Annotated in this window: 53 protein-coding genes (1 of these 53 only partly in view); 20 read left to right on the top strand and 33 right to left on the bottom strand. The window is 69.2% G+C overall.

The genetic code is table 11. The annotated features are described in order from the left end of the window. From sdhA to ACLBV5_RS08810, 4 genes are all read left to right on the top strand, one after another. Positions 1-1,733: the 3' portion of a succinate dehydrogenase flavoprotein subunit gene (gene sdhA, locus ACLBV5_RS08825; protein WP_025976499.1), read on the top strand. Its footprint begins 52 nt before the window's first position; the window shows 1,733 of its 1,785 coding nt (coding positions 53-1,785); its start codon lies off the left edge, out of view; it ends in the stop codon at positions 1,731-1,733. Positions 1,734-1,745: 12 nt separating this feature from the next. Next, positions 1,746-2,543, top strand: a complete 798-nt coding sequence (locus ACLBV5_RS08820; RefSeq protein ID WP_024354433.1) for a succinate dehydrogenase iron-sulfur subunit — start codon at positions 1,746-1,748, stop codon at positions 2,541-2,543. Between the two features lie 114 nt (positions 2,544-2,657). Next, positions 2,658-2,978, top strand: coding sequence for a 2Fe-2S iron-sulfur cluster-binding protein (locus ACLBV5_RS08815; RefSeq protein WP_024354432.1), 321 nt, complete (start codon positions 2,658-2,660; stop codon positions 2,976-2,978). 1 nt (position 2,979) lies between these two features. Further along, complete coding sequence (locus ACLBV5_RS08810) at positions 2,980-3,771, top strand: kinase (RefSeq protein ID WP_447605428.1); 792 nt, start codon at positions 2,980-2,982, stop codon at positions 3,769-3,771. Between the two features lie 159 nt (positions 3,772-3,930). Here ACLBV5_RS08810 and ACLBV5_RS08805 read toward each other — a convergent pair whose 3' ends face one another. Beyond that, positions 3,931-4,785, bottom strand: a complete 855-nt coding sequence (locus ACLBV5_RS08805) for an HAD family hydrolase (RefSeq protein ID WP_447605427.1) — start codon at positions 4,783-4,785, stop codon at positions 3,931-3,933. A 54-nt stretch (positions 4,786-4,839) separates the two neighbouring features. Further along, positions 4,840-7,164, bottom strand: a complete 2,325-nt coding sequence (locus tag ACLBV5_RS08800) for an ATP-binding protein (protein ID WP_447605426.1) — start codon at positions 7,162-7,164, stop codon at positions 4,840-4,842. Positions 7,165-7,309: 145 nt separating this feature from the next. Between ACLBV5_RS08800 and ACLBV5_RS08795 the strand changes: the two genes are divergently transcribed. Then, positions 7,310-7,720, top strand: coding sequence for a metallopeptidase family protein (locus ACLBV5_RS08795; protein WP_447605425.1), 411 nt, complete (start codon positions 7,310-7,312; stop codon positions 7,718-7,720). A gap of 38 nt (positions 7,721-7,758) precedes the next feature. On the opposite strand, the gene ACLBV5_RS08790 is transcribed toward ACLBV5_RS08795, so the two are convergent. The 7 genes from ACLBV5_RS08790 to ACLBV5_RS08760 form a co-directional block, all read right to left on the bottom strand. After that, positions 7,759-8,526 carry a class I SAM-dependent methyltransferase gene (locus ACLBV5_RS08790; RefSeq protein WP_392354694.1) on the bottom strand — a complete coding sequence of 256 codons (768 nt, stop codon included), beginning with the start codon at positions 8,524-8,526 and terminating at the stop codon, positions 7,759-7,761. Positions 8,527-8,531: 5 nt separating this feature from the next. Further along, positions 8,532-9,929: an RsmB/NOP family class I SAM-dependent RNA methyltransferase gene (locus ACLBV5_RS08785; RefSeq protein WP_447605424.1), complete on the bottom strand. Its 1,398-nt coding sequence runs from the start codon at positions 9,927-9,929 to the stop codon at positions 8,532-8,534. Continuing rightward, complete coding sequence (locus ACLBV5_RS08780) at positions 9,926-11,890, bottom strand: potassium transporter Kup (protein WP_025976492.1); 1,965 nt, start codon at positions 11,888-11,890, stop codon at positions 9,926-9,928. The genes ACLBV5_RS08785 and ACLBV5_RS08780 overlap by 4 nt, the downstream gene beginning before the upstream one ends. Before the next feature lie 75 nt (positions 11,891-11,965). Beyond that, entirely contained in the window at positions 11,966-12,718 is a 753-nt protein-coding gene (locus tag ACLBV5_RS08775) for a DUF1223 domain-containing protein (RefSeq protein ID WP_025976491.1), read from the bottom strand. A 183-nt stretch (positions 12,719-12,901) separates the two neighbouring features. After that, positions 12,902-15,064 carry a prolyl oligopeptidase family serine peptidase gene (locus ACLBV5_RS08770; protein WP_447605481.1) on the bottom strand — a complete coding sequence of 721 codons (2,163 nt, stop codon included), beginning with the start codon at positions 15,062-15,064 and terminating at the stop codon, positions 12,902-12,904. Between the two features lie 181 nt (positions 15,065-15,245). Beyond that, positions 15,246-17,417, bottom strand: a complete 2,172-nt coding sequence (locus tag ACLBV5_RS08765; RefSeq protein WP_447605423.1) for a prolyl oligopeptidase family serine peptidase — start codon at positions 17,415-17,417, stop codon at positions 15,246-15,248. A gap of 110 nt (positions 17,418-17,527) precedes the next feature. Next, positions 17,528-18,331, bottom strand: coding sequence for a potassium channel family protein (locus tag ACLBV5_RS08760; protein WP_134581991.1), 804 nt, complete (start codon positions 18,329-18,331; stop codon positions 17,528-17,530). A gap of 49 nt (positions 18,332-18,380) precedes the next feature. Between ACLBV5_RS08760 and dapF the strand changes: the two genes are divergently transcribed. Continuing rightward, positions 18,381-19,283: a diaminopimelate epimerase gene (gene dapF / locus ACLBV5_RS08755; protein ID WP_447605422.1), complete on the top strand. Its 903-nt coding sequence runs from the start codon at positions 18,381-18,383 to the stop codon at positions 19,281-19,283. Between the two features lie 87 nt (positions 19,284-19,370). Continuing rightward, positions 19,371-21,650 (top strand): NADP-dependent malic enzyme, encoded by a 2,280-nt coding sequence (locus ACLBV5_RS08750; protein WP_447605421.1) that lies wholly within the window; start codon positions 19,371-19,373, stop codon positions 21,648-21,650. A gap of 56 nt (positions 21,651-21,706) precedes the next feature. Here ACLBV5_RS08750 and ACLBV5_RS08745 read toward each other — a convergent pair whose 3' ends face one another. From ACLBV5_RS08745 to rdgB, 9 genes are all read right to left on the bottom strand, one after another. Further along, the gene (locus ACLBV5_RS08745) at positions 21,707-23,446 is read right to left on the bottom strand and encodes an AmpG family muropeptide MFS transporter (protein ID WP_025976485.1); all 1,740 of its coding nucleotides are present in this window, start codon (positions 23,444-23,446) and stop codon (positions 21,707-21,709) included. A gap of 53 nt (positions 23,447-23,499) precedes the next feature. Beyond that, on the bottom strand, positions 23,500-25,032 hold the full coding sequence (locus ACLBV5_RS08740) for a response regulator (protein WP_134581988.1): 1,533 nt from the start codon (positions 25,030-25,032) through the stop codon (positions 23,500-23,502). Between the two features lie 72 nt (positions 25,033-25,104). Beyond that, positions 25,105-26,715 carry a YifB family Mg chelatase-like AAA ATPase gene (locus ACLBV5_RS08735; RefSeq protein ID WP_025976483.1) on the bottom strand — a complete coding sequence of 537 codons (1,611 nt, stop codon included), beginning with the start codon at positions 26,713-26,715 and terminating at the stop codon, positions 25,105-25,107. 93 nt (positions 26,716-26,808) lie between these two features. After that, positions 26,809-27,759 carry a glutathione synthase gene (gene gshB, locus ACLBV5_RS08730; protein WP_447605420.1) on the bottom strand — a complete coding sequence of 317 codons (951 nt, stop codon included), beginning with the start codon at positions 27,757-27,759 and terminating at the stop codon, positions 26,809-26,811. 121 nt (positions 27,760-27,880) lie between these two features. Next, on the bottom strand, positions 27,881-28,693 hold the full coding sequence (locus tag ACLBV5_RS08725) for a SirB1 family protein (RefSeq protein ID WP_025976481.1): 813 nt from the start codon (positions 28,691-28,693) through the stop codon (positions 27,881-27,883). Then, complete coding sequence (locus tag ACLBV5_RS08720) at positions 28,690-29,109, bottom strand: YraN family protein (protein ID WP_447605419.1); 420 nt, start codon at positions 29,107-29,109, stop codon at positions 28,690-28,692. Before ACLBV5_RS08720 ends, ACLBV5_RS08725 begins: the two co-directional genes overlap by 4 nt. Before the next feature lie 20 nt (positions 29,110-29,129). Continuing rightward, complete coding sequence (gene rsmI, locus ACLBV5_RS08715; protein ID WP_447605418.1) at positions 29,130-30,002, bottom strand: 16S rRNA (cytidine(1402)-2'-O)-methyltransferase; 873 nt, start codon at positions 30,000-30,002, stop codon at positions 29,130-29,132. 33 nt (positions 30,003-30,035) lie between these two features. Beyond that, on the bottom strand, positions 30,036-31,166 hold the full coding sequence (hemW, locus tag ACLBV5_RS08710) for a radical SAM family heme chaperone HemW (RefSeq protein ID WP_447605480.1): 1,131 nt from the start codon (positions 31,164-31,166) through the stop codon (positions 30,036-30,038). 115 nt (positions 31,167-31,281) lie between these two features. Then, entirely contained in the window at positions 31,282-31,884 is a 603-nt protein-coding gene (gene rdgB / locus ACLBV5_RS08705) for an RdgB/HAM1 family non-canonical purine NTP pyrophosphatase (protein ID WP_392354682.1), read from the bottom strand. A gap of 441 nt (positions 31,885-32,325) precedes the next feature. Here rdgB and ACLBV5_RS08700 point away from each other — a divergent pair, with 441 nt between their 5' ends. Genes ACLBV5_RS08700 through ACLBV5_RS08690 form a run of 3 tightly spaced genes read left to right on the top strand, consistent with a single transcriptional unit; the run spans position 32,326 to position 33,845 of the window. Continuing rightward, positions 32,326-32,937 (top strand): DUF2975 domain-containing protein, encoded by a 612-nt coding sequence (locus tag ACLBV5_RS08700; RefSeq protein WP_235599159.1) that lies wholly within the window; start codon positions 32,326-32,328, stop codon positions 32,935-32,937. Positions 32,938-32,961: 24 nt separating this feature from the next. Next, positions 32,962-33,195, top strand: a complete 234-nt coding sequence (locus ACLBV5_RS08695) for a helix-turn-helix domain-containing protein (protein WP_447605417.1) — start codon at positions 32,962-32,964, stop codon at positions 33,193-33,195. Positions 33,196-33,197: 2 nt separating this feature from the next. After that, complete coding sequence (locus tag ACLBV5_RS08690) at positions 33,198-33,845, top strand: Smr/MutS family protein (RefSeq protein ID WP_447605416.1); 648 nt, start codon at positions 33,198-33,200, stop codon at positions 33,843-33,845. Here the strand turns inward: ACLBV5_RS08690 and ccmB are convergent. Then, entirely contained in the window at positions 33,842-34,507 is a 666-nt protein-coding gene (ccmB, locus tag ACLBV5_RS08685) for a heme exporter protein CcmB (protein WP_313633593.1), read from the bottom strand. The two genes, ACLBV5_RS08690 and ccmB, sit on opposite strands and share 4 nt — an antisense overlap. Continuing rightward, entirely contained in the window at positions 34,504-35,124 is a 621-nt protein-coding gene (gene ccmA, locus ACLBV5_RS08680; RefSeq protein WP_447605415.1) for a heme ABC exporter ATP-binding protein CcmA, read from the bottom strand. The genes ccmB and ccmA overlap by 4 nt, the downstream gene beginning before the upstream one ends. A 186-nt stretch (positions 35,125-35,310) precedes the next feature. Between ccmA and acnA the strand changes: the two genes are divergently transcribed. After that, complete coding sequence (gene acnA / locus ACLBV5_RS08675) at positions 35,311-38,016, top strand: aconitate hydratase AcnA (RefSeq protein ID WP_447605414.1); 2,706 nt, start codon at positions 35,311-35,313, stop codon at positions 38,014-38,016. 260 nt (positions 38,017-38,276) lie between these two features. Here the strand turns inward: acnA and ACLBV5_RS08670 are convergent, their stop codons facing one another. Beyond that, on the bottom strand, positions 38,277-39,170 hold the full coding sequence (locus tag ACLBV5_RS08670) for a hydrogen peroxide-inducible genes activator (RefSeq protein ID WP_303683121.1): 894 nt from the start codon (positions 39,168-39,170) through the stop codon (positions 38,277-38,279). 241 nt (positions 39,171-39,411) lie between these two features. Here ACLBV5_RS08670 and ACLBV5_RS08665 point away from each other — a divergent pair, with 241 nt between their 5' ends. Together ACLBV5_RS08665 and ACLBV5_RS08660 are read left to right on the top strand one after the other, a co-directional pair. Next, entirely contained in the window at positions 39,412-39,966 is a 555-nt protein-coding gene (locus ACLBV5_RS08665) for a peroxiredoxin (RefSeq protein WP_253111594.1), read from the top strand. Between the two features lie 254 nt (positions 39,967-40,220). Then, positions 40,221-40,754, top strand: coding sequence for a carboxymuconolactone decarboxylase family protein (locus tag ACLBV5_RS08660; RefSeq protein WP_134581979.1), 534 nt, complete (start codon positions 40,221-40,223; stop codon positions 40,752-40,754). Between the two features lie 79 nt (positions 40,755-40,833). On the opposite strand, the gene ACLBV5_RS08655 is transcribed toward ACLBV5_RS08660, so the two are convergent. The 11 genes from ACLBV5_RS08655 to ACLBV5_RS08605 form a co-directional block, all read right to left on the bottom strand. Then, the gene (locus tag ACLBV5_RS08655) at positions 40,834-41,250 is read right to left on the bottom strand and encodes a helix-turn-helix domain-containing protein (protein ID WP_392354676.1); all 417 of its coding nucleotides are present in this window, start codon (positions 41,248-41,250) and stop codon (positions 40,834-40,836) included. Between the two features lie 101 nt (positions 41,251-41,351). After that, positions 41,352-42,914, bottom strand: coding sequence for an apolipoprotein N-acyltransferase (lnt, locus tag ACLBV5_RS08650; protein WP_447605479.1), 1,563 nt, complete (start codon positions 42,912-42,914; stop codon positions 41,352-41,354). Between the two features lie 23 nt (positions 42,915-42,937). After that, complete coding sequence (ybeY, locus tag ACLBV5_RS08645) at positions 42,938-43,408, bottom strand: rRNA maturation RNase YbeY (protein ID WP_447605412.1); 471 nt, start codon at positions 43,406-43,408, stop codon at positions 42,938-42,940. After that, positions 43,408-44,427 carry a PhoH family protein gene (locus ACLBV5_RS08640; protein ID WP_025976465.1) on the bottom strand — a complete coding sequence of 340 codons (1,020 nt, stop codon included), beginning with the start codon at positions 44,425-44,427 and terminating at the stop codon, positions 43,408-43,410. The genes ybeY and ACLBV5_RS08640 overlap by 1 nt, the downstream gene beginning before the upstream one ends. A 109-nt stretch (positions 44,428-44,536) precedes the next feature. Then, entirely contained in the window at positions 44,537-45,940 is a 1,404-nt protein-coding gene (miaB, locus tag ACLBV5_RS08635) for a tRNA (N6-isopentenyl adenosine(37)-C2)-methylthiotransferase MiaB (RefSeq protein WP_447605411.1), read from the bottom strand. 64 nt (positions 45,941-46,004) lie between these two features. Beyond that, positions 46,005-46,475, bottom strand: a complete 471-nt coding sequence (locus ACLBV5_RS08630) for a Fur family transcriptional regulator (protein ID WP_025976463.1) — start codon at positions 46,473-46,475, stop codon at positions 46,005-46,007. A 36-nt stretch (positions 46,476-46,511) separates the two neighbouring features. Further along, positions 46,512-46,946 carry a ribosomal protein S18-alanine N-acetyltransferase gene (gene rimI, locus ACLBV5_RS08625; RefSeq protein WP_447605410.1) on the bottom strand — a complete coding sequence of 145 codons (435 nt, stop codon included), beginning with the start codon at positions 46,944-46,946 and terminating at the stop codon, positions 46,512-46,514. Continuing rightward, complete coding sequence (gene tsaB / locus ACLBV5_RS08620; RefSeq protein WP_447605409.1) at positions 46,943-47,644, bottom strand: tRNA (adenosine(37)-N6)-threonylcarbamoyltransferase complex dimerization subunit type 1 TsaB; 702 nt, start codon at positions 47,642-47,644, stop codon at positions 46,943-46,945. Before tsaB ends, rimI begins: the two co-directional genes overlap by 4 nt. A 58-nt stretch (positions 47,645-47,702) precedes the next feature. Further along, positions 47,703-48,071, bottom strand: coding sequence for a helix-turn-helix domain-containing protein (locus ACLBV5_RS08615; protein WP_025976460.1), 369 nt, complete (start codon positions 48,069-48,071; stop codon positions 47,703-47,705). A gap of 59 nt (positions 48,072-48,130) precedes the next feature. Then, on the bottom strand, positions 48,131-48,760 hold the full coding sequence (locus ACLBV5_RS08610; RefSeq protein WP_447605408.1) for a helix-turn-helix domain-containing protein: 630 nt from the start codon (positions 48,758-48,760) through the stop codon (positions 48,131-48,133). 66 nt (positions 48,761-48,826) lie between these two features. Further along, entirely contained in the window at positions 48,827-49,387 is a 561-nt protein-coding gene (locus ACLBV5_RS08605) for a NifU family protein (RefSeq protein WP_227157617.1), read from the bottom strand. Positions 49,388-49,595: 208 nt separating this feature from the next. Here ACLBV5_RS08605 and ACLBV5_RS08600 point away from each other — a divergent pair, with 208 nt between their 5' ends. The 4 genes from ACLBV5_RS08600 to ACLBV5_RS08585 all read left to right on the top strand — a co-directional run bounded on the left by ACLBV5_RS08600 (position 49,596) and on the right by ACLBV5_RS08585 (position 52,027). Further along, complete coding sequence (locus tag ACLBV5_RS08600) at positions 49,596-50,063, top strand: hypothetical protein (RefSeq protein WP_025976457.1); 468 nt, start codon at positions 49,596-49,598, stop codon at positions 50,061-50,063. Between the two features lie 104 nt (positions 50,064-50,167). Then, on the top strand, positions 50,168-50,710 hold the full coding sequence (locus tag ACLBV5_RS08595) for a hypothetical protein (RefSeq protein ID WP_025976456.1): 543 nt from the start codon (positions 50,168-50,170) through the stop codon (positions 50,708-50,710). A 52-nt stretch (positions 50,711-50,762) separates the two neighbouring features. Next, complete coding sequence (locus ACLBV5_RS08590; RefSeq protein WP_025976455.1) at positions 50,763-51,395, top strand: LysE family translocator; 633 nt, start codon at positions 50,763-50,765, stop codon at positions 51,393-51,395. A 77-nt stretch (positions 51,396-51,472) separates the two neighbouring features. Beyond that, on the top strand, positions 51,473-52,027 hold the full coding sequence (locus ACLBV5_RS08585) for a CC0125/CC1285 family lipoprotein (protein WP_313633608.1): 555 nt from the start codon (positions 51,473-51,475) through the stop codon (positions 52,025-52,027). A 364-nt stretch (positions 52,028-52,391) separates the two neighbouring features. Here ACLBV5_RS08585 and ACLBV5_RS08580 read toward each other — a convergent pair whose 3' ends face one another. Further along, complete coding sequence (locus ACLBV5_RS08580; protein ID WP_025976453.1) at positions 52,392-53,132, bottom strand: DUF6065 family protein; 741 nt, start codon at positions 53,130-53,132, stop codon at positions 52,392-52,394. A gap of 191 nt (positions 53,133-53,323) precedes the next feature. Between ACLBV5_RS08580 and ACLBV5_RS08575 the strand changes: the two genes are divergently transcribed. The 3 genes from ACLBV5_RS08575 to ACLBV5_RS08565 all read left to right on the top strand — a co-directional run bounded on the left by ACLBV5_RS08575 (position 53,324) and on the right by ACLBV5_RS08565 (position 55,846). Next, positions 53,324-53,791: a prolyl-tRNA synthetase associated domain-containing protein gene (locus ACLBV5_RS08575; protein WP_029972333.1), complete on the top strand. Its 468-nt coding sequence runs from the start codon at positions 53,324-53,326 to the stop codon at positions 53,789-53,791. Positions 53,792-54,276: 485 nt separating this feature from the next. Then, a complete protein-coding gene (trxA, locus tag ACLBV5_RS08570; protein WP_447605407.1) occupies positions 54,277-55,176 on the top strand; it encodes a thioredoxin in 900 nt (299 codons plus the stop codon). A gap of 10 nt (positions 55,177-55,186) precedes the next feature. Next, positions 55,187-55,846, top strand: a complete 660-nt coding sequence (locus ACLBV5_RS08565) for an LON peptidase substrate-binding domain-containing protein (protein ID WP_447605406.1) — start codon at positions 55,187-55,189, stop codon at positions 55,844-55,846. Positions 55,847-55,875: the final 29 nt, after the last annotated feature.

Genomic DNA, 55,875 nt, shown 5'->3' with positions numbered 1-55,875 from the left:
CCGGCGGCTCGGGCCTGCGCGCGGCCCTCGGCGCCGCCCAGCAGGGCCTGAAGGTCGCCTGCGTCACCAAGGTCTTCCCGACCCGCTCGCATACCGTGGCGGCGCAAGGCGGCATCTCCGCTTCGCTGGGCAACATGGGCGAGGACAGCTGGCAGTGGCACATGTACGACACCGTCAAGGGGTCGGACTGGCTGGGCGACCAGGACGCCATCGAATACCTGGTCCGCAACGCGCCCCAGGCCGTCTATGAGCTGGAACACTGGGGCGTGCCCTTCAGCCGCACCGACGAAGGCAAGATCTATCAGCGCGCCTTCGGCGGCATGACCCGCAACTTCGGCGAAGGCCCGGTGCAGCGCACCTGCGCCGCCGCCGACCGCACCGGTCACGCCATCCTGCACACCCTGTACGGCCAGTCGGTCCGCCGGGAAGTGAAGTTCTTCGTCGAATACTTCGCCCTGGACCTGATCATGCAGGACGGCGCCTGCACCGGCGTCACCGCGCTTCAGCTCGACACCGGCCAGCTGCACCAGTTCCGCGCCAAGATGGTGGTGCTGGCGACCGGCGGTTACGGCCGCGCCTATTTCTCGGCCACCTCGGCCCACACCTGCACCGGCGACGGCAACGCCATGGTGCTGCGCGCCGGCCTGCCGCTGCAGGACATGGAGTTCGTGCAGTTCCACCCGACCGGCATCTACGGCGCCGGCTGCCTGATCACCGAAGGCGCACGCGGCGAGGGCGGCTACCTGACCAACTCCGAAGGCGAGCGCTTCATGGAGCGCTATGCGCCGACTGTGAAGGACCTGGCCCCGCGCGACATGGTCAGTCGCTCCATGACCATCGAAATCCGCGAAGGCCGCGGCGTGGGCCCGAACAAGGACCACATCTTCCTGCACCTGGATCACCTTGATCCGGCCGTGCTGCACGCGCGCCTGCCGGGCATCTCGGAATCGGCCAAGATCTTCGCCGGCGTGGATGTGACCAAGGAGCCGATCCCGGTCATTCCGACCGTCCACTACAACATGGGCGGCATCCCGACGAACTATCACGGCGAGGTGCTGACCCTGCGCGACGGCAACCCCGACAGCGTGGTGCCGGGCCTGATGGCCGTGGGCGAGGCGGGCTGCGTCTCGGTGCACGGCGCCAACCGCCTGGGCTCCAACTCCTTGACCGACCTGGTGGTGTTCGGCCGCGCCGTCGGCCTGCGCTGCGGCGAGGTCGTGGACAAGAACTCGGCCGTGCCTTCGGCCTCCAAGGCCCAGACCGACCAGCACATCGCGCGCCTGGACCGCTTCCGCAACGCCTCGGGTTCGACCCCGACCGCTCACCTGCGTCTAGACATGCAGCGCGCCATGCAGGCCGACGCGGCCGTGTTCCGCACCGGCAAGACCCTTGAAGAAGGCGTGGCCAAGCTGCGCTCGATCGAGGCCGCCGGCGCCGACATCAAGACCACGGATCGCGGCCTGATCTGGAACACCGACCTAGTCGAGACGCTGGAATACGACAACCTGATCTCGCAGGCGCTGGTGACCATCGAAGGCGCGCTGAACCGCACTGAATCGCGCGGCGCCCACGCCCGCGAGGACTTCCCCGACCGCGACGACGAGAACTGGATGAAGCACACCCTGGCGTGGAAGCGTCCGGGCGAGGGCGTCCAGATCGATTATCGCCCGGTGCACAAATACACGATGACCGACGAGGTCTCTTACATCGAGCCCCGGGCTCGGGTGTACTAAGGAGGATTGCAGATGGTTCAGCTCAACCTCCCGCGGGGCTCCAAGCCCACGACCGGCAAGGTCCACAAGGCCCCGGCCGGCGCGAAGAACGTCAAGACCTACAAGGTCTATCGCTACGACCCGGAAACGGACGCCGATCCGCGCTGGGACGTCTATGAGGTCTCGGCCGACGATCACGGCCCGATGCTTCTGGACGCCCTGATCCACATCAAGAACGAGATCGACCCCACCCTGTCGTTCCGCCGTTCGTGCCGTGAAGGCATCTGCGGCTCGTGCTCGATGAACGTCGACGGCCGCAACGCCCTGGCCTGCACCAAGGGCTGGGCCGAGTGCTCGTCGCACAACATCACCATCGCCCCCCTGCCCCACCAGCCGGTGGTGAAGGACCTGGTGACGGACCTGTCGCTGTTCTACGCCCAGTACGACTCCATCCAGCCCTACCTCCAGTCCGACCTGCCGGACCCGGAGAAGGAGCGCCTGCAATCGCCGGAAGACCGCGAAAAGCTGGACGGCCTTTACGAGTGCATCCTGTGCGCCTGCTGCTCGACCTCGTGCCCGAGCTACTGGTGGAACCAGGAAGAATACCTCGGCCCGGCGGCCCTGCTGCAGTCCTATCGCTGGATCGCCGACAGCCGTGACGACGCCACCCAGAAGCGCCTCGACGACCTCGAGGACCCCTTCAAGCTGTATCGCTGCCACACGATCATGAACTGCGCCCAGGTCTGCCCCAAGGGGCTGAACCCGGCCAAGGCGATCGCCGAGACCAAGAAGCTGATGGTCTCGCCGTCGCGCAAGAAGACCGCCGCCTGATCCAGCCGATCAGGCTAAAACTGAAAGCCCCCGGCGCCGCTGACGCCGGGGGTTTTTACTGACCGCCTTGTCCCGAGGCTTGCCAAGCCTGCATCCAGGGTTAAGACCGCTTCCATGCCCAAGATCACCTACATCGAGCACGACGGGACCGAGCATACGGTCGAGGTCAAGAAGGGCCTGTCCGTCATGGAAGGCGCAATCCGCAACAATGTGCCGGGCATCGACGCCGATTGCGGCGGGGCCTGCGCCTGCGCCACCTGCCATGTCTATGTCGACCCCGACTTCGCCGCCGAGACGGGCCGTCCCTCGGCGATGGAGGAGTCCATGCTGGACTTCGCCGAGAACGTGGAGCCGAACAGCCGCCTGTCCTGCCAGATCCGCGTCACCGACGATCTGGACGGCCTGATCGTCCGCCTGCCGCAAAGCCAGCACTGACATGATCGACGCCCGGCTGCTGGACGCGGTCGGGTCTCTGGTCGCGGCCCACGCGCGGCCGGACCACATCCCTCTGATCGGGATCGCGGGGGCCCAGGGCTCCGGCAAAACGACACTGGCGCGGGCTGCCGCCGACCGGATGGGCGCCGCGCACCTGTCGCTGGACGACGTCTATCTGACGAAGACGGAGCGCCAGGCCCTCGCCCGAGACGTCCACCCGCTGTTCGCCGTGCGCGGCCCGCCCGGCACGCACGACCTGGCCTTGCTGGAGGCCGCAGTCGCCGCCCTGCGCGCCGCCGGGCCGGACAGCCGCACGCCGCTGCCCGCCTTCGACAAGCTGGCCGATGATCGCGCGCCGGAAGCATCATGGCCCGTGTTTGCGGGCCGCCCGTCGGCGGTGTTGATCGACGGCTGGAGTCTGGGCGCGATGCCGCAGGCGGGGACGGATCTGACCCTTCCGGTCAACGCTCTGGAGGCCGAGCAGGATGTCCAGGGCCGATGGCGCACCGCCGCCAACGCCGCCCTCGCCGGTCCCTACGCCCAGTCCTTCGCCGGGGTCGACGCCATGCTGTTCCTGAAGGCGCCGTCCTTCGATGCCGTGCTGGACTGGCGCTGCGAACAGGAGGCCGGTCTGATGGGTCTGCCCCCGGCCGAGCTGCCAGCTGAACGGCGCGCCGGACTGGCCGTCTTCATCCAGCATTTCGAGCGCATCACCCGTCATATGCTGGCCGGCGGGGTGCGGGCGGATATGACGGTTACGCTGGATAGGCAGCGTCGTCCCTTCTCCCCTTGAGGGAGAAGGTGGGCGCCGGAGGCGCTCGGATGAGGGGTGTCGGCGCCTAGACGGGCCGTTGAAGCCCGGCAGAAGATCAAACTTCCAGGCCGGGCGCTCACACCCCTCATCCGTCAGGCTCCGCCTGCCACCTTCTCCCACAAGGGGAGAAGGAAAGAGTCAATCCGCCGGCATGCGGCCGTAGTTGACGGCCATGCGGCCGATCAGGCCCTTGACGATCAGGTCGACCGGCGAGCCTTCGCGATAGTCGCCCGCCGCGACGAAGTTGACCCGGTCCTCCGAGATCAGGCGATGGATCTTGTCGTGGTCGCGCGGCGTGCTGTCGGGGTCATAGACGGCGATGGAGAAGCCGCCCTTGGTGTGCATCATCTTCATGGTCGGCACGTCGGTGTCGCCGTCGCCCAGGAAGATCATCCGGTCGAACGGAATGGGGCGCTCCTCGTCGGGGATGAAGCGGTTGATGCGCTCGTCGTCCCAGTGGTTGTGCACGCCCTTGTTGATGCGGAACAGATACTGGGTCTTGGTCGTGTAGTTGACGCCCACGGCGGGCCACACCGCCACGTCGTCCGCGTCATAGGCGTATTTCGAAGCGAACACGTGGGTGAAGGCCTCGGCGATGGGACAGCCCTCGATCATCTCGGTCAGGCCCGCCGAGATGATGTAGTGCTCGATCTCCAGCCCGTACTGGGCCCCGAAGGCGTTCATGCGGTCGAACCAGCTGCGGTCGCGCAGCCCTTCAAACAGCGCCACGTCACGGCCGTGATCGCGCAGCGTCTGGCGCGTCACCGGCGTCCCCTGCTCGCGCGCGGCCAGCAGCATCATCTGCATATACATCAGGATGCCGTCGCCGTCGGCGGCGATGGTCCGGGGACGGACGGTCTCGTTCCAAAACTGGGCCGGCGTCATTCCGATCGAGGGGATGAAGCTGACCTCCTGCATGTTCCCCCGGGCCAGCGTCCCGTCGAAATCATAGATGATGGCGGTCTTGAGCAGGGGGCGGGGCGTGTCGGCCATGAAAGCGTCCTGGGAAGGCTTGGACACGCCCTCTAGCACGGCTGGGCGGCCATATCAGCCCAGCAGCAGCTCCGGCGCCGCCGTCGGCGCCTCGGCCTCGATCGGCAGGTGCAGGATGAAGGCCGCGCCCTTGCCCGGTTCGGACTGGACCTCGGCCCAGCCGCCGTGCAGTTCGACCAGGGCCTTGACCAGAGCCAAGGCCACGCCCGGCCCGCCGCGCTCGCGCCGCACGAAGCGGTCGAAGACGTGCGCCTGCAGGTGATAGGGGATGCCCCGGCCGGTGTCCTCGACGCGGATGCGCACCTCGTTCGGTCCGGCCTCGGCGCTCAGGCTGACGGCGCCGCCTTCGGACACCGCCCGGCAGGCGTGCTCCAGCAGGTGATCGACCGCCTGGGCGATGCGGCGGGCGTCGGCGCGGATCGGCTGAAGCCCCGCCGGGCAGGCCAGATTCAGCGTCGCCCCGCGGCCCTCGACCTTGGGCCGGATCCGCTCGGCCGCCTCGTCCAGCAGGTCGCAGACCCGCACGTCGCCCAGCGTCAGCTCCATCTCGCCCGCGTCGATCTGGGCCATGTCCAGCACGTCGTCGATGGAGCGGGCCAGATGGCTGGCCGCCACGCGGATGGCCCCGGCGTGCTGGCGGCTGCGCTCGGGCAGGTCGCCCATCGCCTCCAACAGTTCGGAATAGCCGACGATGGTCGTCAGCGGGGTGCGCAGCTCATAGGAAACGCTGCCCACGAACTCGCGTTTCAGCGCCTGGCTCTCGGCCAGAGCGGCTTCCTTGGCCGCCAGCGCCTGCTCCAGCCCGCGCCGGGCCGTCACGTCCGAGAAGGCGACCAGGGTCGCGCCGTCCGGCAGGGGACGGGTCTGCCAGGCGGCGCTGCGGCCGTCCTCGGTGCGCCCCTCGCCGGCGATCGGCACCCGGCTTTCGGGATCCGGGTCGGCGACCCGCGCCTTCAGCCCCAGCCACAGGGCCGCGTCGGGCAGGACCGGGCGGCACAGAGCGGCCACGGCGTCGAAGTCGCCCGCCTCGTTCAGCCGTTCGCCCGACACCCCCCAGAAGGTCTCGAACGCCTCGTTGTGCAGCCGCAGCCGCCCGTCCGAACCGAACACGGCCACGGCGTCGTTCAGCTTATCCAGCGTCGCGCGCTGGACCTGGATCTGGGCGTTGTAGCGGCTGCGCAGCTGCAGCTCGCCGGTGATGTCCGAGAAGATCAGCAGGATGCCGCCCAGCGGGTGCGGCTGGCGCACCACCCGCAGCGTCCGCCCGTCCGGCAGCGACCAGCTGTCGTCCGGCGAGGCCTGGGCGGCGCCGTAGAAATCCAGCTCATCCGCCTTCCAACGGGCGTAGTCGACGACCTCGGGCAGCAGCCGCTTCTGGCGCAGCCGGTCCAGCAGCTCGGCGTGGGTCGGCCGCTCGTCCAGCCACGCCGGGTCGACCCCGAACAGCGACTGGAAGGCGGTGTTGTGGAAGGCCAGCCGCTTGGACGGGCCGAAGATGGCCACGGCGTCGGCCAGGTGGTTCAGCGTCTCGTCATGGGCTTCGACGTGGCGGCGCAGGGTGTCCCGCGTCTCCTCGGCCTCGGTCATCTCGATGGCGAAAGCGATCACGGCGCCGCGCCCGCCCGCCAGCGGCTCGGCCAGGATCTTCCACGCCCGGCGCCGTCCGCCCGCCGTGGTCCAGCGGAAGCCGTCCTGGCGCGCATTCAGACGCAGGGCCTCAGCCACCACCCCGTCGGCGCCCCGGTCGAAACTGAGCCCCCGCTCGCGCGCCTCGGCCAGGGTCTCGGCGCCAGTCTCGATCAGCCAGGCGCTGTTGGCCCAGACCAGCCGCCCGGCCCCATCCACGACCCAGGTCGGCGCCGGAGACTGTTCGGCCAGAACCCCCGCGCCCGCGCCGCCGTCTAGCGCGCCCTCGCCGCCGACCCCGGCCAGACGCGACAGCCGCAGCCAGGCCGCCCCGCCATGCGGCCGCCCCTCGACCGCCCAGGCGCCCTGCGGCGTCTCCATCAGCGTCTCGAACGCCTCTCCGGCCTGAACCAGCGCCTCCATGCGCCCGGTGTGCAGCCCGGTCAGGACATCGACCACGCCTTGCGCCGCCGCCAGCCCCTCAAGGCTGGGCGCCAGCGCCGACAGGGCCTCGGCCGAGCCGAACACCGCCTGCGCCTCGCCCTGCGGGCTCAGGGCCAGCCGCACGTCGTCGAACGCCGTCAGGGCCCCTTCGCTGGCCGCCGCCGAGGCCTGGGCGCCGCCCAGCCAGCGCTCGATCTCGACCTCGCGCGCCCCCAGCCGCGCGCGCAACCGCCAGGTCCAGGCGCTGATCGCCAGCGCCAGACCGGCCGCCCCTGCGGTGGCTGCATAAGCGATGTCGGCCTCGGCCATAGGTCCCCGGATGATGCGTCGCTGCGGCGGCCGCCGAGCGTCAGCGCGCCGACCGATTCGCGTTTACCATAACCTGATTGCGCGATTTGCGATGCGGCGTCGCCGCCGATTGCGGGACCGGCCGCGCCGGGCGATATCCTAAGCCATGAGCCAGACCTGGACCGATCAGACCGCCCCCTCCCTGGACGACTTCGCCCGCCTGGCCGAAGAGGCCTTCGCCGCCCTGCCCGACCTGTTCCGCCAGGCGGCCGGGGACATCGTCATCCGCATCGACGACTTCGCCGACGAAGAAACCCTGCGCGACCTGGAGATCGAGGACCCGTTCGAACTGACCGGCCTTTATTCCGGCGTCCACATCGGTGAGCGGGACAGCATGGGCCCGGCGCCCGAGCCGTCGCGCGTCTTCCTGTATCGCCGGCCGATCCTCGATGAATGGTGCGAACGCGGCGACGTCGGCCTGGCCGAGATCATCGCCCACGTCCTGATCCACGAGATCGGCCACCACCTGGGCCTGGACGACGATCAGATCCACGCCATCGAAGATGATGATGACTGAGGCGGGGGCGGGACCGCTGATGCAGAGCGGCGGCTGAGCTAGGCGCGGCGGGCTTCGAAGGTGATGACGTCGTCATCGCGACGGGGCGGCCGTCCATGCTCGTAACCGCCCGAGATGATAATGCCGACGAACCCCGTCGCAGCCAAAGCCAGCCGCATTTCCTCGACGCCCCACCAGCGCAGGCCGAACAGCTCCAGCTCCGACGCAGTCAGACGACCATCCGACCATTGATCATAGCGCAGATGCGAGACGACCGTCTGGTTCAGCAGATCGGAATCGACGCGCTCTTCGGTCAGGGTCAAAACGTCGCCGTTCCTGTCGGTCCACCGCCGGGTCGACCCCGGCGGCGCCAGGACGGCGCTGATCGGATCAAGGTCGAGGATCAGACGCCCGCCCGGCGCCAGATGATCGTGAAGACGCTTCAGCACCGCCAGACCTTCCTGCGCCGTGGCGATCAACTGGAACGATCCGGCAGGCAGGATGGCGGCGCCGAACCGCGTCGCATAGGCGAAGTCGTCAAAACGGGCGACGGACAGGTCCGCCTTCAGGCCGCGTCTGGCGCACGCCGCCCGGCACAGCTCCAGCATGGCTTCGGAAGCGTCAAAGCCGACGACGTCCAACCCGGCTTCCAGCAGGGGAACCAGCACGCGGCCCGCCCCGACGGCGGGCTCCAGCACGGGTCCCTCGCATCCTTTCAGCCGCGCGGCGTAGAACTCCACATCGCCGAAAGATCGGCCGACCGGCTTGTCCAGTTCATAGACCCGGGCGGCCAGACCGGCGTAGCGATTGCTCAGGACGTCCGCCATCGACCTCAGCCTGCGATCCGCTCCAGCTTGGCCGCGAAGAAGCCGTCCAGCCCGCCCTTTTCCGCCCATTGCGACGGCAGGATGCGCAGCCAGCCTTCGGGCGTCAGGGCCTCGTCCGGGGCGCCGACCTCGGCGGGAACGGCGGCGACGGTGCGGAAGGCCGGGTTGCGGCGCAGGAAGGCGATGACCTGAGTCTCGCCCTCTTCGCGCTCCAGCGAGCAGACGCAATAGACCAGACGGCCGCCCGGCTTCACCTTCTCGGCGGCCGCGTCCAGCAGTCGATGCTGCACATCGGCCAGCTTGGCCACGTCGGCGGGGCGGGTGGCGCGCAGGACCTCAGGGTTGCGGCGATAGGTGCCGGTCGCCGTGCACGGCGCGTCCAGCAGCACGGCGTCGAACGTCCGCTCGTCCTCCCAGTCCTCGGCCGGGACGGCGACGACCTCGGCCGTGAGGTTCATGCGCTCGAAATTCTGGCGCAAACGTTTCAGACGCGCCTCGGAACGGTCCAGCGCCACGACTTCGGCCCCGGCGGCGGCCAGTTGCAGCGTCTTGCCGCCCGGCGCGGCGCACAGGTCCAGCGACGTCTCGCCCGGCTTGACGGCCAGCAGACGCGCGGGCACGGCGGCGGCGGCATCCTGCACCCACCAGTCGCCCGCCTCGAAACCGGGCCAGGACGCGACATCGCCGCGCTTGCCGGTGCGGACCGTGCCGCCGGGCAGCACCTCGCCCTCGACAGAGGCCGCCAGTTCGGCCGGGTCGACGCCCGGCTTGGCCGTCAGGTCGGTCGCCGGCTCTTCCCGCGTAGCCAGGGCCAGGCCGATCAGGGACGCTTGGCCATAGGTCGCCTTCCAGCGCTGGGCCAGCCAGTCGGGCAGGTTGGACTCAGCGGTCGTCAGGCCCGGACCGTCGCGGCCGACGCCGCGCAGCACGGCGTTGACCAGATTCTTGTAGGGCCGCGTCTTGGGATCGCGCTCGGCCAGCTTCACCGCCGTCGACACGGCCGCGAAGGCGGGCGTCTCCAGCACCAGGGTCTGGGCCAGGGCGATGCGCAGGATCGTCATGACCGCCAGCGGCGGGGCCTTTTGGAGACGGCGCTCAAGGATCTGGTCGATCTCGCCCAGGCGGCGCAGGGCCGCCATCGCTACGGCGCGGGCGAAGGCGCGGTCCTGCGGCGGCAGATCGCGCGCGGGCGACTGCGACAGGGCCTCGTCCAGCCCCGTGCGCTTCTCCAGCGCGGCGTTCAACAGGACGCCGGCGACCAGACGCGCCTCGACGCCGACGTCGGCGTGCGGGTCGTCCGCGACCGGGCGCGGCGCCGGTTCACGACGCGGGCCGCGCGCCTTTTCGGCGATGCGGCGGCCGCGCGCGGCGGAGCTCCGGCCCTTGGGCGCGTCCCCGCTCACACCGACACCTGGGTGCCAAGCTCGACCACGCGGCCGGGCGGAATACGGAAGAAGTCGGTCGGATTGGCGGCGTTACGCATCAGGAAGATAAACAGTTTGTCCTGCCACAGAGGCATGCCCTGACGGGCGGTGGGAACGACGGACCGGCGGCCCAGGAAGAAGCTGGTCGACATGATATCGAACTTCAGCCCCTGTTTGCGGCACAGGGCCAGGGCGCGCGGCACGTTCGGCGTCTCCATATAGCCGAAGGTCAGCGTCAGGCGTTTGAAATCATCGCTGATCGGCTCGACCGCCACCCTTTGCAGGTCCGACACGCGCGGTCGGTCGGACGTGTGCACCGTCAGGATGATGTTCTTCTCGTGCAGCACCTTGTTGTGCTTGAGGTTGTGCATCAGGGCCACAGGCGCGACCTCGGCGTCCGAGGTCAAGAAGATGGCCGTGCCCGGCGCGCGGTGCGGCGGGCGGGCGCGCAGCATCTCGATCAGATCGGTCAGCGGCAGGCTGTCCTTGCGCGTCTTGTCGGTCAGGATCTGCGTGCCGCGCACCCAGGTCCACATGAGCATGACCAGACCGCCGCCCAGCACCAGCGGCATCCACGCCCCGGCCGGGATCTTCAGCAGGTTCGAGGTCAAGAAGACCGCGTCGATGAAGCCGAACGGCACCAGGGTCAGCAGGATGGCCCACATCGGCCACTTCCACTTATGCCGCACGACGGTGAAGGACATCAGGGTGTTGACCATCATGGTGCCGGTCACCGCCACCCCATAGGCGGCCGTCAGATTGTGCGAGGACTGGAAGGTCACCAGCACGAACAGCACGCCCACCATCAGCAGGCTGTTGATCGCGGGCACATAGATCTGGCCGGCCTGGGTCTCGGAGGTGTTGCGGATGTCCAGGCGCGGCAGCAGGCCCAGCTGCACCGCCTGCTGCGTCACCGAGAAGGCGCCGGTGATGACCGCCTGACTGGCGATCACCGTAGCCGCCGTCGCCAGCAACAGCATGGGCCAGTAGACCAGCTGCGGCACCATGTTCCAGAACGGGTTGTTCGCCGCGCCGGGGTGGGACAGCAGGAAGGCGCCCTGCCCCAGATAGTTCAGCGTCAGACACGGCAGAACGATAAACAGCCACCCCTGGCGGATCGGCGACTTGCCGAAATGGCCCATGTCCGCATAAAGCGCCTCGGCGCCGGTGACGGCCAGAAAGACGCTGCCCAGGATGACGAAGCCGAGGAAGCCGTCGGCGACCAGCAGCTTGATCCCGTAATAGGGCGACAGGGCCTTCAGGATCGACAGGTCATCGAAGATGTGCGCCACGCCCATCAGGCCCAGCGACAGAAACCACACCAGGGTGATGGGGCCGAAGAACTTCGCCAGCCCCGCCGTGCCGCGCGACTGGACCAGGAACAGGGCGATGAGAATGCCCGCCGCCAACGGCAGGATGAAGGGATCGAGGCGTCCATTCAGGCCCGGCGCCTCCTGCAGGCCCTCGATGGCCGACAGCACGGAAATGGCCGGGGTGATGACGCCGTCGCTGTAGAACAGAGCCGCGCCGCAGACGCCCAGGATGAACAGCCAGGCGCTGCGTCGGCCGATCGCGTGCTGGGCCAGGGCCATCAGGGACAGGGTGCCGCCTTCGCCCTTGTTGTCGGCCCGCATCAGGAACATGACGTATTTGAACGTCACCACCACCATCAGGGCCCAAAAGGCCAGGGAGACGACGCCGATGACGGCCAGATCGCCGTCGACGCCCTTCTGGGCGTGGCCGATGGCTTCGCGCAGGGCGTAGATCGGGCTGGTGCCGATGTCGCCGAACACCACGCCGATGGCGCCCAGGATCAGGGCGCGGCGGCCGGCCTTGCCCCCAGGGCCCGGCGAACCCCCGGCGGCGGGAGGCGGGGCGTGGGCGGGGGATGAGGCGTTGGCGTTAGGCGCGGCGTCGCCGCGGGGCGTGTCCCCGACCATGCATTGTTCTCCGGGTCGCGCGAGGAGGCGTGCCCATCAAGAGCCGCGGGCCTTTAGACCTTTTCCGTCAGCGCTTCAATCGCGCCCAGGTTCCGGCCGCGCCGCCGAGGACAGGATGCGACGGTCGTCCTTGGCCTGAAGCAGGATCACCACACCCTCGTCCGCCCCCGCCTCGACAGGCAGCGGAAACAGCACCGGGCGTCCGTTCCAGTCGCCCAGACGGCGCACCTCGCGCACGACATTGACGTGGGTCACCGCGCGGCCCCGGTTGTCGCCGCCCTTGACCTCGACCGTCTGCTGCCCCGGCCGATAGACCACGGCGACGACCTCGGCCCCGCCCTGCGGCGCCCGGCCGGAGCCGACGCCGACGCGGTCGCCGGTCTCGCGGAACTCGATCTCGGGCGGCCAGCCGCGACCGCGCGCCTCGGCCTCGACGGCGGCCTTCAGCTCCGGCGAGCGGGCGCCCGATACATGACGGCGCCCGTCGATCACCACCTGGGGCGTCGAGACGTTTCTAAGCTTCAGCGCCTGACGATAGGCGCGCTGGCGTTCGGCGAACTCGGGCCGGGCGAAGGTGTCGGGCCAGCCCAGATAGTCCCAGTAGTCGACGCCATAGGTCAGGACGATCACGCCCGGCTCGGCCGCCACGCTTTCGACGGTGCGGTTGGCGTCGGGGCAGCCCGCGCAGCCCTGGGCGGTGAACAGTTCGACCACCACCGGCTGGACCGGGGCGTCGCGCTCGCGCGACGGCGCGGCGGCGACGGCCAGCAGGCCTGCGCCCGCGACCACCGCCGTCATCCCGTACCTGAACAGGCCCCGTGCCATCATGGGCGCGATCCTATCCCTTCGGCCCGAGAACGCCGCTCATAAATGCGTGAGCGGAAAAAGAGGAAACGTCATCCCGGAAGCGGCGCAGCCGCTATCCGGGACCGCCCGGAACGTCGACGTCGCGTCTTCGGCGGTCCCGGCGCTCCGCTCTGCTGCGGCCGGGATGACGTGTCGGCGAACAGATTAATCCATCAGCTGTTGGGCCAGATAGACATAGTGGCGCGCCCAGCGGCGGGCGTTGGCGACCGGATCCGCGTCGTTGGAGTGGCCGCCCGCCGTGTCCTCGAAATAGAGGTGATCGTGGCCCTGGTCCCCCAGACGCGCCGCGAACTTGCGGGCGTGGCCGGGGTGGACCCGGTCGTCGCGCGTATTGGTCGTGATGTAGACGCGCGGGTATTTCACCTCCGGCCGCAGCTGCTGATAGGCCGAATAGCGGGCGATGAATTCGGCGTCGCCCGGAATGCGCGGATCCCCGTACTCGCCCATCCACGACGCGCCCGCCGGCAGTTCCTGATAGCGCAGCATGTCGATCAGAGGGCTTTCGATGACGGCCGCATTGAACAGCTCCGGATGCTGGGTGATCGACACTGAGGTCAGAACCCCGCCGTTGGAGCGGCCGTAGATGCCCAGATGGCGCGGGCTGGTGATCTTGCGCTGCTCCAGATCGCGGGCCACGGCGGCGAAGTCGTCGAAGGCGCGCTGGCGGTTCTCGCGCAAGGCCGCCTGGTGCCAGCCGGGCCCGAACTCGCCGCCCCCGCGAATGTTGGCCTGGACGAAGACGCCGCCGTTCTCCAGCCACAGCTTGCCCATCTCGGGCTTGTAGGCGGGCGGGAAGCTGGCCTGGAAGCCGCCGTAGCCGAACAGGATGGTCGGGCCGGTCCCGTCCATCGCCAGGTTCTTCGGCCGGGTGACGAAGTAGGGGATCTTCGTCCCGTCGGTCGAGGTCGCCTCGAACTGCTCGACCACATGGGTCGAGGCGTCGAACTTGGCCGGGGCCGACTTCAGCTCGGTCAGGGCGCCCGTCGAGACATCGGCCAGGCTGAGCGTCGGCGGCGTCAGGAAACCCTGCGTCGAGACGAAGACCTGCCCCTTGGCCTTGGAGCTGTCGCCCAGGCCCACGGCGCTGTTGGCCGGCACGGCGATCTCGGTGGCGGTCCAGCCCTCGGCGGTCGGGGTGAAGCGCTTCAGCGCGCCGACGACGTTGTCGGCGATCACGGCGACGAGGCTGTTCTCGAACACGCTGACGTTCTGCAGCGACTGGCGCGGGCCGGGCGCGAAGATGGTCGCAGCCTTGGCGTCGATGCGCACGTCCTGACGCGGCTGGCCCAGCGCGCCCAACGGCAGCGCCAGAAGCGAACCGGAGGCGTAGTCGTGGCCGTCGAAGCTCCAGGGCTGCTCGGGCGAGAAGACCAGCTTGCCGTCCAGCACGCCCTGAACGCCCACGCGCTCGGGCAGGGCCAGCTGATGCGGCTCGCCGTCCGAGCCCAGCATCCAGGTTTCCGAGCGGAAGGTGTCCAGCGGACGGCTGAACAGCACCGCCTCGACCGCGCCCGCCTTGTCGCGGAAGACCCGGGGGCTGACGCCATAGCCGCCGTCGGACTGCTGGCCGCGATAGACCTCGGTCGCGTGTTCCAGCGGATGACCGCGCTTCAGCGACTTGATGATGAAGGGATAGCCCGACTCCGTCAGGCTGCCGGGGCCGAAGTCGGTGGCGATCAGCAGGGTGTCGCGGTCCAGCCAGGAAATGCGGTGCTTGCCTTCGGGGATGACGAAGCCGCCGTCCACGAAGGTCTTGGTCGTCAGGTCGAACTCGCGCACCGTCACGGCGTCCATGCCGCCGTTGGACAGATTGACCAGGCAGCGGGTCTCGTCCGGCGCCAGGCAGTTGGCGCCCTTGAACACCCAGTCCTTGCCCTCGGCCTTGGCCAGGGCGTCGATGTCCAGCAGGGTCTCCCACTGCGGCTGGGCGGTGCGATAGGACGCCAGCGTCGTGCGGCGCCAGACTCCCTTGGGATTGGCCGCGTCCTGCCAGAAGTTGCCGAGGCCTTCGCCCAGGAAGTTGACGCCGGGGATGCGGTCGGTGGCGGTCAGGATGGCCTCGGCCTGCTGGCGAAAGGGCTCATAGCGGCGGTCGCCGGTCAGGGCGGCCAGGGCCTTTTCATTGGAGGCGGCGACGAAGGCGCGGGCCTCGGCGCCGTCCACCTCTTCCAGCGCCAGATGCTCGTCGGCGGCCTTGACCCCTTCGGGCGACAGGTCGCGCGGGAAGTGCGGCGGCGGGGTCACGGCCGAGGCGGCCGTCGGATCGGACACGGCGCCCTCGGCCATAGCGGGCGCGGCGGCCAACATCAAGGCCGGCAAGGCGACGGACAGGAACAGGGTTTTCACAATCTTCTCCGTTCATCCCCGCGGAGGCGGGGACCCAGTGCTTTGGCTCAATCAGCCGCCTTCAGAGTTTTCGCCCGCGCCCAGGCCGAGCGCGGGGCTCAAGCCTGGGTCCCCGCCTCCGCGAGGGTGAGCGGGCATGGTCTTATCGCTGCGCCGGCTGATCCATCAGCCGCCGGGTCAGATAGGTGTATTCCAGCGCGATGCGGCGGGCCGTCTCGCGCAGGTTGGCGCCGGCCGCGTGGCCGCCGTCGGTGTTCTCATAGAAGAGCACCGGATAGCCCAGCGCCTCCATCCGCGCCGCCGCCTTGCGGGCGTGGCCGGGGTGGACGCGGTCGTCCTTGGTCGAGGTGTGGATGAAGACTTCCGGATAGGGCTGACCCGCCACCAGCTTCTGATAGGGCGAGTACTGTTCGATCCAGGCGCGCTGTTCCGGGATGTCCGGGTCGCCGTATTCGCCGATCCAGCTGGCGCCCGCCAACAGCTTGTGGAAGCGCAGCATGTCGAACAGCGGCACCTGGATGACCGCCGCATTGATCAGGTCCGGGCGCTGGGTCAGCATGGCGCCCATGAACAGCCCGCCCTGCGAGCCGCCCATGACGCCCAGGTGCGGCTGGCTGGTGATCCCGCGCGTGATCAGGTCCTGGGCCACGGCCTGGAAGTCCTCATGCGCGCGCTGGCGGTTTTCCTGCTGGGCCGCCTGGTGCCACTTCGGGCCGAACTCGCCGCCGCCGCGCGTATTGGCGATGACGTAGACGCCGCCCCGCTCCAGCCACAGCTTGCCGACCGTCGGCGAATAGCCGGGCAGCAGCGACGACTGGAAGCCGCCGTAGCCGTACAGCAGCGTCGGGTTCGACCCGTCCAGCGCCATCGCGTCCTTATGGACGACGAAATAGGGGATCATCGTCCCGTCGGTCGAACGGGCCTCGAACTGATCCACGCGCATGCCGCTGGCGTCGAACTTGTCCGGCAGGGCCTTGGTCAGATCGACGGCCCCGGTCGCCGCATCGGCCAAATAGAGGCTGGACGGGTTCAGATAGCCGGTGACGCTGACGAAGATCTTGTCGTCCTGCTCCGAGGCCGAGCCGACGCCGACCGAGACGTTCTGCGGCAGGTCCAGACGCGAGCGGCTCCAGTCGGCCGGATCGTAGACATAGACCGAGCCGCGCACGTTTTCATAAAGCGCCACGACCAGCTTGTTGCGGGTGGCGTTGATCCCCTCGACCGCCTCGCGCTCGCCGGGGCGGATGACCAGACGGGCGGTCGCCTTCGGATCGGCCAGCCACGCCTGCAGGTCCCAGGCGATGACGTCGCCGGTCTTGAATTCCTGACCCGACGGCGCGGTCCAGTCCTGATCCGTCGTCACCACCAGCTGTCCGGCGACCAGGGCGTTGATGTTGGACTTGAGCGGCAGCTCCAGCTTCGTCGTCGAGCCGTCGGCGTTCAGGCGCCAGGTCTCGCTCTCATAGAAGTTGATCCCCCGGTTCAGCAGCACCGCCTGCACCACGCCGTCAGCGTCGCGCAGGGTGTAGCCGGACACCGAGACGTCGGTCTTCTGGCCGGCGAAGACCTCGACCGCCTGATCGATCGTCTGGCCGCGCTTCATCACGCGCACGGTGCGCGGATAGCCGGAGTCCGTCAGCGAGCCCTCGCCGAAGTCGCGCGAGATCAGCAGGGTGTCCTTGTCGATCCAGCTGGCGCCGCCCTTGGATTCCGGCAGGCTGAAGCCGCCCTCAACGAAGGTGCGCGTCACGCTGTCGAACTCGCGCAGGGTGACCGCATCCTTGCCGCCGTTCGACAGGGAGATCAGGCAGTAGCGCTCTTCAGGCGGCAGACAGGTCGCGCCCTTATAGACCCAGTTGGCGCCCTCGGCCGCCGACAGGGTGTCGATGTCCAGGATGGTCTCCCACTGCGGCGCGTCGGTGCGGTAGGAGTCCAGCGTCGTGCGGCGCCAGATGCCGCGCACATGCTCGGCGTCCTGCCAGAAGTTGTCGACGTGGCCGTCGTGGGTGAAGCCGGGCGAGGGGATGCGGTCGCGCGACTGCACCAGGTCCAGCGCCTGCTGGTGCAGGCCCTCATAGCGCGGATCGCCCTGCAGCACGCCCAGAGAGGTCTCGTTGTGCGCCTTGACCCACTCCATGGCGCGGTCGCCCTCGACCTCCTCCAGCCACAGATAGGGGTCGGTCGCGTCGCTGGTCGCGAAGCCCGGCGCGGTAGAGACGACACTGGTGGAAACGGAAGCTTGGGCCATGGCGACAGGTGCGGCTCCGGCGGCAAGGGAAAGGACGGCGACGGACGCCAGGGTGCGGATGATCATGGGTGTCCCCCAACGGACGAATGTTTCGCCGGGCACCTTGGCGACGCCGACGGCGAGGGGCAAGCGTCAGTCATATTACCGGCGCGTAATCTTCGGCCGCTGGATCGCGCTCAGTCGCCGTCGTCGGGGATGCACAGGATCTGGCCGCAGGCCTTGCAGTGGACGGCGTCCGGATCATGCTTCTGCAGGCCGCAGGTCGGACAGGGAAACTTCACCTTGTGCGGCCGGATCAGGGTCTGGGCCAGGCGGATGAACAGGGTGATGCCCACCAGCATGACGACGATGGAGATGACCCGGCCCCAGTTGCCCGGCAGGGTGATGTCGCCAAACCCCGTCGTCGTCAGGGTGGCGACGGTGAAGTAGAGCGCGTCCAGATAGCCGTTGATATGCTCGGCCTTGCCCCGGAAATAGGCGTAGACGAAGCCGGTCGTCACGAAGACGAAGGTGATCAGGGCGGCCAGGGCGCGGGTGATCTCCTCGACCCGGGTGTCGTCGAACCGGCGGCCGATGGTGCGCCAGAACAGGTCGCTGTTCAGCAGGCTCCAGAACCGCAGCAGCCGCAGGAAGCCGAAGTTGGCCAGCCAGGCCGGAAACAGCAGGGTCGCCAGGACGAACAGGTCGACCCAGACGATGGGCTTCTTCAACCAGTCGCGGACATCGGAATAGGCATAGGCCCGCGCCGCCAGGTCCAGCCCCAGGATGGCGGCGATGAAATAGTCGGCGACATAGAAGACCCAGCCCGCCTCCTTCAGGATCGGCGCGGCCAGAAAGAAGCCGATGATGATCAGATCGACCAGAATGACCATCAGGCGGAACTTCACCGCCGCCGGCTGGGCGCCGTGATAGAGGTAACGCAGGCGCGCCCTCAGTCTCAGGCCGTCGGGTCTGGCGGTTTGGCTCTGATCGGAAGTCATCGTCGCCAGCGATACATGAACCGGCGCAAAATCCTATATGAAGAGCAACATGAGTGAACCCGCCCGCCCCTACATCCGCATGAACGGCGCCGGAAACGCCTTCATCGTCGTCCAGGCCTTCGAGCAACCCTTCCACCCGACGGGGGACCAGGTGCGCGCCCTGGCCGCCCCGGCGGCGGGTCTGGGCGGCTTCGACCAGCTGATCGGCGTCGAACCGTCTGAGACGGCCGACGCCTTCATGCGGGTATGGAACGCCGACGGCTCGATGGTGGAAACCTGCGGGAACGCCCTGCGCTGCGTCGGCTGGCTGATGCTGGAGGCGACCGACAAGGAAGAGGTGGTGATCGACACCCTGAGCGGCCCGACCACCGCGCGCCGCGCCGCATCCTCTCTTCCAGGCCGCGTCGGGTCGGGAGATCCCGCAGGGTCGACGACCGCGGCCCAGCATCAAGTCACGGTGGATATGGGCGCGCCGCGTCTGGAGTGGGAGCAGGTGCCCCTGTCCGAAGAGATGGACACGCGCGGCATCGAGCTTCAGGTCGGACCGATCGACGCGCCCGTACTGCACACCCCCGGCGCCGTTTCGATGGGCAATCCCCACGTCGTCTTCTTCACCGATCGCCAGGACGACGCCTTCGTGCGCGGCTCTGGCTCGCTGGTCGAGCGCCACCCGCTGTTCCCTGAAGGGGTCAACGTCGGCTTCGCCCACGTCCTGTCGCCCGATCACATTCGGTTGCGGGTCTGGGAGCGCGGGGCGGGCCTGACCCTGGCCTGCGGCACCGGCGCCTGCGCCGCCCTGGTGGCCGCCGCGCGGCGCGGCCTGACCGGGCGAAAGGCCGTGGTGACGGTCGATGGCGGCCAGCTGACCATCGAATGGGACCAGGCTACGAACCACGTCTTCATGACCGGCCCGGTCCAGGTCGAAGGCGCCGGTTTCCTGCCCGAAGCCTGACCATTGCGTCTTGACCCAGCGTCAGCGGTTGTCGGCGACGGCCCCACCCTCTAGGAACGAGACGCGCCTGCCCTTGCCGAGATTAAAATGCCCGAATTGACCGACAAACAGACCTTCTCAGACGACGACGCTCTGGAGTTCCACAGCGATCCGATCCCGGGCAAGATCTCCATGGCCCCGACCAAGCCGATGGCGACCCAGCGCGACCTGTCGCTGGCCTATTCGCCGGGCGTGGCCGTGCCGGTCCTGGCCATCGCCGCCGATGCGGATAAGGCCTACGACTACACCGCCAAGGGCAATCTGGTCGCGGTCATCTCGAACGGCACCGCCATCCTGGGCCTGGGCAACCTGGGCCACATGGCCTCCAAGCCGGTGATGGAAGGCAAGTCGGTCCTGTTCAAGCGCTTCGCCGATGTCGACAGCTTCGACGTCGAGGTGAAGACCACCGACCCGGACGAGTTCGTCACCGTGGTCAAGAACATCGGCGACACCTGGGGCGGCATCAACCTGGAGGACATCAAGTCCCCCGAGTGCTTTGAGATCGAAGCCCAGCTGCAGGACCTGCTGGACATCCCCGTCTTCCACGACGACCAGCACGGCACCGCCATCATCTCGACCGCCGGCCTGATCAACGCCTGCCACATCGTCGGCAAGAAGCTGGAAGACGTGAAAGTCGTCCTGTCCGGCGCCGGCGCAGCGGGCCTGTCCTCCATCGCCCTGATGAAGGCCGCCGGGGTCAAGGCTGAGAACACCGTCATCTGCGATCGTCAGGGCGTGATCTACAAGGGCCGGGACAACGTCTCCCAATGGCAGGCGGCGCACGCCACCGACACGCCGCACCGCACCCTGGCCGAGGCCATGGTCGGCGCCGACGTGGTGCTGGGCCTGTCGGCCAAGGGCGCTATCACCAAGGAGATGGTCGCCTCCATGGCGCCCAATCCGATCATCTTCGCCATGGCCAACCCCGACCCCGAAATCACGCCCGAAGACGTCAAGTCCGTGCGTTCGGACGCCATCATGGCGACGGGCCGTTCGGACTACGTCAACCAGATCAACAACGTCCTGGCCTTCCCCTATCTGTTCCGGGGTGCGCTGGACGTGCGCGCGCGGCAGATCAACCACGAGATGAAGATCGCCTGCGCCCACGCCCTGGCGGCGCTGGCGCGCGAAGACGTGCCGGACGAGGTCGCCGCCGCCTATCGCGGCCGCAAGCTGAAGTTCGGTCCGGAATACATCATCCCGACGCCGTTCGATCCGCGCCTGATCTGGTACATCCCGCCTTTCATCGCCCAGACGGCGATGGACACCGGCGTCGCGCGCAAGCCGATCGAGGACATGGACGCCTATCGCATCAGCCTGCGCCAGCGGGTCGATCCGTCGGCCGCCCTGATGCAGAAGATCCAGGCCAGCGTGCGCTCGGGTCCGAAGCAGCGGGTTGTCTTCGCCGAGGGCGAGGAGCAATCAGTCATCCGCGCCGCCTGGGCCTTCAAACAGGCCGAGCTGGGCACGCCCATCCTGGTCGGCCGCGAGGAACTGATCCGTCAGAACGCCGCCGAGGCCGGTCTGAGCTTCGATGAGTTGGGCATTGAGATCATGAACGCCCGGATTTCCGAGCGGAACACCGATTACGTCGACTGGCTCTACGCCCGCCTGCAACGCCGCGGCTATCTGCGCCGCGACGTCCAGCGCATGATCAATCAGGACCGCAACTATTTCGCCGCCGCCATGGTCGCGCGCGGCGAAGCGGACTGCATGGTCACCGGCGTGACCCGCAATTTCAACATGGCCCTGAAAGAGGTCCGCCGCGTCCTGGACGTCAAGGACCGGATGATCGGCCTGTCGATCCTGCTGGCCAAGGGGCGCACCCTGTTCGTGGCCGACACCTCGATCCACGAACTGCCCGACGCCGCCGAACTGGCCGAGATCGCCGTCAAGGCCGCCGCCACGGTCAAGACCCTGGGCCGCAAGCCGCGCGTCGCGTTCCTCAGCTATTCGACCTTCGGCGACCCGCCGGGCGCGCGTGGCGAAAAGGTGCGCGAGGCCATCCGCATCCTGGACGGCATGGGCGTCGATTTCGAATATGAGGGCGAGATGCCCCCGGCCTTGGCGCTGAACTCCGAAGCGCGGACCAACTATCCCTTCATGCGTCTGACCGGCGACGCCAACGTCCTGGTCATGCCGGCTATCCACTCGGCCGCCATCTCGACCCGCCTGGTTCAGGCCCTGGGCGGCGCCACGGTGATCGGCCCGCTGCTGGTGGGTCTAGAGAAGTCGGTGCAGATCGTGCCCCTGGGCGCCTCGGTCGGCGAGATCATGACCGCCGCCACCTTCGCCGCCTATGCCGAAGGGGTGGAGATCGAGGACTGACCCCCTCGCCATCGCGACACCGTTCAGAGGCGGCCTTCGGGCCGCCTCTTTGCGTTTCAGGCGCCGGGCGCTTCTTCTGGGGCGGCCGCCTTCTTCTGCTCGGCGATCAGGCGCGCATGACGCGGCGCGACGTAGAAGGCCAGCAAAATGGCGAACACGCCGATGACCGTCGAATACAGGAAGAAGGTGACATAGCCCGCCCCCAGGCCAGCCGGAGACACCCCGCTCTTGGCCGCGCCTGCGACCAGAGATTCCGGCGGCAGGGCGTGAAACAGGCCCTTCAGCGCCCCCAACGGCCCCCCGGCGTCGGCCGCCCGCGCCGAGGCCTCGACAATCTTGCCGGACTGGGACGCGATCAGCTTGCCCGGCAGGGCGTACAGCGAGCTGAACAGGGCGTATTGGGTCGCGGTGAAGCCGATCGACGTCAGGCTGGACATATAGGCGATCAGCGCCGTCCCGGCGTAGCCGGTGGCGAGGTTATCCACGCCGATGGAGACGAACAGGGCGGTCAGATCATGCCCCTGGGTCGCCAGCCAGGCGAAGACCAGGTTCGACACCGGGCTCATGAAGGCCCCGACCACCATGGTCCGGATCAAGCCGAAGCGGGCGACGGACCACCCGCCGATGAAGACGCCCAGCGACATGGCGACGACGCCGAACAGCTTTCGCACCTCGCCGATCTCGATCAGGCTGAACCCCAGGTCGATGTAGAAGGGGTTCATGATGTTCAGCACGAAATCCGCCAGGCGATAGAGGCAGATCAGCGCCAGGATCGGCCCGGCCAGCTTGCCGAAGCGGACGAAGAAATCCTTCAACGGCGCACCGAACGACCCCGCCAGATAGGCGCCCGGACGACTGCGCCAGCCCGGCACCGGCGCGCAGGCGAAGAACAGCAGGCCGAAGCCCAGCACGATCCAGGCGAACTGGATCAACACCCCGCCGCCCCCGCTTTCAGCCAGCCCCGCGCTCAGCACGGCCAGAACCGCTTCGGGCAGGACCGCGCCGAAGGCCCAGGCGAAGGCGTCGATCTTGTCGGTCAGTCCTGTGCCGATCAGCACCGCCGCGACGAAGATCAGGCCGAGGCGCACCACCCATTCGATCTTCTCGGCCACGGGACGGGACGGAATGTCGGAGACGGGAATGGCGCGCACGACGTGCTGCTTCTCGCGCGGCGCCAGCAGGACGCCCATCACGCCGACGCCCATCAGGGCGGCCATGATCGCGTAGGACAGGTTCCAGTTGTAGAACTGCGCCAGCGCCAGAGGCACGAAGCCGGCGACGATCTGAGCGACGCGATAGCCGAGCTGGTAGGCCGCCGCCATCGCGCCCTGACGGCTGTCGTCCACCGCCTCAATACGCCAGGCGTCGATGGCGATGTCCTGGGTCGCGCCGAAGAAGCCGACCATCACGGCGAAGGCGGCCACGGCGCCCAAGGACGTCTGCGGATTGGAGCCCGAGATCAGCCACAGGCCGGCGATGATCACCACCTGGGTCGCCAGCATCCACGAGCGCCGATGCCCCAGCCAGCGCGTCAGGCCGGGAATATTGGTGCGGTCAAGCAGCGGCGCCCAGACGAACTTCAACGCATAGGTCAGGGTGGCCAGGGCGAAGAAGCCGATCATCTCCAGCGTCACGCCCGCGTCGCGCAGCCAGGCCGACAGGGTGTCGTAGATCAGCAAATTCGGCAGGCCCGCCGCGAACCCCAGCAGCAGCATGGCCATCGGCCGCCGCTCGCCATAGACGGCCAGCCCCCCGAAACGTCCGGCAGGCGCGTTGGGCGTCTTGGTATCAATCATACGTGGCTCCGGCGGGCGCCGCCGGGCGATACGGACGACGAACTACTGGCAGATCAGGAAGCCGCGACCTTGGCGCGGTTGGCCCCGTTCGTCCAGCGGGCCAGCGCGCTTCGCAGAGCGTCCGCCTCCAGCGGCTTGGACAGGTGGTCGTCCATGCCCGCCGCCAGACAGGCGGCGCGGTCCTCGGCGAAGGCGTTGGCGGTCAGGGCGATGATCGGCGTCTGGTCGCCGCGCGCGCGCAGGGCGCGCGTCGCGCCGGGCCCGTCCAGACGCGGCATCCGCATGTCCATGAAGACCAGATCGAAGCGCGCCGCCTTCATCGCCTCCAGCGCCTCATGCCCATCGGCGGCTGTCTGAACGACGCAGCCCTCGCGACGCAACAGGGTCCTGGCCAGAAGGGCGCCGACCGGATTGTCCTCGACCAGCAGGACCCGCACGCCCTTGAAGGCGACATGGGCGACCCGGTCGTCGTCGCCGGATCGAACCGGCGGCGCCGCGACGCCCCGGCGCGGCGCCAGCGCCCCCAACACCTGCTCGGACAGCGAGGCCCGGCGCAAGGGCTTGATCAGATAGCCGCAGAAGCCGGCTGCTCGGTAGCGGCTGATCAGATCCCGCTCGTTCGGGCGAAGCAGGATGATGGACTGGCCCTGAACCGGCTTGGCCGCCAGCGCCCCTACGTCGGCGCCGGCATGATCCACCAGAGTCACCTGCGCCTGACGCGCCACCCGCCCGCCGGAGGCCTCGATCTGGTCGGCCGCCGCGCGTCGCACGAAGGGATCGGGCGTGCGGATCGCCACCGCCAGCTTGGCCAGCGGCCGCGCGCGCGGCGTGGCGCCGGGCGCGAGCGGGAAGGCGGCTTCGAAACGGAACCGGGCGCCGGCGCCTTCGGGGCGGTCCTCGACCACGACGGCTCCGTCCATGGCGCGGGCCAGGCGCCGCACCACCGCCAGGCCCAGGCCCGCGCCGTCGAAGCGGGCGGCGTCCGAGGCGTCGGCGTGGCCGAACTCTTCGAAGATGCGGCTGCGCGCCTCTTGCGGCACGCCCGGTCCGGTGTCGTCGACGATGAAGGCCAGCCGCACGGGCGCGCCGTCCCGCGGTTCGCCCACCGCTTCGACCGCCAGACGCACGCCGCCCCGGTCGGTGAACTTGACGGCGTTTCCAGCCAGGTTGAACAGGATCTGCCGCAGACGGCCCTCGTCGGCGACGATGTCGGGCGCGTCGGCGGCCACCGACCAGACGATCTCCAGCCCCTTGTCGTGGGCGCGCGGACTGAGCAGTTCGGCCACGCCCCGCACCAGGCCTTCCAGGTCGACCGGCGCCGGATCGAACTCCAGCGCCTCGGCCTCCAGCCGGGCGTAATCCAACAGGTCGTTGACCAGGCCCAACAGATGTTCGGCCGACTTCTGCGCCGCCTCGGCATAGGCGCGCTGCGCCCCGTCCAGCCGCGTGCGCGACAACAGGCCGAGCATGCCGATCACCCCGTTCAGAGGCGTGCGCATCTCATGGCTCATCAGCCGCAGGAACTGCTGTTCGGGCGAAGCGCCGTCCGCAGGCGCGTCGGACGGCCCCGCTCCCAAGCCGGACATGGCTGGAAGAAGCGCGTTCTGCGACGGTTTGCGGCGGGTCTGTCCCATAAGGCCACGCTAGGCCTCCCGGGGTTAATTCAACACGAACGGCCTCGGCCCGTCTGCGCCCTCCTTCACGGGAAACAAGCCGCGTCGGCTGACCTGACGGTCGAAATCCTCATGAGCGCCGACCGTGCTGCGTCGGTACATCAGGGCCTCGGCCACATGGCGGCGCAGCACCCCGTCCGCCCCGTCCAGGTCGGCGATGGTGCGCGCCAGACGCAGGGTGCGGGTCCAGCCCCGCGCGGTGAGCCCGCCCGCCTCCCCCGCCTTCATCAGCAGGGCGCGACCAGCCTGGTCCGGGGCGGCGAACCGTTCCAGCGCCTCGCCCGACGCCCGGGCGTTGAGGGCCTGCATCCCCGTCAACCCGGCCTCGGCCTGACGGGCCTCCTGCATCTGCATGGCGGCGAAGACCCGGGCGGCGGCTTCGGCCGTGCCTTCGGCCGGAGGCGGCAGGATCATGTCGGCGGCCGTGACCGGCGGCGTCTCGACCGTCAGGTCGATGCGGTCGAACATCGGGCCGGAAATACGGTTCTGATAGTCCCTTTGACAGCGCGGAGCCTTGCCGCAGGCGCCCCTGCCCGGTCCGCCCACGCCGCAGCGGCAAGGGTTCATCGCCGCCACCAGCTGGAAGCGCGCGGGATAGCGCACATGGGCGTTGGCCCGCGCCACCACGATCTCGCCGGTCTCCAGCGGTTGACGCAGGCTGTCGAGCGCCTGGGCCGAATATTCCGGCAGTTCATCGAGGAACAGCACGCCGTTGTGCGCCAGCGACGCCTCGCCCGGCTTGGCCTTATGTCCGCCCCCGGTCAGGGCGGCCATCGAGGCCGAGTGATGCGGCGCGCGGAACGGTCGTTCCCGCGTCAGCGCCCCGCGCTCGATCAGGCCCGCCACCGACCAGACCATCGAGGTCTCCAGCCGCTCCAGCGGCGTCAGCGGCGGCAGCAGGCCCGGCAGACGCGCCGCCATCATCGACTTGCCCGAACCCGGCGGGCCGACGAACAGCAGGTTGTGGCCCCCCGCGGCGGCGATCTCCAGCGCCCGTTTGGCGCCCTCCTGCCCCTTGACCTCGCGCAGGTCGGGCACGGCGCCCCCCTCCACCACCGGCCCCGGCTGGGGCGGGCGCAGCACCTGGGTCCCGCGAAAATGATTGATCAGGCCGATCAGGGAACGCGGCGCCAGCAGCCGCACATCTCCCGCCCAGGCCGCCTCCGGCCCGTTCGCCTCCGGGCAGATCAGGCCCAGCCCCATGGCGTTCACCGCCATGGCCGCAGGTAGGGTCCCGCCGACGCCTGCGATCTGGCCGTCCAGCCCCAGTTCTCCGACCGCCGCCCAGCCGTCCAGCGCGTCCGGCCCGATCACGCCCATCGAAGCCAGCACGGCCAGGGCGATCGGCAGATCGAAATGGCTACCCTCCTTGGGCAGGTCGGCCGGGGCCAGATTGGCGATCACCTTCTTGGCGGGCAGCGCCAGGCCGATGCCGGCGAAGGCGCCGCGCACCCGTTCGCGGCTTTCGGCCACCGCTTTGTCCGGCAGGCCGACAATGGCGAAGGCCCCGGCGGGCGAGCCGACCTGCTGCACTTCAACGTCGACCCGGCGCGCATCGACGCCGTCGAACGCCACCGTCACCACTCGAGCCGCCATCGTGTTCTCTCCCTCGGTAAAGAGAACAAATCACGAACTCAAGTAAACTGCAAGAGCGCCGTTCGATCAGGCGCGTGGGCGGCTTTTCAGCCGTCAGGCGGCCGCCGCCTTTCTCTGCTCGATGACCGCCCACATCCGCTCGGTGGCGTCGATCCCGGCGAAGTTCAGCAGTTGCTGTGCGCCGGTGGGCGAGGTCACATTGATCTCCGTCAGATAGTCGCCGATCACGTCGATGCCGACGAAGATCAGGCCGCGTTCCTTCAGATAGGGGCCGATGGCGGCGCAGATCTCCCGGTCGCGCGGGGTCAGCTCGACCGGCGCCGCCGTGCCGCCGACGCGCAGGTTCGAGCGCACCTGATCCTTGGCCGGAATGCGGTTGATGGCGCCCACGGGCTCGCCGTCAATCAGGATGATGCGCTTGTCGCCCGCCGCGACGGCGGGGATGAATTTCTGGATCACCAAAGGATCGCGCGACCCGGCCGCGTGGATCTCGATCAGGGCCTCCAGATTCGGATCGTCGGCCTTCAGCCGCACCACGCCCGACCCGGCCGCGCCATGCAGGGGCTTGAGCACCACATCGCCATGACGGCGGTGGAAATCGACCAGGGCTTCGGGGTCGGACGACACCAGGGTCGGGGGCTGCAGGCCGGGAAACAGGGTGGCGATCAGCTTCTCGGGCGCCGAGCGCACCTCAGCCGGATCATTGACCACCAGGGTCCTGGGATGCACCCGCTCCAGCAGATAGGTGGCGGTGACATAGGCCATGTCGAAGGGCGGGTCCTGACGCATCAGGATGACGTCCACGTCCTCAGCCAGATCCAGCCGCTGCTCGGGGCCGAAGTCGGCGTGGTCGCCCTGCTTGCGCTGCACCGTCACCGGACGGGCGCGGCAGAACAGGCGGCCGTCCTCCAGGGCCAGGGTGCGGAAGTCGTAGACCCACAGCTTGTGGCCGCGCGCCTGGCCGGTCAGGGCCATCAGGAAGGTGGTGTCCGACTCGACGTTGACCGCCTCGAGCGGGTCCATCTGGATGGCGACCTTGAGCATGGGGTGTCCTTTTTGGTGGGCGCTATCGCTCGCGCCGCGGGCGCTGGCTGAATGAGCGCCCGAGCAAGGACGCCGCTGAGCGTTACTTGAGGCCGCGACAGCTCGGCTGCAAGGCCGCGCTTCAGTTCAGTTGCAGCCGCATCCGGTCCAGCCGGACGTCGCAGGCGACGAGCGGCTCGCCCAGGGTGCGGGCGCGCGACAGGGCGTGCATGGCGCCGGTCAGGGCGCCCTGCTTCTCGCGGGCGGCGGCGACGTCCAGCCAGGGGCGGTGATCCTCGGGGTCCAGCAGGGCGCGGCGCAGCGCCGAACGCTCGGCGCTTTCATAATCGCCGGCGTGAAGCGCGCGGTTGAACAGGATGTTCTGCAGCCGGATCAGGGCCTGACGCTCGCTGACCGGCGCCATCAGAAGGTCCAGCCGGTCGGCCACATGCGGCGTCAGCCCGGCCAGAAGGGCGCGGCGCGTCAGCTCCGACGGCAGCACCAGCCGTCCCTGGCTGAACGGGTCCAGCGCCACCGGCCCCTCGGGCGTTTCGACCCGCAGCAGGACGTGGCCGGGAAAGTCGACCGGCGCCGCGCTCAGCCCGGCCCGGCGCGCGGCGTCCAGATAGAAGATGACCAGCACCGCCGACAGGCCGCGCCGCCGCTCGGCCACGTCGATCACGTCCGTATTGGCCGGATGGTCGTAGTTCAAAAGGTCGCCGTTCAGCCGCAGGTCGCCGGCAAGCGCCTCGGTCAGGGCCTCATCGGGGCTTTCCTGAGCCGCCCGCTCCTTCAGCCGCTGGGCGGCGTGGTCGGCCAGGATGCGCACCCCGTCGGCGTCGCGGAACGGATAGTCGTGGATGGCGCAGGCGATGGCGCAATCCAGCAGGGGAAAGGCCCCGTCCGGCCTCTCGCCCGCCTGCGCCAGCACCGCCTCTGCTTCCTCGCGCGTCAAGGCCGATCCGCTCCCCTGGAGATCACGCCGCGAAGATGACGCGGAAAGCGTCCGGGGGCCAGCGTCACCATGTCGATTCTCAGGTCCAGCGCCGCCAGAGCCGGCCGCCCGCGCGCCGCCGCCTCGGCCGCGCGGATCAGACGCTGGTGTTGATCGGGCCCCAGAGCCAGCGCCGCCGCCTCCAGCGTGGCGCGGCGCTTGACCTCGACGGCGGCCAGAACCCGCCCGCGCCGGGCCAGGATGTCGATCTCCCCGCCCCGCCCCTTCAGGCGAAAGGCCAGCACCTGATAGCCCTTGAGCATCAGCCACAGGGCGGCGATCCACTCGGCGTCATGCCCTTGACGATGCGCCCGCCCGCCGACCGCCTTGCGCCAGCCCGCCTTGGGCCGCTTGGGCGGCGGCTGCGGGCGCGACAAGCGAGAGGGCGGGGCCGGGCTCACCGCGCCTTCAGCTCCAGCGCCCGCTTGTACAGCGGCTTGCGCGGCAGGTTCAGAGCCTTGGACACCTCGGCCGCCGCCTCGCCGGGCGGCAGGCGGGTGAGGGCTTCGGACAGGGCGGCGTCGGCGTCGGCGGCGCTGGCCGTCTCGGCCTCGCCGGGGCCGACCACCACCACGATCTCGCCCTTGGGCGCGTCCAGACGCGGATCGGCGGCCAGCTCAGCCAGATCGCCGCGCACGCATTCCTCATAAAGCTTGGTCAGTTCGCGGGCCACGGCGGCGGGGCGCGGCCCCAGCACCTGCGCCATATCGGTCAGGCTGTCCCTCAGGCGCGGGCCGCTTTCAAAGAAGACCAGCGTCTGACGGCCGGTGCGCAGCTCCTCCAGCGCCGTGCGGCGCGCGCCCGACTTGGACGGCAAGAAGCCCGCGAACAGTATCCGGTCGGCGGGCAGGCCGGCGATGCACAGGGCGGCCAGCAGGCTGGACGGTCCCGGCACGGGATGCACCGGCAGGCCCTCGGCCACGGCCGCCCGCGCCACGACATAGCCGGGGTCGGACACCAGGGGCGTGCCCGCGTCCGACACCAGGGCCACCACCTCGCCCGCCTTCAACCGCTCGAGCGCGATCTCGGCGGCGCGGGCCGAGGCGTGGTCGTCGCAGCGCTCCAGCTTGGCCTTCAGCCCATAGGCGGTCAGCAGCTTGGCCGTGACCCGGGTGTCCTCGGCCAGCACCAGATCGGCCGCCGCCAGCACGTCCAGCGCCCTCAGCGTCATGTCGCGCAGATTCCCGATCGGCGTCGCCACCAGATAGAGGCCCGGCGAAACGGGGCGCGCGGGCGGGGCGGTCGGCGGGAAAAGCGGGGCGTCTGACATCGGCCGGACCCTGCCAGCCCGGCGCGGCGCGGTCTAGGTCAGCAACGCCTTCAGCACGGCGTCCAGCAACGGCCGTCCCGTGGCCGTGGCGGCGATGCGCCCGTCCTTCAGAGCGACGAAGCCGTCGGCCAGCAGGTCGGCTAGCCTGCCCTCGTCCACCGATAGGCCCAGCCGCTGCAGCAGGGATAAGGGCACGCCCTCGACCGTGCGCAGGCCCAGCAGCACGCGTTCCTCGTCAGCGTCGCGAGGGTCCAGCACCTCGCGCTCGGCCCAGGGCGAGCCATCGGCGACGCCCTGCACATAGTCGCCGATGCGGCGCCGGGCGACGGTGGCGATCCGGCCTTCCGCGAGGGTCATCCGCCCATGCGCGCCGGGGCCGAGGCCGAGGTAATCCCCGCCGCGCCAGACGTGCAGATTGTGGCTGGAGCGGGCGGCGACGTCGCGGGCGTGGTTGGACACCTCATAGGCCTCGAACCCGGCCGCTTCGAGCGTCCCTTGCGTGGCCTCATAGAGTTCGGCGGCCAGATCCTCGTCGGGCGGCGACCAGGCCCCGCGCGCCACGGCCCGCCCGAAAGCCGTCGTCCCTTCAATGGTCAGTTGATAAGGCGAGACGTGCTCGAACCCCAGATCGAGCGCGGTGGACAGTTCGGCCTGCCAGTCGGCGACGCTCTGTCCCGGCCGGGCGTAGATCAGGTCGATCGACAGGCGCGAGAAGGCCCGTCCCGCCAGAGCGATGGCCCGGCGCGCCTCGTCGGCGGAATGGTCGCGGCCGAGAAACTTCAGCGCCGCATCGTCGAACGACTGCACCCCCATCGACAGCCGGTTTATCCCCGCCTGCGCCAGGGCGGCGTAGCGCCCGGCCTCGGCGTCGGTCGGATTGGCTTCGAGGCTGACCTCTATCGCTCCGGTCGTGGGAAACAGGGCGTGGGCGCGCTCGACCACCGCCGCCACGGCGTCCGGCGGCATCAGCGAAGGCGTGCCTCCGCCGAAAAAGATCGAGGCCAGCGCCCGCGGGCCGACCCGCGCCGTCTGCGCCTCCAGGTCGTCAAGAATGGCCTGCGCCAGCCCCGCCTGCTCCTCGGTCCGCCCCCGGTCGCGCACGACGTTAAAGTCGCAATAGGGGCAGATGCGGGCGCAGTAAGGCCAGTGGACGTAGAGGGCGATGGAGTCTTTTTGGCCCCTATCGCCGCCTTCGCGGAAGGCGGCTGCTTGAGGGGCGGGCTGAGTTTCGCCCCTACCGCCGCCCTCGCGGGGTGCGGCTGCTTGAGGGGCAGGCGCCTCAATCAATCAGCGCCGCCTTGAGTTTGTCGAACGCCCGGCCGCGATGGCTGACGGCGTCCTTTTCGGCGGCGTCCATCTCGGCGAAGGTCTTGTCCGAGCCTTCCGGCTGGAAGACGGGGTCGTAACCGTGGCCGCCGTCGCCGCGCGGCGGGAAGACCAGCTGGCCGTCGACCCGGCCCTCGACCACCACGCAGGGCCCGTCCGGCCAGGCCACCGCCAGGGCCGAGGTGAACCAGGCCGAGCGATCGCGCGAACCGGTCTCCTCCAGCCGCTGCTCGACCTTGCGCATGGCCAGGGCGAAGTCCTTGTCCGGCCCGGCCCAGCGCGCCGAATAGATGCCGGGCGCCCCGTCCAGCGCCGCGACGGACAGGCCGGAATCATCGGCCAGGGCGACCTCGCCCGAGGCCTGGGCCGCATGGCGCGCCTTCAGCATGGCGTTGCCGGCGAAGGTGCTCTCGGTCTCGTCCGGCTCGGGCAGATTCAGCTCTCCGGCCGTGACGATCCGGTAATGTCCGTCCAGCAGCGCTTCGATCTCGCGCGCCTTGCCGGGATTGTGGGTGGCGGCGACGAGCCGCATCCCCTTGATGAGCTTGAGATTCATGGCGCGACCTTACTCCCGTCGAATCCATTGCGAAATGGTAACATCGTTAAACGATATGTAAGTTGGCTTTCGTCCGGGCATGACCTATCTTCATTATCAAGAACGGGGGCCGCACCGTTCAAATGCGAGAAACAACTCGCAATAACGATCCAGCGACGCCGCATAAATGCACAAAAAATGTGCTTTGATGGAGAGACCGATATGCAAGCCATGCGAAAGACCAACATGATGGACCGTCTGGCCCACAGCCTGGGCAACGCCTTCCTGCTGGCCGCCCTGCCGGCCGCAGCGATCGCCCTGATCGTTCAGAGCTTCTGATCCTGTCGGGTTGGAGGGGGACTTTGACGATCGCCATGAACGCCGCGAAGAATAACGCCGCGCGCGGGTCGGCCGGACCCGCCGCGGCGACCGCGCCTGTTCCCCCGGCCTGAGACGCCGCCCATGCGCTTCCCGAATCTGAACCCCGCCGGGAAGTCGAAGCCGCGCCGTCGGCGCAACCCCAATCTGCTCACGCCCAATCTGCGCACCCTCGGCCCTGGCTCGATCGCCAGCGTGCTGAAGATCGCCCTGGACGTCGCCTATGTGGTGATGATCCTCGTCACCGGCCTGCTGCTGCTGCTTTGGGTCGCCTCCATCTTCATTCCGCTCGACAATCTGAACGTCACGGTGTCGGACGGAGCGGACGGCCGCGAGATGCCGTTGTCGCGCCCGCTGCTGCTGTTCGGTCTGGGCGCCCTGACCGCCTATTTCAGCGGCTTCCTGCTGATCCTGCGTTATCTGCGCAAGATTTTCCGCACCCTGACCCTTGGCGATCCGTTCCAGCCGGACAACGTCCGCCGCCTGCGCCAGATCGGCCTGATCCTGGCCGTCGTCACCGGCGGCGTCTGGATCGTTCAGGGTCTGGTCGCCGCGCGTCTGGCGCCCGGCGTGATGGAGCCGCAGGGGATCAGCGACCTGCTCACCCCCGTCTTCTCGGTCCTGGTCGTCTTCGTCCTGGCCGAGGTGTTCCGCGAGGGCGCGCGCCTTCGTCGCGAATCCGAACTGACGATCTGACCGGGACACGCTAAAGCTCACCTCATGGCCATCCGCGTCCAACTTGACAGCATCCTCGCCCAGCGCCGCATGTCGCTGACGGAGCTCGCCGACCGCGTCGGCGTGACCGTCGCCAACCTGTCCATCCTCAAGACGGGCAAGGCGCGGGCCGTGCGCTTCACCACCCTGGACGCCCTGTGTCGCGAGCTGGACTGCCAGCCCGGCGACCTGCTGGCCCATGAGCCCGGTCCGCCGGACGCCGTCGACGACGAGGACTGAGCGTGGCCCGCCGCGGCCCGCCGGCCGCCAGCACCGACGCCGCCCCTGACGCCGCCCCCGACGCCGACGACAAACGCCTGTGGGCGCGGGTCGCCAGCACCGTCACCCCGCCCGTGCGGCGCAAGGCCGCCCGCGTCACCCCCGGGGCCGTCGTCCCGCCTGAAGCCGAGCTTGAGGCGGCCGCGCCGCCCGTCGCGCGCGGCGCCGCCGGCAAGAAGCGCAACGCCGCCCTCACCCCCGCCTCGGCCGGGCGCTCGACGACCCCGGCCTCGGTGCCCCGCGCCTCCAACGCCGCGCCGCCCCGGCCCGCCCCCCGCGCCCAGCCAACGCCCGAAGAGCTTGAGCCCGGCCGCAAGCGCCGCCTGACCCGGGAGCGCGATCCGATCGAGGCGCGCATCGACCTGCACGGCTTCGGCCGGTTCGAAGCCGAAGACCAGCTGCGCGGCTTCCTCATCAGTTGCCAGATGCGCGGCCTGCGCTCGGTCCTGGTGATCACCGGCCAGGGCCGCCGCGGCGGCGGCATTATCCGCGCCTCGGTGCATGAATGGCTGACCGGACCTTATCTGCGCGGCGTCGTCTCCGGCTTCGCCCCCGCCCACCGCCGCCACGGCGGCGACGGGGCGCTGTATGTGACGCTAAAGGGGCGCTAGCCCTGCGCGTTCCTGATCGCCGCCGCGCCCGCGATCGGCGCGATCACCAGGGCGAACAGCACATAGGCGCCCAGCAGAGCCAGCGCCGAGTCCGGGCTCTGACCGCTGGCGGCGCGGGTCAAGGCGCCCGCCCCGAACACCACCGGCGGGATGAACAGCGGCAGCACCACCACGGCGATCAGCAGGCCGCCGCGCCTTGCGCCCAGCGCCAGCGCCGCGCCGAGCGCGCCCGTAAAGGCGAAGCCCAGCCCGCCCAGCGCCGCCGAGGCGCCGGTCAGACCGATCAGTTCCGGCGGCTGGCCCAGCGCCAGAGCCGCCACCGGCGCCGCGACCGCCAGCGGCAGACCCGTGGCCAGCCACTGCGCCAGCGCCTTGATCCCCACCGTCGCCTCCAGCGGCAGGGGGCCGGTCGCCAGCAGGTCCAGCGCCCCGTCTTCCAGGTCCCGCTCGAACATCCGCTCCAGCGACAGCAGCGACGCCAGCGCCAGCGCCATCCAGCTGGCCCCCGAAGCGGCGGGCGCCAGAACACGCGGATCGCCCCCCGCCGCCAGCGGCAGGATGGCCGTCAGACACAGCAGAAAACCGCAGGCCAGCAACGGCCCCCCGCCGCCGCCCCAGGCCAGCGACAGCTCGCGCGCGAACAGGGCGCGGGCGGCCTTCACCGCACGCCCCCTAAATCCAGCGACCGCGCCGCGACCGGCAGCGGATCATGCACGGCGGCCAGGATCATGCCCCCGCCCGCCAGATGCTCGGCCATCAGTTCGGCGGCGACGCCGCGCCAGGCCTCGTCCAGCGGCGCCAGCGGCTCGTCCAACAGCCACAGGGCGCGCGGGGCGGCGACCAGACGCGCCAGCGACAGCCGCCGCCTCTGCCCCGCCGACAGCTTGCGCGTCTCCAGATCCAGCAAGGGCGCCAGTTTCAGCCGCGCGACGGCCGCGTCCATCGCTTCGGCCGACCCGCCCAGCCATTCGACCTGAAAGCCCAGCTCCTGCCGCGCCGTGCGCTGAGGCTTCAAACCCTCGTGATGGCCCAGCAGATGCAGCGCCGAACGCCGCGCGCCCTCGGCCTCCATCTCGCCCTCGGCGTCATGAAAAACGACCGCCCCCGCATCCGGGCGGATGAAGCCCGCCACCGCGCGCAGCAGGCTGGTCTTGCCCGCCCCATTGGCCCCCGTCAGGGCCGCCGCCTCGCCCGCCGACAGGCTGAAACTCAGGCCATGGAACAGCCGCCGCTCGCCGCGCGACAGGCTCAGGGCCTCGATGTCGAGCCGGGTCAGCACTTGCGAATCTCTCTCAATGTCCACGTCGGGGGTGTGGATACATGGACGGCCCACGCGCGCGGGACTATATGCGCAAGCGCCGCAGCAGGCTTTCGCCGCGCGCGCCGGGGACCTGTGCGCCCCGACGTCCAGCGCGCGAAGGCGCAACCGAATTGTCGGGCGGCGTTTGCCAGAGGACTACTCTCCATGCCGTCGATCGACAGCCTCAAAACCCGCCAGGACCTCGCGGTCGGGCGCAAGAAATACGCCTATTACAGCCTTCCCGCCGCCGAGGAAGCCGGTCTGGCCGGGATTTCCCGCCTGCCGCGCTCGATGAAGGTGCTGCTGGAGAACCTGCTGCGCAACGAAGACGGCGTCTCGGTCACCGAGGACGACCTGAAGGCCGTCGCCGCCTGGATCGAGAACAAGGGCGCCGTCGAGCACGAGATCGCCTTCCGTCCGGCCCGCGTGCTGATGCAGGACTTCACCGGCGTTCCGGCCGTGGTCGACCTGGCCGCCATGCGCGACGCGATGGACAAGCTCGGCGCCGACGCCAAGAAGATCAACCCGCTGGTCCCCGTCGATCTGGTCATCGACCACTCGGTCATGGTCGATCATTTCGGCAACGCCGCCGCCTTCGGCCAGAACGTCGAGCGCGAATATGAGCGCAACATCGAGCGCTACAACTTCCTGCGCTGGGGCTCGTCGGCCTTCAACAACTTCCGCGTCGTGCCGCCGGGCACCGGCATCTGCCACCAGGTCAACCTGGAGCACCTGGCCCAGACCGTCTGGACCGCCGAAGAAGGCCGCAAGACCGTCGCCTATCCCGACACCGTCGTCGGCACCGACAGCCACACCACCATGATCAACGGCCTGGCCGTCCTGGGCTGGGGCGTCGGCGGCATCGAGGCCGAGGCCGCCATGCTGGGCCAGCCGATCCCGATGCTGATCCCCGAGGTCGTCGGCTTCAAGCTGACCGGCAAGCTGCCGGAAGGCGCGACGGCCACCGACCTGGTGCTGACCGTCACCCAGATGCTGCGCAAGAAGGGCGTGGTCGGCAAGTTCGTGGAATTCTTCGGTCCGGCCATCGCCGGCATGACCATCGAGGACCAGGCCACCATCGCCAACATGGCCCCGGAATACGGCGCCACCTGCGGCTTCTTCCCGGTCTCTCAGGCCACCATCGACTATCTGACGGCCACCGGCCGCGAGAAGGCGCGCGTCGCCCTGGTCGAAGCCTACGCCAAGGCTCAAGGGTTGTGGATCGACGAGACCTCGGAAGACCCGATCTTCACCGACGTGCTGGAGCTGGACATCTCGACGGTCGTGCCGTCGCTGGCCGGTCCCAAGCGTCCGCAGGACCGCGTCGAGCTGACCAGCGCCGCTCCGGCCTTCGCCACGGCCCTGACCGACGTCTTCTCGCGCCCGGCCGACGCCCCGCGCGTCGCCGTCGAGGGTGAAAAGTTCGATCTGGGCGACGGCGACGTGGTCATCGCCGCCATCACCTCGTGCACCAACACCTCCAACCCTAGCGTGCTGATCGCCGCCGGCCTGGTGGCGCGCAAGGCCAATGCGCTCGGCCTCAAGCCCAAGCCCTGGGTCAAGACCTCGCTGGCCCCCGGCTCGCAGGTCGTCACCGACTATCTGACCGACGCCGGCCTGCAGAAGGACCTGGACGCCCTGGGCTTCAACCTGGTGGGCTACGGCTGCACCACCTGCATCGGCAACTCGGGTCCGCTGGATCCGGCCGTGTCCAAGGCGATCAACGACAACGGCCTGGTGGCCACCTCGGTCCTGTCGGGCAACCGCAACTTCGAGGGCCGGGTGAACCCCGACGTCCAGGCCAACTACCTGGCCTCGCCGCCGCTGGTGGTGGCCTACGCCCTGGCCGGCTCCATGCATATCGACATCACCAAGGAGCCGATCGGCCAGGACAAGAAGGGCAATGACGTCTTCCTGAAGGACGTGTGGCCGACCTCGGAAGAGATCGCCGCCATCCAGAAGAAGTCGGTCACGCCCAAGATGTTCGCCAAGCGCTACGCCGACGTCTTCAAGGGCGACGAGCACTGGCAGGCCATCCAGGTCGCCGGCGGCCAGACCTACGAGTGGCAGGACACCTCCACCTACGTCCAGAACCCGCCCTACTTCGAAGGCCTGTCGATGGAGCCGACCCCGGTCAGCGACATCGTCGAGGCGCGCATCCTGGGCATCTTCGGCGACTCGATCACCACCGACCACATCTCTCCGGCCGGTTCGATCAAGAAGGCCTCGCCGGCAGGTCAGTACCTGACCAACCACGGCGTCGACGCCCTGGACTTCAACAGCTACGGCGCCCGCCGCGGCAACCACGAAGTCATGATGCGCGGCACCTTCGCCAACATCCGCATCCGCAACAAGATCACCCCGGACATCGAGGGCGGCGTCACCAAGCACTTCCCCTCGGAAGACACGATGTCGATCTACGACGCGGCCATGCGCTACCAGTCGGAAGGCCGTCCGCTGGTCGTCTTCGCCGGCAAGGAATACGGCACCGGCTCGTCGCGCGACTGGGCGGCCAAGGGCACCCGCCTGCTGGGCGTCCGCGCCGTCATCGCCGAAAGCTATGAGCGCATCCACCGTTCGAACCTGGTCGGCATGGGCGTCGTCCCGCTGCAGTTCAAGGAAGACGGCTGGCAGAAGCTGGGCCTGACGGGCGAAGAGATCGTCACCATCCGGGGCCTGACCGACGCCAACGTCGGCAAGCTGAAGCCGCGTCAGGACCTGTGGGTCGAGCTGTTCCGTCCGTCGGACGGCAAGATGGCCCGCTTCCCGGTCCGCTGCCGCATCGATAACCAGACCGAGCTGGACTACTTCAAGGCCGGCGGCGTCATGCCCTACGTCCTGCGCAACCTCGCGCGCGGCGACGACAAGTAAGAGGTCTAAAGCAGCGCGAAAGCGCGTTAGACCAACCAGAATGAAGGCCGGCGGAGCGATCCGCCGGCCTTTTCGTTGAGCCCGCCCCCCTCCCTGCCGTCATCCTCGGGCTTGACCCGAGGATCGAGCGCAGCGGAGCGCTCGCCCTTGCCTAGGCTGCGCAGGCGGACGCCCCGATCCTCGGGTCAAGCCCGAGGATGACGGCGAGGGAGAAGAAGCGCAGAGGAAGGCTTGGCGGCCCAATCGGCCTCGCCGCCGCCTCAGTCCAGTTTCAGCGCCTCGGCCAGCAGGCGCGCCTCGGCGGCGCGGCTGGAGCCGGCGCGCCAGGCGACCACGATCTCGCGATGCGGCGCGTCTTCGGAAATGGGCCTAACGACGACGCCCGGACTGTCGGCCAGCCCCGCCTTCACCGCCATCTGCGGCAGGAAGCTGACGCCCAGTCCCGAGGACACCATCTGCACCAGCGTATGCAGGGAGGTGGCGGCGAAGACGTCCTCGCCGCGCGGCGCCTCGATATTGACCGCCGCCAGGGCCTGATCGCGCAGGCAGTGTCCGTCTTCCAGCAGGATCAGGTCGTCGGCCTTCAGCATTCCCTCCGGGATCGGCCCAGCGCCCGCCAGCGGATGGCCGACGGGGGCGGCGGCCAGGATCTCGTCGTCGCCGATATGGGCGTGGTCGATCCCCGGCGCGTCGTAAGGCAGGGCGATGACGGCGGCGTCCAGCTGGCCCGCCTTCAGCCCGGCGATCAGGCGCGGCGTCAGGTCTTCGCGAATGAACAGGCGCAGGCCCGGATACAGGGTCTTCAGCCCCGGCAGAGTGCGCGGCAGCAGGAAGGGCGCCACCGTCGGGATGATCCCCAGGCGGAACCGGCCCGACAGCGGCTTGCCCGCGTTCTGGGCCGCCTCGACCAGGTCCTCGGCGCGCGCCAGCACGTCCTCGGCCCGGCGCACCGCCTCGGCCCCCACGGCGGTCAGGATCACCGCCCCGCGCGTGCGCTCGACCACGGCGGCGCCCAGGACGCGCTCCAGCTCCTGCACCCCGGACGACAGGGCCGGTTGGCTGACATGGGCGGCCTCGGCGGCGCGGCTGAACGAGCCGTGCTCGGCCAGGAGCTTCAGATATTGCAACTGGCGCAAGGTGGGCAGGACGGACATGGGTCACGCTGGTTGTTGGGGAGGCGGCTCCAGACATAGGCGTCGCCTATGCCGAAATCAAAAGCCATCGATCGTTTCTATGGAGACGACGGCGGATGGCGCGCATCATAAGACAAATCTATTCGCATGAGCAAAATGATCGATTTGACTTAAGCAGCGCCAAGGCCCATCTCATGGCCTCGACGGTTCGCCCTCCCCGGCGAGCCGACGGTCAATATCATTCGTCTCTAGGAGAAGCGCGATGCTCGGCGTCGGTCAAAAACTGCCTGATTTCAAAATTATCGGTGTGAAGCCGGGCTTCAACAGCCACGAAGAAAACGGCGCCTCGGCGTTCGAGCCGATCACCCAGGACAGCTTCGAGGGCAAGTGGAAGGTCATCTTCTTCTACCCGAAGGACTTCACCTTCGTCTGCCCGACCGAAATCGCCGCCTTCGCCAAGCTGGGCAAGGACTTCGAGGACCGCGACACCGTGGTTCTGGGCGGTTCGACCGACAATGAGTTCACCAAGCTGGCCTGGCGTCGCGACCACGCCGACCTGAACAAGCTGCCGATCTGGCAGTTCGCCGACAACGGCGGCAAGCTGGCCCGCGCCCTGGGCGTGCTGGACGAAGAAGAAGGCGTGGCCCTGCGCGCGACCTTCGTCGTCGACCCGCACAACGTCGTCCAGCACGTCTATGTCACCAACCTGAACGTCGGCCGTTCGCCGGAAGACACGCTTCGCGTCGTCGACGCCCTGCAGACCGACGAACTGTGCGCCTGCAACCGCCCGGTCGGCGGCGACACCCTGGCCGCCTAAGCCCACCGGCCCAAAGGTCGAAAACGACCAGGCCCGGACCGCGTGAGTAGGGTCCGGGCCGCCCCTCGACATAGGCGGCGGCGGGCGACTGTCGCCGCCTTTGTTAGTTTTAGGGCGCTATCGTCCTTCGGACTGCTTGAGCGCGTTTGGAGCGCGATCGTCCCGGACGGCTTGAGCGCCCCTTCACGCCATTTGCGGCTCAAGCAGCAAGCGACCGCGTCGCGCGCGATAGCCGCTTCCTGAAAGGAACCAAAATGTCCATCGACGCCCTGCGCGACCTGATCCCGGCCTATGGCAAGGACATCTCGCTGAACCTGTCCTCGCTCGCCAATGAGACCGTGCTGAACGACCAGCAGAAGTGGGGCTGCTTCCTGGCCTCGGCCCACGCCATCGGCGTCGGCCCTGTGGTGAAACTGATCGAGGCCCACGCCGCGACCGTTCTGTCGCCCGAAGCGATGAACGCCGCCAAGGCCGCCGCCGCCATCATGGGCATGAACAACATCTACTATCGGTCGCTGCACCTGATGAAAAATCAGGAATACACCACCCTGCCGGCCAAGCTGCGCATGAACGTCATCGGCAATCCCGGCGTCGACAAGCTGGACTTCGAGCTGTGGTCCACCGCCGTGTCGGCCATCAATGGCTGCGGCGCCTGCATGGACGCTCACGAAGGCGAACTGCGCAAGCACGGCACGCCGAACGTCCAGATCCAGGCCGCCCTGCGCATCGGCGCCGTGGTCCACGCCGCCAGCCGGATCATCGCCTCCGAGACGGCGCTGCGCGCCTGATCCCGGTCGGCAGCCCATACGAGAAAGGCGCGGATCGTTTCCCGCGCCTTTTTTCTTGGCCGCCCCTCCCCAGAGGCGCTCAGTCGGCGTCGGCGGCCTCTTCGACCAGCTCGCGCATCAGGTCGACCACCAGCTTCTGCTGACGCGACGACAGGCGCGGCGCCAGCCGCCCGATCTCGATCGTCTGACGCGTGGCGGGAAAGTCATGCACGAACGGCTCGGCCTCGTCCTCGGCCATGCCCGGCTGAGCGGCCTTGGTCAGGCCCTCGAAGAAATAGCCGATATCCACGCCGAAGAAGCGGGCGATGTCCCACAGTTTGGACGCCGAGATGCGGTTGGCGCCCTTTTCATACTTCTGCACCTGCTGGAAGGTGACCCCCAGCGCCTGACCCAGATCGGTCTGATTATAGCCCAGGGCGATGCGCTTCTCGCACACGCGCCGCCCGACATGCCGGTCCACCAGATGGGGACCCTCCGTCCCCGAACGCCTGATCATCTCCAGCCCCTTCCCGGTTGCACTGGTATCCACATGCCGCGCGCTCCCTCCCCTGTCATGCGCTTTCGCGTCACAGGGGCGCCGCCGGCATCTTATCATGCTTAACGATCCGCTCCCGCATTTCCGGCGCGACGACGCCCCGCCGTCAGCATGATCATCATCAGGACGGCAAACCCCAGATCGCCCCAGCGACCATAGAGGGTCGGCGGCGCCGGCTGCGGCAGACGCACGTCGATGATCCCCGCCTGGCCTGGGTCCAGTCGCCGCCCCTCGACGATCCGCCCCCACGGATCAATCATGGCCGATACGCCCGTGGGCGTCGCCCGCGCCACCGGCAGGCCCGTCTCCAGCGCCCGATAGGAGGCCAGGTTCAGGTGCTGGCGCGGCCCCGACGTCTTGCCGAACCAGGCGTCGTTGGAGACGTTGACGATCCACGCCGGGCGCGTCGCCGCCGCCGCGGGGGTGAAGCCGGGATACAGGGCCTCGTAACAGATCAACGGCTGCACGCTCGGAGCGTTGGCCAGGCTTATCGGCGCGGGCGCAGGCCCGGCGCTGAAGTCCGCCGGCACATGCACCAGGCTGCGCACGCCGATCCGGCCCATCAGATCGCCCAGCGGCAAGTATTCGCCGAACGGCACCAGCCGGTGCTTGTCGTAGATCGGGCCGATGCGCAGCCCCGCCGCCCCTTCGTCGTGCAGGGCGAACAGGCTGTTGTAATAGCGGGCGCCGGTTTCAGCGCGCGGGTCCGGCTCGCCCCGGCTCAGCCCCGCCAGCAGGGTCTGGCCCGTCTGAAGCGCCGCCGCCACCGCCTGGGCGTCCGACGAAGAGAACAGGTCGTTGGCCGTGGTCGGCAGGGCGCCCTCGGGCCAGATCACCACGTCGGGCAGGGCCTCGGCCGGGCGCGCGGTCAGCTCCAGATAGCGGCCCAGGATGGCGTGATAGGCCTCCGGGCTCCACTTGTAGTCCTGTGGAATATCGGCCTGAACCAGACGCACCACGGTCGGCGTCTCGACCGCCTGCGCCGAGGACAGGCGCGCGGCCCCGAAGGCGAACAGACCGGCCAGCGTCAACACGCCCAGCCCCGCCGCGATCAGGCGCGGGCGACGCGGCCCGGCGTCGGCCAGCGGCGCCAAAGCGCTGACCGCCGCCACCGTGATCAAGCCCAGCCCATAGACCCCGACGACCGAGGCGAACTGCGACATGGCCGACCCGGCCGCCCAGCCCGCGCCGGCCGGATTCCACGGAAAGCCGGTCAGCACATGGCCGCGCGTCCACTCCAGCAGGGCGAACAGGGCGGCGAACAACACGACGCGCCGCGCTCCGGCCGGACGGAGCCAGCGATAGGCCAGCGTCGCCAGCCCCCAGAACAACCCCATGCCCGCCGGCAGCAGGCTGGCCGCGAAGGGCGCCATCCACGCTTGGGCCGGATTGACCAGAAAAGCCTCGGCCACCCACCAGCAGCCGATGAAGAAATAGGCGAAGCCCGCCAGCCAGCCGACCCAGAAGCCGCCCTTCATGCCGCCTGCCCGATCGGCCAGCAGCAACAGCAGCGGATAACCCAGCAGACCCGGCAGAACGCCGAACGGCGGGTGGACCAGGGCGGCGCCCGCCCCGGCCAGAAGCGCCAGGGCGATCCGGCCCCAGCGGTTGTCCATCAGGCCCATGAAGCGGGCGGCGAGCGCCCCGCTCACGCGGCGCCCTCATGCTCGGCCGCGCCATTCTCCGCAGCATAGGGGTCGGCGACGCCCAGCTCGGCCAGGATCTCGCGCTCCTCGCCCTCCATCTCCTCGGCCTCGGCGTCGTCCTCGTGGTCGCGGCCCAGCAGGTGCAGCACGCCGTGGACGACCAGATGGCTCAGGTGGTCCGACAGGGCCTTGCCCTGCGCCGTCGCCTCGGCCGCGCAGTAGGCGTAGCCCAGCACCACGTCGCCCAGATGGGGAAAGGCGCTTTCGGCCGCCGGGAAGGACAGCACGTTCGTCGGCCGGTCCTTGTCGCGGAACCGCGCGTTCAGATCCTGCACCGCCGCGTCGTCGGCCAGCAGCACCACCATATCGCCCTCGACCGTTCCGAGAGCCGCCGCTGCGGCGCGCTCGACGATCGCCGCCGCCTCGGGCAAAGCCTGCGTCCAGTCCTCGCTGTCGATCTCGACCTCGATCATCAGGCGTCGTCCTCAAGGTCCGGGAAGGGGCGGCTGCGCGCCGCGTCGCTGTCATAGGCGCGCACGATCCGCTCGACCATGGCGTGGCGCACCACGTCCTCGGACTTGAACTGCTGCACGCCGACGCCCTCCACGTCCTTGAGGATGCGCAGGGCGTGAGCCAGGCCGGAATCGCGCGGGTTCAGCAGGTCGACCTGCGACGGATCGCCCGTCACCACCATGCGCGCCCCCTCGCCCAGGCGGGTCAGCACCATCTTCATCTGCATGCGCGAGGTGTTCTGCGCCTCATCGACGATGATGAAGGCGTGGCTGAGCGTCCGGCCGCGCATGAAGGCGATGGGGGCGGCTTCGATCTCGCCCTTCTCGCGGCGACGGCGCACGTCGTCGACGCCCAGGATGTCGTTCAGCGACTCCCAGATCGGCGCCAGATAGGGGTCGACCTTCTCGTTCAGATCGCCGGGCAGGAAGCCCAGCTTCTCGCCCGCCTCAACCGCCGGGCGGGTGATGACCAGCCGGTCCACCTGCCCCCGCTTCAGCAGGGAGGCGCCATAGGCCGCCGCCAGGAAGGTCTTGCCCGTGCCCGCCGGACCGACGCCGAAGGTCAGCTCGCAGCGGCCCAGCATCTCCAGATAGCGCGCCTGCGACGCCGTCTTGGGGGCGATGGCGCCGCGACGACCCACCGGCAGGGCCGCGCCCTCAGGCACGCTTCGTCCCATGCTGCGGCCTTGGCTGCGGCCCGCCGGCTCGGCGCGCGGCTGGGTGACGGCGGCGCCCAGGGCGGTGCGCACGTCGGCCTCGGTGATCTCGGCACCCGCCTCGGCGCGGGTCGACAGGGCCTCGATCACCCGGCGCGCCTGCGCCCGGTCCCGCGTCGAGCCGTTGATCGACACCCCGCCGCCCGGCGTCTCGACCAGCACCTTGAAGGCGTCCTCGATCAGGGCCAGGTGGCGGCTCTGCGGCCCGATGACGGCGCGCAACGCCGCATCGCTGAGGGACAGGAACTCGGACTCGCGCGCCATGAGGTCTCCTTGTTGGGTCCCCTATCGCCTCGCACGCGGTGCAAGGCTGCTCGGGGGGATTGTGAGTGTCCCTAACGCCGCTCGCGCCGCATGGGTTGAGAAGAATCCGTCAGTTCGTCTGGATCAGTCGGCCCGACAGGCTGTTCTGCTGGCCGCTGACGATCTCGACCGGAACGATCCGGCCGATCAGTTGATCTGCGTCCTCGACGTGGACCGACTGCAGATAGGGCGAGCGGCCGATGGCCTGGGCGCCGTGGCGGCCCTTCTTCTCGAACAGCACCGGCAGGACGCGCCCGGCCAGCGACCGGTTGAAGGCGACCTGCTGTTCGGTCAGCAGGGCCTGCAAGGCGTGCAGCCGTTCCTTGGCCACGGCGTCCGGGACCTGCGCCGCCATGGTCGCGGCGGGGGTGCCGGGGCGCGGCGAATACATGAAAGAGAAGGCGCTCGCGTAGTTCACCCGCCGCACCAAATCCATCGTGTCCTCGAAGTCGCGATCCGTCTCGCCGGGGAAGCCGACGATGAAGTCGCCCGACAGGGCCATGTCGGGCCGGGCCGCGCGGATGCGGTCGATCAGGTCGAAATACTTCTGGGGCCCGTGCTTGCGGTTCATCAGCCGCAGGATGCGGTCCGAGCCCGCCTGCACCGGCAGGTGCAGATAGGGCATCAGGGCGTCCAGATCGCCGTGCGCAGCGATCAGGTCGTCCGACATGTCGTTCGGGTGGCTGGTCGTATAGCGGATGCGCTCGATGCCGGGGATGTCGGCCAGGGCGTAGGCCAGCTTGGCCAGCGTAAAGGGTTTGCCGTCCGGCCCCTCGCCGTCATAGGCGTTGACGTTCTGGCCCAGCAGGGTGACTTCGCGCACCCCCCGGTCGGCCAGGGCGCGGGCCTCGTCCAGCACCGCCGCGGCCGGCCGCGACCATTCGGCGCCGCGCGTATAGGGCACGACGCAGAAGGTGCAGAACTTGTCGCAGCCTTCCTGCACCGTCAGGAAGGCGGTCACGCCCTCGGTCCCGCGCGTCGCCGGAAGGGCGTCGAACTTTTCATTGGGGGCGAAGTCAGCGCCGATGCGCTCGCCGCGCGCCCGCGCCGTGCGGGTCAGCAGCTCCGGCAGCTGGTGATAGGCCTGCGGCCCGACCACCAGATCGACCGCCGGCTGGCGCTTCATGATCTCCTCGCCCTCGGCCTGGGCGACGCAGCCGGCCACGGCGATGGTCATGCCGCCCTGCCCCGCCGCCGCCTTCTCCTCCTTCATCTGTCGCAGCTTGCCGAGTTCGGAATAGACCTTTTCGGCCGCCTTCTCGCGGATGTGGCAGGTGTTCAGGATGACGAAGTCGGCGCCTTCCGGCGTGTCCGTCGGCGCATAGCCCAGCGGCCGCAGCACGTCGGCCATGCGCTCGGAATCATAGACGTTCATCTGACAGCCGTAGGTCTTGATGAACAGGCGTTTGGGCGCGGCCCCGCCTTCCGGCGCGCCGCCGTCCTCCAGGACGGGCGTTTGGAGCGTATCGGTCATGCCCGGCTTATGATCGCCGAAACCGGCGACGGCAAGCGGCGACCCCAGTCGGGCTCAGGCGGGATCAGTCTTCGACCTCGTCGCGCGGGCGGCGCTTGTAGATCAGGCCCTCGCGCTCGACCGGCTCGGCGCCGGGGATGACGTGGCCGTAGAGCTCCAGCTTGTGGCCGACCAGCTCATAGCCCAGCTTGCGCGCGATCTCGGTCTTCAACCGTTCGATCTCGGCGTCGAAGAACTCGATGACCTCGCCGGTCTTGGTGTCGATCAGATGGTCGTGGTGGTCGTCGCCAGCCTCTTCATAACGGCTGCGGCCGTCGCCGAAGTCGTGCTTCTCGACCACGCCCGCCTCTTCGAACAGGCGCACGGTGCGATAGACGGTGGCGATGGAGATGTGCGGGTCGATCGCCGAGGCGCGGCGATACAGTTCTTCCACATCGGGGTGGTCTTCGGCGTTCGACAGGACGCGGGCGATCACCCGACGTTGCTCGGTCATGCGCATGCCGCGCTCGGCGCAGAGTTTTTCGATCCGGTCCATGCGGCGAAGATAGGCCGGACCGTCGCCTTATGGAAGCTATCGAGGAAAGTTCAGGACCAGCGTCAGCGCGTCCTCGCGGCGACCGTCCGTATGCGAATAATAGCCGCGCCTGCGGCCCATCTCGACGAACCCGCAGCGGGCGTAAAGCGCGCGGGCGGCGGCGTTGCCTTCAGCCACCTCCAGGAACATCCGTTCGGCCCCCAGGGCGGCGGCGCGCACCACCGCCGCCTCGACCAGACGCCGGCCCAGGCCCGCGCGGCGCGCCGTCGGCCGCACCGCCAGGGTCAGGATCTCCGCTTCGTCGACCACGACGCGCATCAGGATGAAACCGTCGTCCTGCGCCACGGCGAACACGCCCGGCGAGGCGAGAAGTTCGGCCAGAGCCGCCGCGTCCCACGGCGTCTCGAAGGCCTCGGCGTGGACGGCGGCCAGCTGGACGGGATCGACCGGCGGCAAGATCGCCTCGCTCATACAGCGGGCTGGCGCGGCTGGCCCGGCAGGCGGCTGGGCGGGGTGGCGTCGGGGGCGCGAAGATACAGGGGCGACGGCGGCGACCTCGCCGGATCGGCGGCCATCGTCAGACGCGCCAGCGCCTCCGGGCTCGGCGCGGCCAGAGGCTCAAGCCGGGCGCCCGACAGGTCGGGAAAGGTCTCGGCCAGAAGCGTCGCCCCGCTGCCGACCAGAAGGACGCCGCCCGCCTGACCCGCCTCGGCCAGAATGCGGTCGCGCGCCGTCTCCAGCGGCCAGGCCTCGGCCTCGCCCAGAGGCGCCCCGTCGCGGAACAGCCGCCCATAGACCTGGCCCCGGCGGGCGTCGATCACGGCGGCGACCAGACCGGGCGCCGCAACCGAAGCGGCCAGGGCGTCCAGCGTTGAGATTCCCACCACCGGCCGATCCAGCGCCGCGCCCAAGCCGAGGGCGAAGGCCAATCCGACCCTCAACCCTGTGAAGGAGCCCGGCCCCACCGTCACCCCGATCCGATCCACGCCGTCGAAACCGCCGGCCTCGGCCGCCGCATCGCGCGCCAGCCCGCCCAGCCGTTCCTGATGGCCCTTGGTCATCAGCTCCCGGCGCAGACCCAGGGCGCGCACCGCGTCGCTCGCCGCCTCGTGCGCGAACACGCCGGCGACGCAGGCGCCCAGCGCCGTATCAATGACCATGACCTTCATGGTCCTGTTCCTAATGCGAAATCGGCGCCGATGCGACCGTTTCGGCCCCGCCGATTCATCAGGCTCCGGCCATAGCCTGGGCCACGCGGGTCAGAGCGCGGCGCGCCTCGGCGTCGCAGATGCGGACAAAGGCCTCGGCCAGGTTTCGCCCCTCGGCGCTGGCCATGACCGGATGCACCAGCGGCTCCGAACCCTCGGCGTCCGGACGCGCGGGAAAGAAATCGGCGACCGAACACCCCATGGCGGCGGCCGCCTGATGCAGACGGGACGCGGAGATCCGGTTGGCCCCGGCCTCATATTTCTGGACCTGCTGAAAACTGACGCCTAGCGCCCGTGCGAGCGCCGACTGAGACCACCCCAAGGCCGACCGCCGCGCGGCGATGCGCAGGCCGACGACCTGGTCGATGTGATGACTGCGACGCGGCATGACCCCTCCGTTTCAACCAGAGCGTTTCACGTCCGCCGATAAAATACAACTATTTCGTTTCACGCATCGTCCAGGCGGCTGATGACCGCTGACACGGACTGGACGTCTGATCGCGCGATGCGCTCGGACCGATCCAGGGCGCCGGCGCCCAAGACCACCATCTCCGCCTCGTCGGCGCGGTCATACAGCCGGACCTTGCGCAGGCCGTCCTGAAGCTGGATCACACAGCCTTGGCCTCGTCTCGGCCAACGTCCCAGAGCGTACTCCAGCACCGTGCCGGCCGACGCCCAGGGCGCCAGTTCGTCCGTCTCCAGCCGCAACCGTCGCACGTCCGAGGCGGCGCCCTCAAACGCCCGACCGCGCGCTGAAAGGCCGTGCGCCGGCGCATTGTCTGGATAGGAGGTCTTCGGGCGGTCGGTCGAGACCTCGGCGCCGCCCGGCGCTTGCAGCATCAAGGCCTCGGGCGTCGCGCCCAGGGCTCCGGTCAGCCGTCGTTGAACATCGGGGCGGAACAGGCTGGACCGTTTGCCGGCTTCATAGAGGCCCCAGCCCTGGCCGGTCATGCCGATCCGCGCGCCGGCTTCGGCCTGACTCAGCCCGCAGTCGCGCCGCAGCGCCGCCAGCGCCTCGCCCAGAGCCCGCGCCTCGCCCAGAGCCCGCGCTTCGGATGTCTCGCCCGAACCTGCCATCGCGCCATCATGCCTCGCCGCCCCGTCGGGCGCGAGCGTTTCATGTGAAACAGAACGGCGAAGGCGTCAGATGACCTGTTCGACGCTGGTCACTTCGGGAACATAGTGACGCATCATCTGCTCGACCCCGGCCTTCAGCGTCGCCGAGGAGGACGGACAACCGGCGCAGGCCCCGCGCATCCGCAGGCGCAGCACCCCCGTGTCTTCGTCGAAGTGGTCGAACAGGATGTCGCCGCCGTCCTGGGCCACGGCCGGACGGATGCGGGTGTCCAGCAGTCCCTTGATCTCGGCCACGATCTCGCTGTCGGGCGCTCCATCATCCGGCGCCGCTTCCGCCCCCGCCCGCACCAGCGGCGCGCCCGAGACGAAGTGATCCATCACCACCGACAGGATCGGCGCCTTCATCGCCGTCCACTCCGGCCCGTCCGCCGCGCGCGTGACCGAGACATAGTCGGCGCCGAAGAAGACGCCCTCGACGCCTTCCAGTTCGAACAAAGCCTCGGCCAGAGGCGAGGCCGCCGCCTCGTCGATGGTGCGGTACTCCAGCGTCTGTTCGCCCGCGACGTCGCGGCCGGGCAGGAACTTCAGGGCGTTCGGGTTGGGGGTGGCTTCGGTCTGGATGAACATGGCCCGCAGATGCGCCCTGTCGCGCACGGGTTCAAGAGGCCGGCCCGCCAGCCTTCACGCGCTTTCCTGCCCAAAAGCGCTTTCATACAAGGTCACGCTTGCGCTTCGGCGACGGCGCCCTCACCGTGGCGGCCATCTCCGGTCGCTCCCGGCCGGCGAGTTCTTAGTCTGACGGGCGCCGCGCCCGTCGCCTGCCGGAGCCCCCCACATGTCCCGCCTGACCCTCGCCGCCGCTGCTGCGGCCCTGGCCGTCTGCGCCGCCCCCGCCGTCGTCTCCGCCCAGGAGGCCGCGCCCGCTGCGCCCGCCGCCCAGCCCGCCCCCTCGCCCGAGGAAGCCGCCTTCCAGGCCAAGGGCGAAGCCTTCAACGCCGAGGCCCAGCGCATGAAGGCCGAACTGGACGCCGTGATCGAGGACCCGGCCCTGGACGCGGCGACCAAGCAGACGCGCGCCGACGCCATCATCACGCGCTATGAGCCGACCTTCAACGCCTTCGCCGACGAACTGGCCGCCTTCTTCCGCACCTTCGCCGAGAAGCCCGAGAACGCCGAGAACAAGGACCAGATCCTGGCCGCCGCCGAGGCCGCCCCGGCCCAGATCCGCGCCGTTCCGGCTCAGATCCGTCAGGCCGTGGCCCAGGCCGTGACCGCCCCGGCCGCCCCCGACGCCCAGGACTGATCAAACGGGAGAGAGGGCGCCTTCCCCGGCGCCTTACCGCGATTTCACTTGAGCACGCGCGCCCTTCGGCGGACCCTGCCAGCGTCCGTCGAAGGAGCCTCGTCATGGTCCGCGCCCTCTCTCTTGTTCCCCTGTCTTTGGCCGCCGCCCTGGCGCTGCTGCCGGTGTCGACCGCCGTGGCCGAGACCCAGAAGACCTCCGCCGAACTGAGCCTTGAATCCGCCGCCGCCGTGTTCGAGCGGAAGATGGAGGAGTTCGGCGCTCGGGCGGAACGTATCCAGGCCGACGACAGCCTGAGCGAAACCCAGAAGGGCCTGCGCATCGCCGCCCTGTGGTCGGACTATCAGCCGCACGTCGCCGACTTCACCGCCGAGGCGACGCGCCAGGCGAGCCAGATCGCCCAGGCCGCCCTGGCTGAAATCGACATCGAAGCCGTCGTGCGCGAGGCGACCGCCGGGATCGCCCCGATGGTCGAGGGCCTGTCGACCAACGGCGCCTGGGCCCAGGCCGACCCCGAGCACATGGTCACCTATGGTCTGATCGCCCAGTACGGCATGGATCAGGCCCTGGATGCGATGGACGAGGTCGAAGCCGCCCTGGCCGTCCCGCCCGCGCCGCCCGTCCCGCCGCTTCCCTCCGAAACCTGATCCGATGACCGCGACGGCTTGACGCAGCGCCCGGCGCGCTCGAAAGGGCCTCATGGCCGCGCTTCCCGTCGATCCGCATCTGTATCTGGCTTTTGTCGGCGTCATGGCCGTGATGGCGGTGACGCCCGGTCCCGCCAACATCTTCGCCGTCGCCACCGGCATGGAAAAGGGCAAGGCCGCCGCCCTGACGGCCGTCGTCGGCATGAACTGCGCCACCCTGGTCTGGTTCGGCGCCGCCGCCCTGGGCCTGGGCGCCCTGGTGATGGCCTTCCCCCAGGTCTTCCGCGTCATCGCCGTCCTGGGCGCCCTCTATGTCGCCTGGCTGGGCGTCAAGGCCCTGCGCGGCGCCTTCGCCACCGCCGCCGAGCCGTCGCACATCGAGGTCAAGCGCGGGCGCAGCGCCCTGATCGACGGCTTCATGGTTCAGATCGCCAACCCCAAGGCCATCCTCTTCTTCACCGCCGTCCTGCCCCCCTTCCTGGACATCAACCGTCCGCTGGCGCCGCAGCTGGCCCTGTTCGCCGTCACCACCGTCGGCATGGATGCGCTGTCGATGAGCGGCTACGGCCTGGGCGGGGCGGCGCTGGCGCGACAGATGACCGCGCCGCGTTTCCGCAAAGGGTTCGGCATAGTCGTCGGATGTCTTCTGCTGTTGGCCGCCGTCCTGATCGTCTCACGTCTGTGAAGCGCGTTTCGGAACTTGGCCGTTCACCCGTCGTTCAGACCGAAGAGCGTTCAGTGAACGCTCAAGGAGAGTTTTCCATGATCAAGCTTCGCAAGACCCCGGTGCTGATCGCCCTGGCGGGCGCGCTCGCCCTCGGCGCGTGCGCCACGGCCACCCCCTACCAGCCTGCCGGCGTCAACGGCCAGCGCGGCGGCTACGCCGAGCAGCGCCTGGAAGCCAACCGCTACGCCGTCAGCTTCTCGGGCAACTCCGTCACCTCGCGCGATCAGGTCGAGATGTCGCTGCTGCTGCGTTCGGCCGAACTGACGGTCGAGAACGGCTATGACTGGTTCGCCACCGTCACCCGCGCCACCGACCGCGACACGCGCTTCTACACGACGCCGGACCCCTTCTACTACGACCGCTACGGTCCCTTCTGGGGTCCGTCCTGGCGCTTCTACCAGCGCGGCTACTGGAGCACCTGGGACCCCTACTGGGGCCGGGACCGCGACATCCGCCAGGTCGACCGCTATGAGGCCACGGCCGAAATCGTCATGGGCCGCGGTCCCAAGCCCGCCGGCGACGTCAACGCCTTCGACGCCCGCGAGGTCATCAACAACCTCGGCCCGCGCGTAATCCGGCCGGCTTCTTAAGTAGGCCGCTAACGCTCGCGACGGGGTCGCTCGCTGCTTGAGCGGCATGAAAGACCCCTAACGCTCGCCGCGCGGCGGCTCGCTGCTTGAGCGGCATGAAAGACCGCTATCGCTCACCGCACGGCGGCTCGCTGCTTGAGCGGCGAAGGGCGCGAAAAATGACAACGCCCGCTTCCGTCACCGGAGGCGGGCGTTTCTTTTCCTCCCCATGCAATGGGGAGGGGGACCGCGTAGCGGTGGAGGGGCTGACGACCGCGCCGACAGACAAAGGCGCCGAAAGCTGCGGCCCCCAGCAGCCCCTCCGTCACGTCGCCTTCGGCTCCGCGCCGCCTCCCCATTGGCATGGGGAGGAGAAGCCCGCGCCTCACCCCACGCGCGGGTTCTTCAGACGGCGCTTGTTCGCGTGGGTGGCCGGCGCCTTGCCCAGGGCCTCGGGCACCTCGCCCTTGAAGTAGAAGCGCTGCCACGCCTCCTTGGCCGCGTCGGGATCGCCCGAAGCCAGGCGGGTGTTGAAGTCCGTCCGCGACCGGTTCCAGGCGTCGAACTGACCTTTCATGCCGGGATTGGATTCCAGCGAACGGATCACCGGCTCGAACGCCTCCACCTTGCGGTGCTCGACCGGCAGGATGAAGCAGAACGGCTCGCCCTTATCGAAGCGGATCCGGCCCGGCCGCGTGAAGATCCAGTTCATGGTGAAGGGGAACGGCAGCCAATCCGTCTCGATCAGGCCGCTCAGCGGCTGGATGCCGTCCTTGACATGATTGGGCGACCCCTGCGCGATCAGGCCCCAGCCCGGCGGGGTGCGGAACAGATACTGCGGGTGCATGGTCAGCACCCCGCGCGAGAAGTGCGACGTGACGAAGTGGTCCAGCTCCGGCTGCGGCCGGTCGGGCGTGATGGTGATGTCGTTCTGCGACGGCCCGCCGTTCCACTCGGCGGTGAAGCCGAACGGACACAGGATCTCCCAGCCCGTGGTGTTGGCCATGGTCAGCGGCAGACAGCGATAGGGGTGCCGACTGGCGAAGGCGTCCATCCAGTTGCGCGACTGGCGGCCCGGCGCCAGGTCGCACGGACGCGCATTCATCGGATAGCATTCCAGTTCCAAGACGCGGCTCCCCAAGCTTGACGAATGAAGTGACGACCCTGAGGGTCGCCCCTCTCCCCTATCGCCCTCGCCGCCCGCCCGACAAGACCGAGATGACCGCCAACACCGACGCCGCCGCGCAAACCCCGACGCCGCCCGCCCCCGATCCAGCACCCGATCCCGCTTACGACCGCGCTCGGCTGCTGGCCTGGATGGCCGAGCACGGGATCGCGCAGACCACCCACGACCACCCCGCCGTCTTCCGCGTCGAGGAAGGGCTGGAGCTGAAGGCCGCCCTGCCCGGCGTCCACACCAAGAACCTGTTCCTCAAGGACAAGAAGGGCCGCCTGTGGCTGATCTCGGCGGCCCAGGACACGGTCATCGACCTGAAGCGGGCGCACCGGGCGATGGGCTCGGACCGGCTGTCCTTCGGCAATGAGACCCTGCTGTGGGAGACGCTGGGCGTGCGCCCCGGCTCGGTCACGGCCCTGGGCCTGATCAACGACCTGGAGCGCCGCGTGACCTTCGTGCTGGACCGGCGCCTGTGGGAGGCGGCTGTCGTCAACTTCCATCCCTTGATCAACACCGCGACCACCGCGCTCGATCAGGACAGCTTCCGCCAGGTCCTGACGCAGCTGGGCCGCGACCCGATCGTGGTGGACTTTGGCGCCCTGGATTGAGTGGAGGCGGGCGTCCGTTTCAAGGATTGGGGCCTATGCCGACTTTCGATCCGTTGCGGACCTTTAAAAGACGCCCGCTGGCTGCGCATGGACCGGCTATAGTTTCCTTCTCCCCTTGTGGGAGAAGGTGGGCGCCGTCAGGCGCTCGGATGAGGGGTGTGAACGCCGCCGTGGCGCGTTTTCGTCACAAACCAGCCTGAGCGGACGACGGAGCGCCGACACCCCTCATCCGTCTCGCTACGCGAGCCACCTTCTCCCACAAGGGGAGAAGGATGCGGCAGGGCAATCAACCATCCTCCCTCTGCGCCTGTGCTAGACTGTCTCTCCCGTTGAAGGAGATTTCAGACGATTCAGACGAATTGGACTCTGTTTTTTCCGATCCCCTCGCCTTCCCATGCGGCAAGGCGCGCTTGCGGCTTGATGCGCACGCATCCCGACGCCATCTGATCCGTTATCTTCCTTCGTCTTGCCTTGCGGACCCGACCATGACCTTCGCCGACCCGTCGCTGACCACCCCGCCCGACCTGATCAAGGACGGCACGGACGCCTCCTTCATGCAGGACGTGGTCGAGGCCTCGAAGCATCAGCCGGTCATCGTCGACTTCTGGGCCACCTGGTGCGGCCCGTGCCGCACGCTGGGCCCGGCGCTGGAGAAGGCCGTGCGCGCTGCCAAGGGGGCGGTGAAGATGGTCAAGATCGATGTCGACGCCAACCCGGCCTATGCGGGCCAGCTGCGGGTGCAGTCGATCCCGACCGTCTACGCCTTCGTCAACGGCCAGCCGGTGGACGGCTTCCAGGGCGCCGTGCCCGACAGCCAGATCAAGGCCTTCATCGACAAGCTGACCGGCGGCGAAGGCGTCAACACCGACGTCGAACAGCTGCTGTCGCTGGGCGAGGAGTCGCTGACCCTCAATGATCTGGGCGGCGCCGCCCAGGCCTTCGCTCATGTGCTGACCATGGAGCCGGGCAACCAGAAGGCCATCGCCGGCATGGCCCGCGTCTACCTGGCCGAGGGCGACGCCGAGCAGGCCGCCCAGACCATCGCCATGGCGCCCGCCGATTCCGCCGATTCGGCGGTCCAGGCCGTGCGCGCCCAGCTGTCGCTCGCCTCGGCCGCGCCGACCGGCGCGACCGCCGAACTCGAAGCCCGGCTCGCCGCCGACAAGAACGACCACGAAGCCCGCTTCGACCTGGCCCAGGCCCTGGCCTCGGCGGGCGACCTGAAAGGGGCGGTCGACCACCTGCTGGTCATCGTTCAGGCCGACCGCGACTGGAACGAACAGGCCGCCCGCAAGCAGTTGCTGACCGTGTTCGAGGCCGCCGGCCCCAACAGCGAAGTCGCCCGCGACGGCCGACGACGCCTGTCCTCCATCCTGTTCTCCTAACGGCGCGATCATGGCTCAGGGCTACGTCAAGGCCAGCGAACTTCCCCAGGTGATCCCGGTCTTTCCGCTGCCGGGATCCATCCTTCTGGCGCGGGGCCAGCTGCCGCTGAACGTGTTCGAGCCGCGCTATCTGAACATGGTGGATGACGCCATGGCGGGGGACCGGGTGATCGGCCTGATCCAGCCGGTCGGCGCCGCGGGCGAGAACCCGCCCCTGACCCGCGTCGGCTGCGCCGGGCGGATCACCAGCTTCGCCGAGACCTCGGACGGGCGCTATCTGATCACCCTGACCGGGGTGTGCCGCTTCGCCGTGGCCACCGAGATGCAGGTGCGCACCCCCTATCGCCAAGTGCGCGCCGACTTCCAGCCCTATGAGGCCGACCTGCGCGCGCCCGATCCCGACGAGGCCTTCGACCGCGAGCCCTTCCTGTCGGCCCTGGCGCCCTATCTGTCCGGGCGCGGTCTGGACATCGACTGGGACACCGCGCGCGCCGCGCCGCAGGAGGCGCTGGTCAACAGCCTGGCCATGGGCCTGCCTTTTGATCCGCCCGAGAAACAGGCTCTGCTGGAGGCCCTGACCCTGACCGACCGCGAAGCCGCCCTGACCGCCCTTCTTCGCATCGAAGCCGTCGCCCCCGACGACGACGAGCCGGGTCCGGCGATGCAGTAGTCTCAGCAAGCTCCAGACGCTAAAACGCC

It is taken from the genome of Brevundimonas sp. M1A4_2e, assembly GCF_053345555.1.
This window is presented reverse-complemented; position numbering and strand designations above follow the sequence as displayed.

Coding starts and splice junctions, on each gene's coding strand:
- ACLBV5_RS08820 (WP_024354433.1), top strand. CDS start 1,746: ATGGTTCAGCTCAACCTCCCGCGGGGCTCCAAGCCCACGACCGGCAAG.
- ACLBV5_RS08815 (WP_024354432.1), top strand. CDS start 2,658: ATGCCCAAGATCACCTACATCGAGCACGACGGGACCGAGCATACGGTC.
- ACLBV5_RS08810 (WP_447605428.1), top strand. CDS start 2,980: ATGATCGACGCCCGGCTGCTGGACGCGGTCGGGTCTCTGGTCGCGGCC.
- ACLBV5_RS08805 (WP_447605427.1), bottom strand. CDS start 4,785: ATGGCCGACACGCCCCGCCCCCTGCTCAAGACCGCCATCATCTATGAT.
- ACLBV5_RS08800 (WP_447605426.1), bottom strand. CDS start 7,164: ATGGCCGAGGCCGACATCGCTTATGCAGCCACCGCAGGGGCGGCCGGT.
- ACLBV5_RS08795 (WP_447605425.1), top strand. CDS start 7,310: ATGAGCCAGACCTGGACCGATCAGACCGCCCCCTCCCTGGACGACTTC.
- ACLBV5_RS08790 (WP_392354694.1), bottom strand. CDS start 8,526: ATGGCGGACGTCCTGAGCAATCGCTACGCCGGTCTGGCCGCCCGGGTC.
- ACLBV5_RS08780 (WP_025976492.1), bottom strand. CDS start 11,890: ATGGTCGGGGACACGCCCCGCGGCGACGCCGCGCCTAACGCCAACGCC.
- ACLBV5_RS08775 (WP_025976491.1), bottom strand. CDS start 12,718: ATGATGGCACGGGGCCTGTTCAGGTACGGGATGACGGCGGTGGTCGCG.
- ACLBV5_RS08770 (WP_447605481.1), bottom strand. CDS start 15,064: ATGTTGGCCGCCGCGCCCGCTATGGCCGAGGGCGCCGTGTCCGATCCG.
- ACLBV5_RS08765 (WP_447605423.1), bottom strand. CDS start 17,417: ATGATCATCCGCACCCTGGCGTCCGTCGCCGTCCTTTCCCTTGCCGCC.
- ACLBV5_RS08760 (WP_134581991.1), bottom strand. CDS start 18,331: ATGACTTCCGATCAGAGCCAAACCGCCAGACCCGACGGCCTGAGACTG.
- dapF (WP_447605422.1), top strand. CDS start 18,381: ATGAGTGAACCCGCCCGCCCCTACATCCGCATGAACGGCGCCGGAAAC.
- ACLBV5_RS08750 (WP_447605421.1), top strand. CDS start 19,371: ATGCCCGAATTGACCGACAAACAGACCTTCTCAGACGACGACGCTCTG.
- ACLBV5_RS08745 (WP_025976485.1), bottom strand. CDS start 23,446: ATGATTGATACCAAGACGCCCAACGCGCCTGCCGGACGTTTCGGGGGG.
- ACLBV5_RS08740 (WP_134581988.1), bottom strand. CDS start 25,032: ATGTCCGGCTTGGGAGCGGGGCCGTCCGACGCGCCTGCGGACGGCGCT.
- ACLBV5_RS08735 (WP_025976483.1), bottom strand. CDS start 26,715: ATGGCGGCTCGAGTGGTGACGGTGGCGTTCGACGGCGTCGATGCGCGC.
- gshB (WP_447605420.1), bottom strand. CDS start 27,759: ATGCTCAAGGTCGCCATCCAGATGGACCCGCTCGAGGCGGTCAACGTC.
- rsmI (WP_447605418.1), bottom strand. CDS start 30,002: ATGTCAGACGCCCCGCTTTTCCCGCCGACCGCCCCGCCCGCGCGCCCC.
- rdgB (WP_392354682.1), bottom strand. CDS start 31,884: ATGAATCTCAAGCTCATCAAGGGGATGCGGCTCGTCGCCGCCACCCAC.
- ACLBV5_RS08700 (WP_235599159.1), top strand. CDS start 32,326: ATGCGCTTCCCGAATCTGAACCCCGCCGGGAAGTCGAAGCCGCGCCGT.
- ACLBV5_RS08695 (WP_447605417.1), top strand. CDS start 32,962: ATGGCCATCCGCGTCCAACTTGACAGCATCCTCGCCCAGCGCCGCATG.
- acnA (WP_447605414.1), top strand. CDS start 35,311: ATGCCGTCGATCGACAGCCTCAAAACCCGCCAGGACCTCGCGGTCGGG.
- ACLBV5_RS08670 (WP_303683121.1), bottom strand. CDS start 39,170: ATGTCCGTCCTGCCCACCTTGCGCCAGTTGCAATATCTGAAGCTCCTG.
- ACLBV5_RS08665 (WP_253111594.1), top strand. CDS start 39,412: ATGCTCGGCGTCGGTCAAAAACTGCCTGATTTCAAAATTATCGGTGTG.
- ACLBV5_RS08660 (WP_134581979.1), top strand. CDS start 40,221: ATGTCCATCGACGCCCTGCGCGACCTGATCCCGGCCTATGGCAAGGAC.
- ACLBV5_RS08655 (WP_392354676.1), bottom strand. CDS start 41,250: ATGATCAGGCGTTCGGGGACGGAGGGTCCCCATCTGGTGGACCGGCAT.
- lnt (WP_447605479.1), bottom strand. CDS start 42,914: ATGGGCCTGATGGACAACCGCTGGGGCCGGATCGCCCTGGCGCTTCTG.
- ybeY (WP_447605412.1), bottom strand. CDS start 43,408: ATGATCGAGGTCGAGATCGACAGCGAGGACTGGACGCAGGCTTTGCCC.
- ACLBV5_RS08640 (WP_025976465.1), bottom strand. CDS start 44,427: ATGGCGCGCGAGTCCGAGTTCCTGTCCCTCAGCGATGCGGCGTTGCGC.
- miaB (WP_447605411.1), bottom strand. CDS start 45,940: ATGACCGATACGCTCCAAACGCCCGTCCTGGAGGACGGCGGCGCGCCG.
- ACLBV5_RS08630 (WP_025976463.1), bottom strand. CDS start 46,475: ATGGACCGGATCGAAAAACTCTGCGCCGAGCGCGGCATGCGCATGACC.
- rimI (WP_447605410.1), bottom strand. CDS start 46,946: ATGAGCGAGGCGATCTTGCCGCCGGTCGATCCCGTCCAGCTGGCCGCC.
- tsaB (WP_447605409.1), bottom strand. CDS start 47,644: ATGAAGGTCATGGTCATTGATACGGCGCTGGGCGCCTGCGTCGCCGGC.
- ACLBV5_RS08615 (WP_025976460.1), bottom strand. CDS start 48,071: ATGCCGCGTCGCAGTCATCACATCGACCAGGTCGTCGGCCTGCGCATC.
- ACLBV5_RS08610 (WP_447605408.1), bottom strand. CDS start 48,760: ATGGCAGGTTCGGGCGAGACATCCGAAGCGCGGGCTCTGGGCGAGGCG.
- ACLBV5_RS08605 (WP_227157617.1), bottom strand. CDS start 49,387: ATGTTCATCCAGACCGAAGCCACCCCCAACCCGAACGCCCTGAAGTTC.
- ACLBV5_RS08600 (WP_025976457.1), top strand. CDS start 49,596: ATGTCCCGCCTGACCCTCGCCGCCGCTGCTGCGGCCCTGGCCGTCTGC.
- ACLBV5_RS08595 (WP_025976456.1), top strand. CDS start 50,168: ATGGTCCGCGCCCTCTCTCTTGTTCCCCTGTCTTTGGCCGCCGCCCTG.
- ACLBV5_RS08590 (WP_025976455.1), top strand. CDS start 50,763: ATGGCCGCGCTTCCCGTCGATCCGCATCTGTATCTGGCTTTTGTCGGC.
- ACLBV5_RS08585 (WP_313633608.1), top strand. CDS start 51,473: ATGATCAAGCTTCGCAAGACCCCGGTGCTGATCGCCCTGGCGGGCGCG.
- ACLBV5_RS08575 (WP_029972333.1), top strand. CDS start 53,324: ATGGCCGAGCACGGGATCGCGCAGACCACCCACGACCACCCCGCCGTC.
- trxA (WP_447605407.1), top strand. CDS start 54,277: ATGACCTTCGCCGACCCGTCGCTGACCACCCCGCCCGACCTGATCAAG.
- ACLBV5_RS08565 (WP_447605406.1), top strand. CDS start 55,187: ATGGCTCAGGGCTACGTCAAGGCCAGCGAACTTCCCCAGGTGATCCCG.